Origin of the sequence: Thermicanus aegyptius DSM 12793 (assembly GCF_000510645.1) — a bacterium.
Lineage (GTDB): Bacteria > Bacillota > Bacilli > Thermicanales > Thermicanaceae > Thermicanus > Thermicanus aegyptius.
On sequence record NZ_KI783301.1, the window covers coordinates 2,301,151 to 2,358,821 of the forward strand.

General features: G+C 47.8%; 58 protein-coding genes, 1 tRNA gene and 1 pseudogene (1 of these 60 running past the window's edge). 16 read left to right on the forward strand and 44 right to left on the reverse strand.

The genetic code is table 11. The features are described from left to right. From istA to THEAE_RS0112265, 13 genes and pseudogenes are all read right to left on the reverse strand, one after another. On the reverse strand, positions 1-1,193 hold a 1,193-nt coding region (gene istA, locus THEAE_RS20865; RefSeq protein WP_245605555.1), incomplete at its 3' end, for an IS21 family transposase. Positions 1,194-1,310: 117 nt separating this feature from the next. Next, a pseudogene (locus THEAE_RS23900) lies at positions 1,311-1,663 on the reverse strand (transposase); the annotation flags it as partial. Between the two features lie 245 nt (positions 1,664-1,908). Then, a tRNA-Ala gene (locus THEAE_RS0112215) sits at positions 1,909-1,983 on the reverse strand. A gap of 319 nt (positions 1,984-2,302) precedes the next feature. After that, a complete protein-coding gene (locus tag THEAE_RS22135) occupies positions 2,303-2,770 on the reverse strand; it encodes a hypothetical protein (RefSeq protein WP_211233500.1) in 468 nt (155 codons plus the stop codon). A gap of 245 nt (positions 2,771-3,015) precedes the next feature. After that, positions 3,016-3,594, reverse strand: a complete 579-nt coding sequence (locus tag THEAE_RS0112225) for a TIR domain-containing protein (protein WP_028987677.1) — start codon at positions 3,592-3,594, stop codon at positions 3,016-3,018. Then, positions 3,595-5,028, reverse strand: coding sequence for an SIR2 family protein (locus THEAE_RS0112230; protein WP_342665757.1), 1,434 nt, complete (start codon positions 5,026-5,028; stop codon positions 3,595-3,597). A gap of 85 nt (positions 5,029-5,113) precedes the next feature. Continuing rightward, positions 5,114-8,311, reverse strand: a complete 3,198-nt coding sequence (locus tag THEAE_RS0112235; RefSeq protein ID WP_028987679.1) for a type I restriction endonuclease subunit R — start codon at positions 8,309-8,311, stop codon at positions 5,114-5,116. 29 nt (positions 8,312-8,340) lie between these two features. After that, positions 8,341-9,213: a restriction endonuclease subunit S gene (locus THEAE_RS20875; RefSeq protein ID WP_084213539.1), complete on the reverse strand. Its 873-nt coding sequence runs from the start codon at positions 9,211-9,213 to the stop codon at positions 8,341-8,343. Beyond that, positions 9,210-10,565: an IS4 family transposase gene (locus tag THEAE_RS0112245; RefSeq protein WP_028987072.1), complete on the reverse strand. Its 1,356-nt coding sequence runs from the start codon at positions 10,563-10,565 to the stop codon at positions 9,210-9,212. The genes THEAE_RS20875 and THEAE_RS0112245 overlap by 4 nt, the downstream gene beginning before the upstream one ends. Before the next feature lie 128 nt (positions 10,566-10,693). Then, a complete protein-coding gene (locus THEAE_RS20880; RefSeq protein WP_052329984.1) occupies positions 10,694-11,050 on the reverse strand; it encodes a restriction endonuclease subunit S in 357 nt (118 codons plus the stop codon). Continuing rightward, positions 11,040-12,542, reverse strand: a complete 1,503-nt coding sequence (locus THEAE_RS0112255) for a type I restriction-modification system subunit M (RefSeq protein WP_028987680.1) — start codon at positions 12,540-12,542, stop codon at positions 11,040-11,042. The genes THEAE_RS20880 and THEAE_RS0112255 overlap by 11 nt, the downstream gene beginning before the upstream one ends. A gap of 15 nt (positions 12,543-12,557) precedes the next feature. Continuing rightward, the gene (locus THEAE_RS0112260; protein WP_028987681.1) at positions 12,558-13,049 is read right to left on the reverse strand and encodes a hypothetical protein; all 492 of its coding nucleotides are present in this window, start codon (positions 13,047-13,049) and stop codon (positions 12,558-12,560) included. 16 nt (positions 13,050-13,065) lie between these two features. Next, on the reverse strand, positions 13,066-14,649 hold the full coding sequence (locus THEAE_RS0112265) for a restriction endonuclease subunit S (protein WP_028987682.1): 1,584 nt from the start codon (positions 14,647-14,649) through the stop codon (positions 13,066-13,068). Positions 14,650-14,816: 167 nt separating this feature from the next. Here THEAE_RS0112265 and THEAE_RS0112270 point away from each other — a divergent pair, with 167 nt between their 5' ends. Further along, positions 14,817-15,101, forward strand: a complete 285-nt coding sequence (locus THEAE_RS0112270; RefSeq protein ID WP_028987683.1) for a hypothetical protein — start codon at positions 14,817-14,819, stop codon at positions 15,099-15,101. Positions 15,102-15,394: 293 nt separating this feature from the next. Here THEAE_RS0112270 and ftsY read toward each other — a convergent pair whose 3' ends face one another. The 14 genes from ftsY to THEAE_RS0112350 form a co-directional block, all read right to left on the reverse strand. Beyond that, on the reverse strand, positions 15,395-16,384 hold the full coding sequence (gene ftsY, locus THEAE_RS0112275) for a signal recognition particle-docking protein FtsY (RefSeq protein WP_028987684.1): 990 nt from the start codon (positions 16,382-16,384) through the stop codon (positions 15,395-15,397). Positions 16,385-16,429: 45 nt separating this feature from the next. After that, entirely contained in the window at positions 16,430-20,011 is a 3,582-nt protein-coding gene (gene smc / locus THEAE_RS0112280; protein WP_028987685.1) for a chromosome segregation protein SMC, read from the reverse strand. Positions 20,012-20,083: 72 nt separating this feature from the next. Beyond that, the gene (gene rnc / locus THEAE_RS0112285) at positions 20,084-20,782 is read right to left on the reverse strand and encodes a ribonuclease III (RefSeq protein ID WP_281169574.1); all 699 of its coding nucleotides are present in this window, start codon (positions 20,780-20,782) and stop codon (positions 20,084-20,086) included. 21 nt (positions 20,783-20,803) lie between these two features. Next, the gene (gene fabF, locus THEAE_RS0112290; RefSeq protein ID WP_028987687.1) at positions 20,804-22,045 is read right to left on the reverse strand and encodes a beta-ketoacyl-ACP synthase II; all 1,242 of its coding nucleotides are present in this window, start codon (positions 22,043-22,045) and stop codon (positions 20,804-20,806) included. A gap of 155 nt (positions 22,046-22,200) precedes the next feature. Next, complete coding sequence (acpP, locus tag THEAE_RS0112300; RefSeq protein ID WP_005581858.1) at positions 22,201-22,437, reverse strand: acyl carrier protein; 237 nt, start codon at positions 22,435-22,437, stop codon at positions 22,201-22,203. 27 nt (positions 22,438-22,464) lie between these two features. After that, positions 22,465-23,205 carry a 3-oxoacyl-[acyl-carrier-protein] reductase gene (gene fabG / locus THEAE_RS0112305; protein WP_005581859.1) on the reverse strand — a complete coding sequence of 247 codons (741 nt, stop codon included), beginning with the start codon at positions 23,203-23,205 and terminating at the stop codon, positions 22,465-22,467. After that, entirely contained in the window at positions 23,198-24,157 is a 960-nt protein-coding gene (gene fabD, locus THEAE_RS0112310; protein WP_028987688.1) for an ACP S-malonyltransferase, read from the reverse strand. The genes fabG and fabD overlap by 8 nt, the downstream gene beginning before the upstream one ends. Before the next feature lie 74 nt (positions 24,158-24,231). Beyond that, positions 24,232-25,248, reverse strand: coding sequence for a beta-ketoacyl-ACP synthase III (locus THEAE_RS0112315; protein WP_028987689.1), 1,017 nt, complete (start codon positions 25,246-25,248; stop codon positions 24,232-24,234). Further along, positions 25,245-26,246 carry a phosphate acyltransferase PlsX gene (gene plsX / locus THEAE_RS0112320; RefSeq protein WP_005581862.1) on the reverse strand — a complete coding sequence of 334 codons (1,002 nt, stop codon included), beginning with the start codon at positions 26,244-26,246 and terminating at the stop codon, positions 25,245-25,247. Before plsX ends, THEAE_RS0112315 begins: the two co-directional genes overlap by 4 nt. Then, positions 26,243-26,830: a transcription factor FapR gene (fapR, locus tag THEAE_RS0112325; protein WP_028987690.1), complete on the reverse strand. Its 588-nt coding sequence runs from the start codon at positions 26,828-26,830 to the stop codon at positions 26,243-26,245. The genes plsX and fapR overlap by 4 nt, the downstream gene beginning before the upstream one ends. A gap of 118 nt (positions 26,831-26,948) precedes the next feature. Beyond that, a complete protein-coding gene (rpmF, locus tag THEAE_RS0112335) occupies positions 26,949-27,125 on the reverse strand; it encodes a 50S ribosomal protein L32 (protein ID WP_028987691.1) in 177 nt (58 codons plus the stop codon). A 26-nt stretch (positions 27,126-27,151) separates the two neighbouring features. After that, positions 27,152-27,661: a YceD family protein gene (locus tag THEAE_RS20885; RefSeq protein ID WP_052329986.1), complete on the reverse strand. Its 510-nt coding sequence runs from the start codon at positions 27,659-27,661 to the stop codon at positions 27,152-27,154. A 53-nt stretch (positions 27,662-27,714) separates the two neighbouring features. After that, complete coding sequence (locus tag THEAE_RS0112345) at positions 27,715-28,788, reverse strand: SepM family pheromone-processing serine protease (RefSeq protein WP_084213540.1); 1,074 nt, start codon at positions 28,786-28,788, stop codon at positions 27,715-27,717. Beyond that, positions 28,778-29,566 carry a patatin-like phospholipase family protein gene (locus THEAE_RS0112350; RefSeq protein ID WP_005581866.1) on the reverse strand — a complete coding sequence of 263 codons (789 nt, stop codon included), beginning with the start codon at positions 29,564-29,566 and terminating at the stop codon, positions 28,778-28,780. Before THEAE_RS0112350 ends, THEAE_RS0112345 begins: the two co-directional genes overlap by 11 nt. Before the next feature lie 141 nt (positions 29,567-29,707). On the opposite strand from THEAE_RS0112350, the gene ylbJ reads away from it, so the two are divergent. After that, positions 29,708-30,925, forward strand: coding sequence for a sporulation integral membrane protein YlbJ (gene ylbJ / locus THEAE_RS0112355; protein WP_028987693.1), 1,218 nt, complete (start codon positions 29,708-29,710; stop codon positions 30,923-30,925). On the opposite strand, the gene THEAE_RS0112360 is transcribed toward ylbJ, so the two are convergent. The 3 genes from THEAE_RS0112360 to THEAE_RS20890 all read right to left on the reverse strand — a co-directional run bounded on the left by THEAE_RS0112360 (position 30,901) and on the right by THEAE_RS20890 (position 32,104). Then, complete coding sequence (locus tag THEAE_RS0112360; RefSeq protein WP_028987694.1) at positions 30,901-31,383, reverse strand: 2-thiouracil desulfurase family protein; 483 nt, start codon at positions 31,381-31,383, stop codon at positions 30,901-30,903. The genes ylbJ and THEAE_RS0112360 overlap by 25 nt on opposite strands. Continuing rightward, positions 31,380-31,523 (reverse strand): hypothetical protein, encoded by a 144-nt coding sequence (locus tag THEAE_RS23050; RefSeq protein ID WP_156920620.1) that lies wholly within the window; start codon positions 31,521-31,523, stop codon positions 31,380-31,382. The genes THEAE_RS0112360 and THEAE_RS23050 overlap by 4 nt, the downstream gene beginning before the upstream one ends. A gap of 296 nt (positions 31,524-31,819) precedes the next feature. Next, positions 31,820-32,104, reverse strand: coding sequence for an HPr family phosphocarrier protein (locus THEAE_RS20890; RefSeq protein ID WP_005581869.1), 285 nt, complete (start codon positions 32,102-32,104; stop codon positions 31,820-31,822). Positions 32,105-32,321: 217 nt separating this feature from the next. On the opposite strand from THEAE_RS20890, the gene THEAE_RS0112375 reads away from it, so the two are divergent. Both THEAE_RS0112375 and THEAE_RS20895 read left to right on the forward strand, forming a co-directional pair. Further along, on the forward strand, positions 32,322-33,425 hold the full coding sequence (locus tag THEAE_RS0112375) for a YheC/YheD family endospore coat-associated protein (protein WP_028987695.1): 1,104 nt from the start codon (positions 32,322-32,324) through the stop codon (positions 33,423-33,425). After that, positions 33,422-34,567 (forward strand): glycosyltransferase family 4 protein, encoded by a 1,146-nt coding sequence (locus THEAE_RS20895; RefSeq protein WP_052329990.1) that lies wholly within the window; start codon positions 33,422-33,424, stop codon positions 34,565-34,567. The genes THEAE_RS0112375 and THEAE_RS20895 overlap by 4 nt, the downstream gene beginning before the upstream one ends. A 22-nt stretch (positions 34,568-34,589) precedes the next feature. On the opposite strand, the gene THEAE_RS0112385 is transcribed toward THEAE_RS20895, so the two are convergent. After that, positions 34,590-35,807 carry an MFS transporter gene (locus THEAE_RS0112385; protein WP_005581873.1) on the reverse strand — a complete coding sequence of 406 codons (1,218 nt, stop codon included), beginning with the start codon at positions 35,805-35,807 and terminating at the stop codon, positions 34,590-34,592. Between the two features lie 240 nt (positions 35,808-36,047). Between THEAE_RS0112385 and THEAE_RS0112390 the strand changes: the two genes are divergently transcribed. Further along, positions 36,048-37,301: a DNA recombination protein RmuC gene (locus THEAE_RS0112390; protein WP_028987696.1), complete on the forward strand. Its 1,254-nt coding sequence runs from the start codon at positions 36,048-36,050 to the stop codon at positions 37,299-37,301. 82 nt (positions 37,302-37,383) lie between these two features. Here THEAE_RS0112390 and THEAE_RS0112395 read toward each other — a convergent pair whose 3' ends face one another. The 3 genes from THEAE_RS0112395 to THEAE_RS0112405 all read right to left on the reverse strand — a co-directional run bounded on the left by THEAE_RS0112395 (position 37,384) and on the right by THEAE_RS0112405 (position 40,241). Then, positions 37,384-37,656 (reverse strand): YlbG family protein, encoded by a 273-nt coding sequence (locus THEAE_RS0112395; protein WP_005581875.1) that lies wholly within the window; start codon positions 37,654-37,656, stop codon positions 37,384-37,386. Between the two features lie 86 nt (positions 37,657-37,742). Then, positions 37,743-38,180: a YlbF/YmcA family competence regulator gene (locus THEAE_RS0112400; protein WP_028987697.1), complete on the reverse strand. Its 438-nt coding sequence runs from the start codon at positions 38,178-38,180 to the stop codon at positions 37,743-37,745. A 153-nt stretch (positions 38,181-38,333) separates the two neighbouring features. Next, positions 38,334-40,241: a helicase-associated domain-containing protein gene (locus THEAE_RS0112405; RefSeq protein ID WP_028987698.1), complete on the reverse strand. Its 1,908-nt coding sequence runs from the start codon at positions 40,239-40,241 to the stop codon at positions 38,334-38,336. Positions 40,242-40,427: 186 nt separating this feature from the next. Between THEAE_RS0112405 and THEAE_RS0112410 the strand changes: the two genes are divergently transcribed. The 3 genes from THEAE_RS0112410 (at position 40,428) to THEAE_RS0112420 (ending at position 41,953) form a co-directional block, all read left to right on the forward strand. Beyond that, positions 40,428-40,655 (forward strand): spore coat associated protein CotJA, encoded by a 228-nt coding sequence (locus THEAE_RS0112410; protein ID WP_005581879.1) that lies wholly within the window; start codon positions 40,428-40,430, stop codon positions 40,653-40,655. Between the two features lie 440 nt (positions 40,656-41,095). Then, positions 41,096-41,362: a spore coat protein CotJB gene (locus tag THEAE_RS23570; RefSeq protein WP_028987699.1), complete on the forward strand. Its 267-nt coding sequence runs from the start codon at positions 41,096-41,098 to the stop codon at positions 41,360-41,362. A 21-nt stretch (positions 41,363-41,383) separates the two neighbouring features. Beyond that, a complete protein-coding gene (locus tag THEAE_RS0112420) occupies positions 41,384-41,953 on the forward strand; it encodes a manganese catalase family protein (protein WP_005581881.1) in 570 nt (189 codons plus the stop codon). Positions 41,954-42,032: 79 nt separating this feature from the next. On the opposite strand, the gene THEAE_RS0112425 is transcribed toward THEAE_RS0112420, so the two are convergent. Next, positions 42,033-42,440, reverse strand: a complete 408-nt coding sequence (locus THEAE_RS0112425; RefSeq protein ID WP_028987700.1) for a hypothetical protein — start codon at positions 42,438-42,440, stop codon at positions 42,033-42,035. Between the two features lie 45 nt (positions 42,441-42,485). Next, positions 42,486-43,622 carry a class I SAM-dependent methyltransferase gene (locus tag THEAE_RS0112430; protein ID WP_028987701.1) on the reverse strand — a complete coding sequence of 379 codons (1,137 nt, stop codon included), beginning with the start codon at positions 43,620-43,622 and terminating at the stop codon, positions 42,486-42,488. A 234-nt stretch (positions 43,623-43,856) separates the two neighbouring features. On the opposite strand from THEAE_RS0112430, the gene THEAE_RS0112435 reads away from it, so the two are divergent. Then, positions 43,857-44,945 carry a hypothetical protein gene (locus THEAE_RS0112435; RefSeq protein WP_005581884.1) on the forward strand — a complete coding sequence of 363 codons (1,089 nt, stop codon included), beginning with the start codon at positions 43,857-43,859 and terminating at the stop codon, positions 44,943-44,945. Positions 44,946-44,965: 20 nt separating this feature from the next. Next, positions 44,966-46,039, forward strand: a complete 1,074-nt coding sequence (locus THEAE_RS0112440; RefSeq protein ID WP_028987702.1) for a coiled-coil domain-containing protein — start codon at positions 44,966-44,968, stop codon at positions 46,037-46,039. On the opposite strand, the gene THEAE_RS0112445 is transcribed toward THEAE_RS0112440, so the two are convergent. From THEAE_RS0112445 to THEAE_RS0112455, 3 genes are read right to left on the reverse strand one after another with little or no spacing between them, the layout of a single operon-like run. Further along, positions 46,010-47,296 (reverse strand): CapA family protein, encoded by a 1,287-nt coding sequence (locus tag THEAE_RS0112445; protein WP_028987703.1) that lies wholly within the window; start codon positions 47,294-47,296, stop codon positions 46,010-46,012. The two genes, THEAE_RS0112440 and THEAE_RS0112445, sit on opposite strands and share 30 nt — an antisense overlap. Before the next feature lie 22 nt (positions 47,297-47,318). Next, entirely contained in the window at positions 47,319-47,969 is a 651-nt protein-coding gene (locus THEAE_RS0112450) for an MBL fold metallo-hydrolase (protein ID WP_005581888.1), read from the reverse strand. Positions 47,970-48,011: 42 nt separating this feature from the next. After that, the gene (locus tag THEAE_RS0112455) at positions 48,012-49,343 is read right to left on the reverse strand and encodes a PhoH family protein (RefSeq protein WP_028987705.1); all 1,332 of its coding nucleotides are present in this window, start codon (positions 49,341-49,343) and stop codon (positions 48,012-48,014) included. 101 nt (positions 49,344-49,444) lie between these two features. Here THEAE_RS0112455 and THEAE_RS0112460 point away from each other — a divergent pair, with 101 nt between their 5' ends. Then, positions 49,445-50,017 (forward strand): YhcN/YlaJ family sporulation lipoprotein, encoded by a 573-nt coding sequence (locus THEAE_RS0112460; RefSeq protein ID WP_028987706.1) that lies wholly within the window; start codon positions 49,445-49,447, stop codon positions 50,015-50,017. 35 nt (positions 50,018-50,052) lie between these two features. Here THEAE_RS0112460 and THEAE_RS0112465 read toward each other — a convergent pair whose 3' ends face one another. Beyond that, positions 50,053-50,508, reverse strand: coding sequence for a pyridoxamine 5'-phosphate oxidase family protein (locus THEAE_RS0112465; RefSeq protein ID WP_028987707.1), 456 nt, complete (start codon positions 50,506-50,508; stop codon positions 50,053-50,055). A gap of 107 nt (positions 50,509-50,615) precedes the next feature. On the opposite strand from THEAE_RS0112465, the gene THEAE_RS20900 reads away from it, so the two are divergent. Both THEAE_RS20900 and THEAE_RS22640 read left to right on the forward strand, forming a co-directional pair. Then, positions 50,616-50,963, forward strand: coding sequence for a DUF5665 domain-containing protein (locus tag THEAE_RS20900; protein ID WP_005581892.1), 348 nt, complete (start codon positions 50,616-50,618; stop codon positions 50,961-50,963). A 12-nt stretch (positions 50,964-50,975) separates the two neighbouring features. After that, positions 50,976-51,197, forward strand: coding sequence for a YlaI family protein (locus THEAE_RS22640; RefSeq protein ID WP_084213542.1), 222 nt, complete (start codon positions 50,976-50,978; stop codon positions 51,195-51,197). On the opposite strand, the gene THEAE_RS0112475 is transcribed toward THEAE_RS22640, so the two are convergent. From THEAE_RS0112475 to THEAE_RS0112485, 3 genes are read right to left on the reverse strand one after another with little or no spacing between them, the layout of a single operon-like run. Next, positions 51,169-51,444, reverse strand: coding sequence for a hypothetical protein (locus tag THEAE_RS0112475; RefSeq protein ID WP_028987708.1), 276 nt, complete (start codon positions 51,442-51,444; stop codon positions 51,169-51,171). The genes THEAE_RS22640 and THEAE_RS0112475 overlap by 29 nt on opposite strands. A 41-nt stretch (positions 51,445-51,485) precedes the next feature. Further along, positions 51,486-51,746: a YlaH-like family protein gene (locus THEAE_RS0112480; RefSeq protein WP_005581894.1), complete on the reverse strand. Its 261-nt coding sequence runs from the start codon at positions 51,744-51,746 to the stop codon at positions 51,486-51,488. Positions 51,747-51,758: 12 nt separating this feature from the next. Beyond that, positions 51,759-52,583, reverse strand: coding sequence for a deoxyribonuclease IV (locus THEAE_RS0112485; RefSeq protein WP_028987710.1), 825 nt, complete (start codon positions 52,581-52,583; stop codon positions 51,759-51,761). A 259-nt stretch (positions 52,584-52,842) separates the two neighbouring features. Here THEAE_RS0112485 and THEAE_RS0112495 point away from each other — a divergent pair, with 259 nt between their 5' ends. Further along, the gene (locus tag THEAE_RS0112495; RefSeq protein ID WP_028987711.1) at positions 52,843-53,688 is read left to right on the forward strand and encodes a metallophosphoesterase; all 846 of its coding nucleotides are present in this window, start codon (positions 52,843-52,845) and stop codon (positions 53,686-53,688) included. A gap of 14 nt (positions 53,689-53,702) precedes the next feature. On the opposite strand, the gene THEAE_RS0112500 is transcribed toward THEAE_RS0112495, so the two are convergent. Further along, the gene (locus THEAE_RS0112500; protein WP_028987712.1) at positions 53,703-54,092 is read right to left on the reverse strand and encodes a DnaJ family domain-containing protein; all 390 of its coding nucleotides are present in this window, start codon (positions 54,090-54,092) and stop codon (positions 53,703-53,705) included. 84 nt (positions 54,093-54,176) lie between these two features. Here THEAE_RS0112500 and speD point away from each other — a divergent pair, with 84 nt between their 5' ends. Together speD and THEAE_RS20905 are read left to right on the forward strand one after the other, a co-directional pair. Continuing rightward, positions 54,177-54,995: an adenosylmethionine decarboxylase gene (speD, locus tag THEAE_RS0112505; protein ID WP_028987713.1), complete on the forward strand. Its 819-nt coding sequence runs from the start codon at positions 54,177-54,179 to the stop codon at positions 54,993-54,995. 136 nt (positions 54,996-55,131) lie between these two features. Next, positions 55,132-57,671: the 5' portion of an efflux RND transporter permease subunit gene (locus THEAE_RS20905; RefSeq protein WP_169729989.1), read on the forward strand. The gene runs 886 nt beyond the window's last position; only the first 2,540 of its 3,426 coding nucleotides appear in the window; the start codon lies at positions 55,132-55,134; its stop codon lies off the right edge, out of view.

Here is a 57,671-nt window from a genome sequence, read left to right on the forward strand (position 1 = left end):
TGAAAAGCATGGGCATCACGAAGGGCCCGGGGTTTTTTTAGCAAGGCTTCTAAGTAGTGATCCAATTTGGTAATGAGCCCGTTCCGTTCATAGGATCGTGGGTGCTCTGCGATCACTTGGTTTTGAGCCACGACGATCACTCGGTCTACATAAAGCTTCACCCATACCGATTGGCCTACAAAGCTACAAGGCACAGAGTATTGGTTGGTTTCAACAGTGATGAGTGAGGTTTTATTCACCTCACATGAGATGAGTTTACAGGCTTCGAACCGCCGCACCGGAAGGGGATGAAGATACTCTTTTTCTTTTTCCCATAGGTCCAACACAGTTTCTTTGGAGCGGGGGACGGTTCTTTGTTTTGATTCTCTTAAGCACCACTCTCTAAGCATTACATTGAGCTCATCCAAGGAGGTGACTTCCGGGATGGGTACGAGGGCATTTCTCCGGACATAGCCCACGGTTCCTTCGATTCTCCCTTTTTCATTTCCGGATCGTACGTTGCAAAATTCAGCTTTAAATAGATAGTGGGCTTGCAAAGAGAGAAAGGAGTCCTGTTCAAGACGATCTCTTCCTTGCAGAATCTTTTGTACGGCCGTTTTGAGATTGTCAAAGAGGCCCTCGGTAGGAACGCCTCCGAAAAATTCAAAGGCGTGAACGAAACCGTCCAGGAATGCTTCTTGTCTCTCGTGAAGGTAGGCTCGTACAAAGCGGGCTCGACTCGCAGAAAGCTCAATACAAAAGAGATAGATTCGCGTCCTCTTTCCTTGAAGGAAAATATCGGCTTCCCCCCAGTCAAATTGAAATTGTTGCCCTAACCTAAATTCTAAAGGGATATAAACTTCCTCAATCTTCTTTTTTTGCTTGGCTACGAGCTTTCGAATGTTCGATTCGGAACCTTTAAAATCATATTCTTCAACCAGCCGCCGGTAGATTCTCGCTGCGGTGTGGCGCTGTTTTCCCCATCTCCCTTGGTCTTCTTCGAGCCACTTGTCGATGATCGGGAGTACTCGTTTTGTTTCAGCGGAATATTCCTTGGTCCGATATACATTCTGTCGTTGAATGACCGTTGGAGCTGTCTGATTCGATAGGTACTTGCGGACGGTATTTCGTGAAATCCCAAGTTGTTTCGCAATTTGTCTTTGCGATAATCCTTCAACCTCCTTTAAAAATTTGATATGATGGTATTGAGCCATGGTGATCATCCTTTTCTTCTTCCCCTCTTATGTAGTTTGACTTCCGCTTTCTATCATAAGAGAGAGGATTTGATTTGGAAATGCCGTGGCTCATTTTTATTGTGATCGAACCTCGCTTTAGTGGCTCAATTTTAGATTATCAAATACAAGAGGTTCTTTTCCCAGGATTCGATTTCTCTTGGATATTTCTTTTTCCCATTTCTCTTTAAACTTCTCAAATTCATTTTCCGCCGTTTCTTTTGTTTCGGCTTGATAGATTTTCTTCATATCTTGGGCGATTTCTCCCTGATCCTTTTTCCTTGCTTTATGTAAAGTGTTTCGTACTTGATGCACTACACAGCGCTGGAGACTATTTTGGGGAAGGACTTCTTAAAGACCTCTTCTAAGCCGGCAAGCCCATCAAAGACACCAACCCATACTTCTTCTACCCCGCGTGCTCTTATATCTTGAAGCATTTCTTCCCAGCCTGTGCTGCTTTTTTTTCCACCGAATTAAAGGCCTAGGATTTCCCGGTAGCCGGAGGGTATCACGGTATAGCTGGATTGTTGATTTGGAAAAATTTTGTTATTCACGATCTTCAAGAAAATCTTTTATGGCAAATTTCAACAACAATAAAACCACCTCCTTTCCAATGATGATTAAGAAAGAAAGTGGTTAGTTAAATGAAATCATGGTTTTGTGTTGACTACTTATCATGATTTCTAATTTTCCTTTATGGTGGAGCTAAGGGGATTTGAACCCCTGACCCCCTGCGTGCGATGCAGGTGCTCTCCCGCTGAGCTATAGCCCCATGTATCCATCGCCCGGCTCTCCCCGGGCGACAGAAAAAAATATACCACGAAAGAGAAATCTAGTCAATACCATGACTTGGGGAGCTATTTGCTTTGTACTTTTTTCTTCTCCTTTAGCATACGAAATTAAAATTCATTTACGCTACATAACCCCATTTTGATCCGGTCTTACAAGTAAATCAAGACGAACTGGTATGATTTGGAATACCTTGTGGATAAAAAGAGCAGACGATCCCTTTATCCACAAAAACGGTTTGTGGATCGTTAAAGTATGAAATCACATGTGAATTAGCTCTTAGCTAGGCGCTTCTCACCAAGCTACGCATGTTCTGGGCTTCTCTCTCCTTGATTCTTCCCAGGACCATCGCCAGCATCACGCATAGCGCAAGCTCGGTTCGCATCTTCATTTTGACCATGCTTCGATGCGAAAGCTCGAATCCAAAAAACACCAAGCCAGCCGTTGACGTGCTCTACCGCCGTTCGTTTGGCATATTCTTTTTCCCATTTGCAACTGGTCCGGACTATGAGGGTAAAAATCCTGCGATCTTCCGCAAGTGAAATCCAAATTCCTTGCGCCACCGCACACTGAGCCTGCACTTTAAATTCAATGTCCATTTGCTTAGCGGGACAAAGCTTCTTGATCGAATTACGGTCTTTTTTAAAACCACCATGAACCATTTCCCGCTGTTTTCCTGTATCCGGACAGATGAAGAACACGGTCACTTTATAGTCGTAAACCACATTTTCTTTCCCTTCCAGTACAATCGTTTTGTCGTATCCTTCCACATGTTACCGGATGTCGATCACAGGCCTTACCCAATACTCATCCCATAGCTTCACGATCAGCCTCGTGTCATAAGCCCGCGGTCAAGATCCAGCGTTTCGACGTTTTTTAAGATTTACGGTTGACTTTCCTGCATCTGGTTTAGTAGTGCATGCCCTTCGGGAATAACCGATGCAGATGCTATGAGCGGGGTGCTTTAGTTTTGTTTGGGCTGCTGTGATTTTTTGAAAAAAACAAGATACTTGAGTTAACTATTTTTTTCAATCCATTTATCAAAATTCTTATACCTATCATCTGCAACCCAATCATAAACCTTGAAATATTTTGATAATTTATAAGCTTTCCCCCAATCAGACCGATTAATACCACTTATGCTCCATCCATCTAGGTCACTATATTTGACCCATTTCCCATTTTTATATTCAAGCAAATTGAGTTTTTGACCATCATTGCTAAACTCAATTGCTAGATAATCAAATGGATTAGGCCCCAGTTTTTTTGTTTTTTGATCTTTACCAGCAATAGAATTAATATGAATTCCAAGTAACAAATTCCCTTTTTCCAGACTTTTCATAATTTCATATCTCACCCAGCGTCTTGAGTATGTTTCTGAACCTATTAAGACAGCTGTAACTGATGTATTCTTTAGTTCGCTATTTATTAAGCGTTTTAATGCCAAATTACTCTCTTTCTTCGCCTCTTCCCATATAGAAGCGTCAAAATACCCTGCTCCTTCATGTTTTGTAGTTTTATGGTTTCGAACTACATTTGCGCGAAAATCAATTACATCTTGATAATGGAAGCTGAAAAACACCCGCTTTGCCATCTAGATTCTCCTCCTTATCTCATCAATTATTTTCATTATTGTATTAATAATTTCATCCGGTATTGAAGTACTGCCAAGTATTTCAAACCATGGCTTAAACACCTGTACCTCAGGATAATACTTAGGAAAGTCATTCATTACTTCTTCCCATAAAATCCTAGTTTGAAAACCAGTGACACCTACTGGAATTACATTCACTCCCATTGAATACGCTATTTCAAATTCATTTCTGACCCCTTCAGCATTAACAATTTTTCCGTCCACCCTTTTATTGCCAAAGAGAAAGATAGCTATGCCTGCTTCGGCAATCATATTCCGCCTATAAAAATCCCACAGTTCAGGCAGCGACTTACCGCCGCTTGCTTTTTGAGGAAAGGGTCTTAAAACTAAGTTGTTTTCAATTCTGCTTTTCCTTTCTGACTGTAAACAGTCAAGTGCACCATTAATCACATAGCTTCCTACTCCTAGACCAAATCCAGAAATTACTCTATAATCTCTTTTAACCAGTTCATTACTCAAGCCATGCAAAAGTTCTTTTGCAGTATCCTCAGACATTGCGCCGTAATCTTCAGCACTTCCAGATATAAAGACACTATTCTTTCTAAAGGATTTCTCAATCATTTTTAGAATGCTGGTTATTTCTTGGTATTCATCTACTAAAATGGTATTAATTGAGAACCTTTTTAAATCGTTGATCTGTAATTCCTGTTTTATCTTTGCATAATCATAATCCTCTTTATTGCCAAATTCTGATTCTACAATTCTTCTCAGGAAACAATAGTGCGGACGTTGATTCCCTTCGAGCCTTATTCTTATACGACTAAGGATATAGTTCAAGTTTGGATCATTGAAACTGAAACCTATAAACAAGAATGTTTTTGATACCAAGTCGCCTTGCAAGGCAGTAGTAAACAACGAGTGCGTCAGCTCATACTTTTCATAATCATCCCGTGTTATAACTGCCTTATGAACTTGACTTACATCCCCATGCATTTTATAAACAACTGCATCTCTGTCACTTAATGTTAGCGCAAGATTTTCCGGTTCAATTTTCACATCAGGTTTTTTACCAATATCCCTGAGCGCAGTTTCAATTAAAGTGTCGTAATTAGATGTCCAATATGTCGTAATAGGTAATCTGGCTAAAATCCTATGATTCTCAGTAATGGATGCACGCCTTTGAAATTCGTCGGTGATAATTTGGTTAAGCTTACCTCTTCCACCATTTTCATTACTGTAGTACTGAGCAAGAGATACCAGGTCATGTTGTTCTCTTTCTACTTTTAAACGAAGCTCTTCAGCAACGCTCCTAAGCAGTTCTGTCCAATTCACATATCCCGCTCCGCTGGAAAGCCCAGCCCCTGCAAAAATGGCCGCATTATTTTCCTTTAATGCCTTAGAAAAATCGTCAATAAAACCTTTCAGATTCTGCAAATCTATTCACCCCTTCCTTTATACCTTTAATCCTGCGGAAAGAACATTAAGGGCTCTTTAGATATCGTATTTAATACCCTCACAATCATATATTCTCCCTTTCCTCCGCTACTTTTGGCAATTCTTCTTTAACAAGCTGGTACTGATACCTAACCCTTGAACTCTCGTTTTGGCACATGAGCTTAGCCTGCTCCATTACTATTTCTACAGCTTTAGGTGTTTTGTCCGGCGGATAACCATAGTGCTTAAGCAGTCTCTTTATAATCATCTTCATTTTGGCTTGCACGCTGGCACGAATAGACCAGTCAATGCTGAGATTTTTACGTATTGCCTCAGTCAAATCCCTTGCTATCTGCTTGAGGATATCGTCGCCCATTACCTCTTTGGCTGACTCGTTTTCGGCCAGGGCATCGTAAAACGCCAGCTCATCTTCAGTAAGACCGGTATTTTCTCCACGTTTATGCGCTTCATTGATTTCTTTGGCAAGCTGGATAAGTTCCAAAATAATCTGCGTGGTTTCAATGGTGCGGTTCTGGTACTTCCTGATCGCATTCTCCAAAAGCTCCGAGAACTTCCTGGACTGAACGAGATTTCGCCTGGAAAAAGTCTTAATCTTGCCTTTAAGCAATCTGTTAAGGAGCTCAACGGCAAGGTTGCGCTGTTTCATGTTGCGCACTTCCTCCAGGAACTCGTCGGACAGTATTGCGATATTAGGTTTATTAAGCCCAACGGCATCCAAAACATCGATAACCTCATTGCTGGCAATAGATTTGGATATAAGCTGGTTAAGCTGGGCTTCAATCTCCGCAGCAGTTTTCTTTTTGGAATTTTCGGGTATGAGCTTGATGATCCCCGATTTAACTGCTTTATGGAAACCTACCTCAAGGTTTAATTTCTCAGCGGTATCGGTAGTAGCACAAAGCGAGTAAGCCTTAGAAAGTTCGCCGACCAGCTTAAGATATTCATTTTTACCTTCCTCACGCAGCCCGATGATGTAGTCAATGGTTTCAACAATGGCGGCCATTCTGTCGGAAGCTGAACCGGTAAAGAATTTCTGATAATCATGGCCATGGAGCAATTCCTTAATTAATTCATACTTCTCAAGAAGTACTGCTGCTGCCAGTTCAGTATCAACACCGGTCTTTTCCCTGTCGCTCTCGGTATAATCATTAAGAGCATTCTTCAGGTTTTCGGCAATGCCGATATAATCTACGATCAAGCCGCCCTGCTTCTCCCTAAATACCCGGTTAACGCGGGCGATGGCCTGCATTAGGTTATGTCCTTGCATGGGTTTGTCAATATACATGGTGTGCATACTGGGAACATCAAAACCGGTCAGCCACATGTCACGTACAATGACTAACTTCAGCTCGTCCTTGTTATCCTTCATGCGCTTGGCGATCCGGTCCCGGGTAGCCTTTGTGCCGATGAAAGGCTGCCATTCCTTAGGATCAGAAGAACTTCCGGTAATAACCACCTTAATAACGCCTTTTTCCACATCGTCAGAGTGCCATTCCGGGCGCAGTTCTACGATCGCTTTATAAAGGTCAATGGCAATCCTTCGGGACATGGTTACGATCATACCTTTGCCCACTTCTGTTTCCTGAGCTGCGAGACGCTTTTCAAAATGCTCCACAATATCTTTGGCAATCGCTTTAACACGCTGCTCGGCACCAACAATAGCCTCAAGCCTTGACCATTTTGACTTGAGCTTTTCTTTTTGGGTATACTCCTGGTACTCAGTGATCTCTTCGTATTCGCTGTCAATAATGGGCTTGAGTTCATCCGGCAGCTCCAGCTTCGCAATCCGGCTTTCGTAGAAAATGCGTACTGTCGTTCCATCCTCAACTGCCCTGGTCATATCATAGATATCGATATAGTCGCCAAAGACCGCCCTGGTGTCCTTGTCCGCAAGTGATATCGGCGTTCCGGTAAAGCCGATATAAGATGCTTTAGGAAGGGCATCACGCATATATTTGGCATAACCATATTTGACCTCAGCTTCAGTATCACCCTTAACAATTTCCGCTCCGAATCCGTACTGGCTTCGATGAGCTTCATCAGCAATAACAATTACGTTTTCCCGGTCTGTAAGGACAGGTAGGCTGTCCCCTTTTTCTTCAGGAGCAAATTTTTGTATGGTCGTGAAGATTATGCCTCCCGATTCCCTCGCAAGGAGTCTGCGGAGATCTGCTCTATCCTGAGCCTGTACGGGTTCCTGGCGTAATAAGTCTTTTGATTTGGCAAATGTGGAAAATAACTGATCGTCAAGGTCGTTACGGTCGGTAATCACTACGATTGTCGGGTTATTAAGTTCTTTCGCAAGAACAAGTTTGCCCACATAGAAAACCATAGAAAGACTTTTGCCGCTGCCCTGGGTATGCCAAACCACGCCGGCTTTGCGATCCCCCTCAGTGATTGCGGCTCTTATCGTGCTTTCAACTGCCTTATTGACAGCATGATATTGATGGTAGCCTGCCAGAATTTTGTAAGTATCTTTTCCATCAGTCTGGAACAATATAAAACTCTTAATAATATCAAGCAGGCGTTCCTTTTCAAACATTCCTTTGATTAAGACCTCAAGCTGTGGGCGTCCTACAGGTGCAACCTCGTCCCCATCAATCGTACGCCACATCATGAACCTGTCTTCATTGGCCGTTATTGTGCCTGCCCTGGCATTTACCCCATCAGATATAACCACAAAGGAATTATAGGTAAAGAGAGACGGGATCGTGCTTATATAGTTTTGGATCTGATTAAAGGCATCGGTTATTTCAACGTCTTCATTGGCCAGGTTTTTAAGCTCGATGACAACAAGGGGTATGCCGTTGACAAATACCACCACATCAGGACGCTTTTCAATCCTGTTCTCAATCACAGTAAATTGGTTAACAGCCAAAAAATCATTATTCTCTATTTTCTCGAAGTCAAAAACCTTGACCTGCTTGCTGACTATTCTGCCATTACTGGCCCTGAATGTAGCATTCACCCCATCGGTGACCATCTTCTGAAAAAGACGGTTGTTGTCTATTAATGCAGGATTAAGCGGCACAAGAATTTGATGCAGGGCGTCGTCCAGAGCCTCCTGGGGCAAATCCGGGTTTATACGCTTTAAGGCGTCCCTCAAACGTTCCTCCAGGATTACCTCGGAATAATCGGAGCGTTCAGGATAATCTCCACCGGGCGAAAAGTCAGGAGCAAAGGCAATTTCGTAGCCCAGTTCCTCGAACCATTCCAAGGCCGCCTGCTCCAGTTCATCCTCATATATATTATGGTTTGGCATAAGGCATCCTCCTCTCTATCGCATACATCTTATACAACCTCCTCCACCGGTACTCTTATCTCACCGCTCATTAGCTTAGGTAGCAGGGTGTCGCGAAGTGATTTTAGAACCCTTGTGGATTGAAAATTATTAAATAATTCTTCATCTATTGGTTCAATAAAATCATTAAAAATGTCAATTATATCCACATCACTTGGAACAACAACTTTTACTCTTTCAATTCCTGATTTATTAATTGCATCAAAGATTGATCCATTACTTGCATCGTGAAATTGTTTAGTAATTGTCTTTAGCCAATAATACAGAATATTGTTTTTATGATGCTTAAGTCTTAATGCTGAAACACCTCTACCTATACAACATTCCTTATATGCAACGTTAATTTGCCCGACAGGTGCTCTAACACTTAATAAAACATCTCCAGGTTTAGCAATCTTATTTGGTTTGCTACAATACATAGACTCCTCTGGATATTTTAACCCAAAATCTTTAACACCTTGGTAAAAGACCATACCAACACCCACAGAATTATACGTATCAGAAGATGGAGATTGACCCATATTTATATGACATATATCTCCTAAAGTTTTAACTCTCCACCCTTTTGGTATTAGCCCTAGTTCGCCTTCCTCAAACTCCCCGTCCTTAAACGGCTCAAAATCCACAAACCAAGACTTAAAGAGTGCATGCGCCATTTCTTCAAGGGTTTTGTTGATTTTGTTATTAAGCTCGATCATGTCGTCAAGGGCAGACAGTGTAGCGGCGATTGCCTTTTGTTCGGGGAGTGGAGGAAGACGTACTGGATATTTCATAATTGCACCTTTATCCCCTCGTGGCATTTTCGTCCCTTTTGACCCTGCCATTACGTAATCAAAAAATACATCATTACTTAAACAACTCAACTTTCGCACCCCGGAATTACGAATAAACGCTTGATATAACCGGGCAATTCGCTAATCCACTTCTGTAATTGACATAGCAGAGCGGTGCTTTCCTTCGGTTGATTCTTGAGCAACTCTTGAACAAAAGCCATTAACTGACGTAATGCCGTTTTTAAGTCTATATTCGTTACTTCATCAGCAAAAAGATAAAACATCCCTCCGAAGGATCGCTCATCTGTATTTTGCCTTCGTTCCCACTCAAGAACGAGATAACGGGAAAAAACAATGGTTGTATGGCTTATCATCAGGTCAAAAGAGCGGCCTTGGAATTCAGAACCTAATTTCAAATACGATTTTGCCATTTTAAAGAAAGTCTCAATGCTCCAGCGCATGCCATAAATCCTTACGATTTCAGCATTCTCTAGGGAGAGGTCTGTTGTCAAAATCGCGAGCCATTCTCTCCGGTTGTTCCGATTCTGGACGAAGACGATCTTAAGCGATAAGCCTTGAGGCGTCTTAACCATAACAGAGCCTTGAATCTCTGCTTTTGGATTTTTAGGAATCATCTCAAAAAGTTCATGCAAACCTACTTTCTTCCCTTTGAATATATACCGCTGTTTAAGCGCTTTAACCATTCCAATGACGTGAAGACCTTTGCTCATGATCTCCTGAAGAAGAGGTTCGTGGGTAAACCAACTGTCCATGAGTACGTAGTCCGCTGTAAATCCGGCTTTGAGTGCTCGGTCAAGCATTTGTATAGCCGCATCCGGTTTGTGCATCACGGCTTCTTTCCGCCGCTTATAGCCACTGGAGCGCTTGTCTAAGTCCTCACGCATTTCCATAAGGCGGTTTGAAGCTTTTGCAGAACTCATCAAGGTAAAATCGATCGGCGCAAAACTATACCCATCAGACCAGCCCAGCGTTAATAGGTTATATCCCCGAACGAAATGTCCCGAAACATGATCAAAGACTTTTGCCAACAGTTCTACCTTTTTGCTCCGTTCCCGGCGCAAGACAGAGTCATCGATGATAAAAACGCGGATGCGATGGGAGGAGATGAGTTTCTCAAAGCCAGATACAATCCTAAGACTTAAGGATTGCAAAAAGCGTCTCCAGTTAAAACGGGTTTCATTAAGGAATCGATAAACCACATCTTTTCCGGGGAGAGATTCCGTTCTCCCGCTTCCTAGTAACCGAAATAGATTGCGTCCTTGGAAGACCAGCAGAAAGATGATTTGAAAAACAGCAAAACTGGAAATGCCAGAGGCCTTGCGGATACCGGCCTTTCGCAAAAGTTCGCCCACTTTAAGATGTGAAAAAACAGAGGAAAGTTGCTGCTTATACTGTTCAGACGGAGAGTTGTGTAGTAACATATTGCTATGCACCTTTCTGTTTGGAATGATGGTCAGTTCGTTACTTCCATTTTACCAAATTGGAAAGGTGCTTTTCTGTCAAGAGATAAATTTTTTAGCTTAAAATGAAGTCGTTGTCTGGGTTTTACCTAATTTACGCACTGCGAAAGTTGAGTTAAACAATAAAATAAAAATTTACTGTCTAATGCTTTTGAATCTTTTATGTCAAAAACCAAAACATCATTAGAACATCCCCCATCTCTATCTGCATACCATATTTTTCTAAAATATGGTCGGATATTAGAAACTAATACATTACCAGCAGAGTATTTAGTAACCGAACCAACTGTTGGCAATCCACTTGATTTTGTTACACCGCTCTTATTTGGAAGCATATTTTCGGTTGAAATATAATTATCTTCGCTAACTTCGCTTACACTAACTTTGGCTGAAGCATATTTACACACATCCCCAAGCCTTACCTCTTTCCACTCACTAAAACTCATAACCAATCGCCCCCAGTCTTTTGCGGATTTCTTCCTCCAGAGACTTGCGCTTTGCAAACATCTCGGCAAGTTCACCGGTAAGCCTTGTCATTTTTTCATCAAAAGGCTCCCCGTCATCAACCCGCTCTTCAATGCCCACATACCTGCCGGGAGTGAGGATATACTCATGGGAGCGCACTTCTTCTAAGGTGGCAGACTTGCAGAAGCCTTTAATGTCTTCGTAACCTTCACCCTTTTTCCATTTGTGGTAGGTATCGGCGATATATTTTATCTCTGTCTCATAATCAAGTTCCCTGTGCTTACGGTCAACCATCGTGCCCATCTTGCGGGCATCAATAAAGAGGATTTCATTGCTGCGATCCCGACCTGCGGATTTCTTATTCCTGGTTAAAAACCACAGGCTGGCAGGAATGGTTACGTTATAGAAGAGGTTGGGTGGAAGAGTAATAATGCAGTCCACCAGCTTGTCTTCGATAATATTCTTCCTTATCTCGGCTTCACTGGTTGTATTGGTAGACAAAGCGCCGTTTGCCATAACAAAGCCCGCCACGCCGTTTGGCGAAAGCTTGGAAATAATATGCTGTATCCAGGCATAGTTGGCGTTTCCCGCAGGGGGTGTACCATACTTCCAGCGGACATCATCGGCAAGCCTGTTAGCTCCCCAATCCTTGATATTAAAGGGTGGATTGGCAAGGATATAATCCGCCTTTAGTTTCTTATGGAGATCATTGGAAAAGGTATCCGCATCCCGCTCGCCAAGGTTTCCGTCGATACCCCTGATCGCAAGGTTCATTTTGCAAAGCCGCCAGGTGGTCGCTGTGTATTCCTGTCCAAAGATATGGATGTCGTCCTTTCTGCCGCTGTGTTCTTCAACGAACCTCTGGCTCTGCACAAACATGCCGCCGGACCCGCAGCATGGGTCATAAATCCTTCCTTTATATGGTTCAATCATTTCAACAAGCAGTTTTACAATAGATGGCGGGGTGTAAAATTCTCCTTCCGACGAACCGAACTTCCCAAGGAAGTATTCGTAAACCCTGCCGAGCACATCTTTTGCTCTTGCCTCTTTATCACCAACCTTAAAGGAAAACAGGTCGATTAGCTCACCAAGCTTTGTTTTATCTATTTCCGGGCGTGCATAATTTTTCGGCAGCACCCCTTTAAGGGAGGCGTTTAACTTTTCAATAGCTATCATTGCTTCATCGATAATCTGTCCGATAGTAGGTTGCTTGGCATTGGCTTTTATATACTCCCAACGGGCTTCCTTCGGTACGAAAAAAACATTTTCTTCGGTATAAGCATCTATATCTTCCTCAAATCCTTCGCCCTCTGCAACCAGCTCGTTATATCTCTCCTCAAAAGCATCGGAGATGTATTTAAGGAAAATAAGTCCCAGTACTACATGCTTGTATTCCGAAGCCTCAATGTTACCGCGCAGTTTATCCGCCATTTCCCATAGATTATTTTCAAACCCTAAATTTACTGTTGCCATTTTTTATCCTCCATCTTAAATCGCAATTGTGTTGATCTTATTTCTTGGTATGATTATTGGCTCGCCTATTGTCATAGTACCATAAACCCTGAAACCTTTACGGTCCGAAAGCTTAACCGTTATTGTTTGACTAGATTTAGAATGGATATCAATACTGCTTGTAACCTGTTGTTTATCTAATAAGCATACTTCACTATTGTTTAGCTGTTTTTCTTTGCCACATATGAGCGCAACCATAAAATTATCATCTTTATACGAGCACAACTCTTTTAGATTGTTTTGTGTAAAATTAAAGATCCATGTATTCCCTTCTGTTTTCCTTGGCTCTGGTTTAGATCGATATTTTATATATAAGATCAGCTCACTATTTTTTTCCTTTAAAAGCTTATAAACTGCTTTGCTATCATTCGAATTTGTTTCTACTAGAGTTGACTGCATCGGTACATCTTTTCTTAATAATCTAGTTATAACTCCACCATGCATAAACTCAAATTCTTTAATCGCCATATTTGTATCCCCTTTCTTATAATAGTCTCTCATAGATTTTTTCTTTTTCAGCAGCAAAGCGTTCCTCAGCCTTACGGATAGTTTCTCGATACAAGGTGCTTTCAGCTTCATAATGAGTTACCAGCTCTTTCTGCTCTTCAATATCTAGCAAAGGTATTTCCATTTCCATAATGTCAGTATGATTTATATTTACAATAGTGGTCCCTCGTTGAAAGCTTTTTATAAGTGCTATTCCGACAGGACTCTCAAGGAATATCTTAAGGTAGTTGCTTAAGACCCTATTATTGGGTCTAATAACGATAACATTGGCCGAGGCGATAACGATATTTTTTTGTTTACGGTATACACCCGTTTTAATTGCCGACCCCCTGCAAGATAAGACTATGTCGCCGTCTATCAGCTCATATCTTTTAATTTTTCGTTCTTCTTCATCAATACTGTCCATATTGGAATAATCAATGCCGGTATCGGTAATGTTTGATATATTCAGCACCAGGATTTTCCCAGGCTTAATATCTTTTTTGAGGATTGATTTTCCCCTAAAAACCTCTGCAACTTCGTGAAGTTTAACTCTTTCTATAGTTGATGTCTTATACTTTCTGATATGCTCGTCATCATCCTCGAGGATAAGTTCAATTCTCCAATCCTCTTGAGCGGCAAAATCTTTGCTTCCTACTACCTTCACTTTGTCGACATAAAGACCATTATCATAACCTAAATATCCTACGCTCACATTTTCCTTTTTTACAGCACCTATCTTAAGCAGATAAGTTTTGATAGAAGTGTGCGGCTTAAAAGTACCTTCGGGAAGACTGTAAATACCCTCCAATTGATAGTGGGTCATGATATGCTCACGCAGCTTTGCTTCAGAACCACTTGCAAATGCAATCTTAACAGGAAGCACAGTCACCAGCGTCCCTCTGTCGGACAAGTACCTAAGTAAATTTTGCGTCGCTACAACATCCGGTCTTGAGGAGATAAATTTATGGTTAACGGCTTCAATCTTGCCACCAAAATCAGGCAGCGCATAGATAAAGTCAAAACGGGCGTCAACAAGCAGCTCCTGATATATCGACTGATTAAGAATAGTGACGTTGTCATAGTCTTCAAAACCAAGCTTAAGCAGCATAAACATAAGTACATTGGATGTGGTAAAGGTTATATTACTTGACTGATGCTTCTCCACCAAACCTTTAAGACCTGACAGGCTTTTTTCTGCTTCGGCAATAAGTATTGACTGTGATCTTGCTTCATCTATCAGGCTACTGATGTATTCCGTCAAATAAGCCGGAGAGAATATCTGTCCGAAGCGGTCGTTTTGGTATAGTTTAAGCGTATACTCTATAAGGTCAATTCCTTCTGCAACCTTATAAATTGTAGAAAAGAAATCCCTGTCGCCTGGAAAATATCCCAGGATTGTGCTTTCAGTAGATTGCTTCATTAATTCGAAAAGCTGCTCTCCATCCTGCAGAGGTTTTTCCTGTGATTTCACCGCTCGCGCTGTAAGTTTGACGCGTAACATCTCGTTCAATAATTGCTCTCGGGAGGTAATACCACGTACAGCAAATGAATTAATAAAAAGATTTATTGATGGGTTCACCATTTTCCTCCTTTCTATCCATATGTGTAAATTCTTTCATCGATGGTATTGTAACATAAATACTTTAGTATGTCTATACTAAAATTTTTTCTTTGTTGTACGTTTATGATATTGTCATTATGTAACCTGTCTGTGAAAATGTCACTATGGGACAGGAGAGAATTGTTTTGACAAAAGAAGAGTTGATCGGAACGGGAGAAACGATTTCTTACAAAGGAAAAACCTACAAGATTAACACCACGAAACAGAGGCAAACGATCCCTCCCAAAACACGGGTCGAAATCCGCCAGACATTGGACGGCAAGCTATTTGTCTGGTACAAGGAGTTATCCCTTGCAGGAAACATCCAAACCACAACGTCAGACGGCTCCCCAAAAAGAAAAGGCGAGCCATGCGAGGAGCCCTCACAAGCCCGCTGCCAATCATCCTTGGCGAGAATACAACAAACCTAAAAAAAGGGTGCCACAACGGACTTCATTTGGCTATAGCGGTTAAGGAATACCGCTAAAATTCCTTTCACCCCTTATTCGCCTTCTATCCCTGGACCGCGAATGAATCAAGGGTGAGCGAAGCGAAGGCTTTGGGCCTTTACCCTTGATGAAATGAGCGGACCAGGCCACAATAAAAACAGAGGGTGAAAGGATAAACCATAATCGATGTGACAAATTCACTGACGCGTTACTATGACATTTTCACTGACGCTTGACATACCATGACTTGGGCTACCGCATCCACTATGCACCATCTATTCATCTCCATCCTCACGGAGAAGATCCGCAAACAGGGCGGCTACGAATTGCTCTGCGTCGAAGGGGCGAAGATCCTCCATCTTTTCTCCCAAGCCCACCAGCTTCACGGGGATCCCCAGTTCATTGCGGATGGCGATGACAATCCCTCCTTTAGCCGTCCCATCCAACTTGGTGAGCACAATCCCTGTGACTTTGGCCACCTCTTCGAAAGTCCTGGCCTGAGAGAGGGCATTTTGCCCGGTGGTCGCATCTAGAACGAGGAGAACTTCATGGGGGCCTTCAGGGATCTCCCGTTGGATCACCCGGTAAATTTTGTTCAATTCATTCATCAGGTTGGTTTTATTTTGCAGCCTTCCCGCAGTATCGCAAAGAAGAATATCGAAGCCCTCCTGCTTCGCCCTTTCGATAGCGTCAAAGATGACAGCGGCCGGGTCGCTCCCTGCTTCCTTCTTCACGACGGGAACCCCTGCCCTCACGCTCCAGGCCTCTAATTGTTCAATGGCTCCTGCCCGGAAGGTATCCCCCGCGGCCAGCATCACTCTCTTTCCTTCAGAGCGGAAACGATGAGCCATTTTCCCAATGGTGGTCGTCTTCCCTACTCCATTTACACCGACGAAGAGATAAACCGTAAGCCCATCCGGGTTTACCTTCAACTCCTCTTCTCCTTCTTCCATCCGAAGAAGGCCTACCAACAATTCGGCCAAAAGAGGTCTTAAATCCCCTCCATCTTCGATCTTCCGCGCCTTTACCTCTTGCCGCAAGCGGTTGGTTAACTCCATCACCGTCTTTACCCCTACGTCGGCCGCAATCAGGATCTCCTCGAGTTCTTCATAAAACTCTTCATCAATCTTCCGGGTTCGACGGACCAGCTGTTCAATCCGCCCCACCATCGCCGAACGGGTTTTGCTCAATCCTTCCGTGAAACTCTTGGTAATGGTATCAGTCGTTTTGGTAAAGGTTTCTTTTAACTTTTTAAAGAAGCTCACGCAGGTCATTCCCTTCCTCTAAATTCTCTCCTTTAACCCTACGTTCTACGACGCCTTCCCTTCTCCTTCCTTTACAACCTCCTCTAATTTAACGGAGACCATCTTGCTGACCCCTGAACCCTCCATCGTTACCCCGTAGAGGACATCCGCCTCTTCCATCGTTCCCTTCCGGTGGGTAATGACGATAAACTGAGTCTGGTCGCTAAAATCCTTGAGATACTTCGCGAAACGGGAGACGTTCGCCTCATCCAAGGCTGCCTCCACTTCATCCAGAACGCAAAAGGGGACGGGACGGACCCGTAAGATGGCAAAGAGAAGGGCGATGGCCGTTAAGGCCCGCTCCCCACCGGATAGGAGAGAGAGATTTTGCAATTTCTTCCCAGGGGGTTGCGCCATAATCTCAACTCCGGTTTCCAAAGGGTGATCAGGTGACGTGAGAAGTAGGTCCGCCCTTCCCCCGCCAAAAAGCTCGCTAAAGGCTCGCCGAAATTCCCCTTGAATTAACGTAAACGCATCTTCAAACCTCTTCGTCATCTCCTCTTCCATTTCCCGGATCACCTGATAGAGCGTCTCCTTTGCCTTCTTCAGATCTTCGCTCTGGTTCGTCAGGAAGGAATACCGTTCCGAGATCCGCTCATATTCTTCGATGGCTCCAAGGTTTACATCCCCTAGTTGGGCAATCTCCCGTTTAAGGTGAAGGATATCTTGGCGAATGAGATACGTCTCTTCTTCCGGGGGCAGGGTGAAGAATTCTTTGGCCGCTTCGTAGGTAAGGTTATATTCATCCCTCAATTTTTCCAGGAGATTATCCAGTTCGATTTCAAAACGATTTTCCTTCACCTCTTCCTGGTGTAAACTCTCCTGAATGCCCTTCACCTTGCGGCGAAGTTCCTTCCCTTCACTCTCCAACTTTTCGAGGGAAAGGGTAATTTCTTGACGAATTTTGCGCTTCTCCTCCAAAAGGGACTGAAGCTCTTCCCTTTTCAAACGGAGTTCTTCCAAATGTTTTAATAAAATTCCTTCATTGAAACGATGCTCCTCTTCTTTTTCTTCCAGGAGTTTCCTTTCTTCCTCCTTCCTGGTTTTTTCCTCTTCGGTGCGCCGGATCTCGTCGGTTACGCTCGTTTCATTTTCCTTCCAGGATAAAAGTTCCTGCCTTTTCTCCGCTAAGGCTACCTTCAAACGGGTCATTTCCTGGGAAAGTTCCTCTTTAGAATTTTCCTGATCCCGTTTCGCCTGTTCCGCTTCTTCGATCCTCTTCTTCTTTTCGTTCTCCTCTGCCTTAAGACCGGAAAGTTTAAGGAAAAGCTCTTCTCCCTTTGCCTGAAGTTCCTCTTCCTCCTTCAGCAGCAATTCCCATTCCCCTTGCCAATAGAGGAGGCTCGATTCCATATTGCGATATTCCGCCATAAGACGGGCAAGTTCTGTTTTGTGTTTTTGCAAAGAAGCCGTGTGCTGTTCCAACAGGGAGCCCTTCTTGTCGATTTCCAACTGGAGCTGCCTTATCGTCTCTTGCAGATTCGTACGTTCCTCCCGTATTTTCCGCCCTTTTGCGGTCAAGAGCTCCAGTTCTTTCTCCGCTTCCTCGATCGCCCGCTCTCTTCCCAAGAGGGAATTCCCTTTTTGCTTCAGGCTGCCGCCCGTCATCGATCCTCCAGGATTTACCACATCTCCTTCCAAGGTGACGATTCGGTAGCGGTAACCAAAGAGGCGGGCCACTTCATTGGCCTTCTCCAGGTCTTTCACAAGAATCACATTTCCTAATAAGTTTTCTATCACCGAACGATAACGGGCTTCGAAGCGGATGAGGTTGGAGGCAATACCGACCACCCCTCGGTCATTCAGGAGTTTCCTTTCTTCTTCCGGGGAAAGCTTCCTTCCCTTGATCACGTCGAGGGGGAGAAAGGTAGCTCGCCCTAATTGGCGCTTTTTTAAATACGAGATCGCCTTTCTGCCGGACTCTTCATCCTCCACCACCACATACTGAAGGGCATTTCCTAAAGCAATTTCGATGGCCGTTTCCAATTCTTTCGGTACCTCAATCAGTTCCAGCACCGCGCCATGAATGCCGGACAAGCTTTTTCCCCGGGCCAGGAGGATCTCTTTTACCCCGTGATGAAAACCGCTATAGTCGGCCTGCAACTCCTTTAACACTTCCAGGCGGGAGGAGAGCTGGTCTTGGCTTTGTTCTATCCGGCGAAGAAGAGGGAGAAACTCTTCCTCCTTCCTCTTCCATTCGATGAAGGAGGCGTTCAACTCATGAATCTCCCCTTGAAGACGTCGGATTGTCGTTTCATGTTCCTCTTCCTCTTGTTTGAGAGTGGCGATTCTTTCCTCGATCTCCTTTTTCCCTTTTTCCCCCTTCTCGATTTCCTGACCGATTCGCTCTTTCTTGTGATGGAGCTGCTCCTGTTGATGGGAGAGATTCTTTTCCTCATTGCGGGCCGCTGCCATTTGACTTAAGATCTCGATGTATTCATTTTTCATCTGTTCCAGGGATTTCATCCCTGCCAGGGTGAGGTTTCTTAATCTTGCTTCCGCCTGGGAAAGGGAATTTTCCAGCTCCTCATTCTCCCTCTGTAGACGGGCCACTTCGGCGGAGATTTTCTCTTTTTTCTCCAGCAGTTCTTCTCTTTTCCTCAGCAGCCGTTCCTCTTCTTTCAAAAGAGCGGCTTTGCTCCCTGCTGTGTTTTCTCTCCGTTCCCCGGTGAGACGAAGCTCTCCATCCAGTTTTTCCACCTGTTCCACCGTTTGGATCAAATCCTCATGGCTCTTCTCCAGCTCTTGATCCAATTGGGCGACTTGCCAGCGTTTCGCCTCGATCTCCGCATCCCATTTGCTTAATTGGGCGGAAAGCTGTTGCTCCTTTTCCCTTAGTTCCTCTATTGCCGCTTTACTTTCTTCCCAGCGGGCATAGGTCTCCTCAATGGTATAGAGATAGATGCCCACCTCTTTCTCTCTAAGCTTCTCTCTTAAGTCTTTATATTTTTTTGCCCGATCGGACTGTTCCTTTAGAGGAGCCACCTGCCCCTCGATTTCTTGCAAGATGTCGGAAACCCTGAGGAGAACCGCTTCCGTCTCCTCCAGCTTCCGTTCAGCCTCTTTTTTCCTCACCTTATATTTTACGATGCCTGCCGCCTCTTCAAAGATTCCCCGCCGGTCTTCTGCCTTCGTGGAGAGGATCTCCTCGATCTTTCCCTGGCCGATGATGGAATAAGCTTCCCTGCCAAGCCCCGTATCCATAAACAATTCTACGATATCTTTAAGACGGCAAGGCGCTTTGTTAATAAAAAATTCACTCTCCCCTGTTCGGTATAAGCGGCGGGTCACAGTCACTTCCGAATAATCCACCGGAAGCTTGTGGCTGGTATTATCTAACGTGAGGGAAACCTCGCTAAAATTAACGCCTTTCCGGGTATCGCTGCCTGCGAAGATGATATCCTCCATCTTGATTCCCCGAAGAGATTTGGCGCTCTGTTCTCCTAAAACCCAGCGGATTGCGTCGGCTATGTTGCTCTTCCCGCTCCCATTGGGCCCTACCACCGCCGTAATTCCCGGAACGAACTCCAACTCGGTCCGGTCGGCAAAGGATTTAAAGCCATATAAGTCGAGACGCTTTAAATACACCGGCTTGTCCTCCCATTGTAAACTCTCCTTTTATCATAATAGGGTTGTGGGAATCCCACAACCCTACTTTTCCTATAGAACTCCGAGGAGATGCAAGGCTTCCTCTGCCGCATGCTGCTCCGCCTCTTTTTTGGAGCGCCCCTTCCCCGTACCGAGCAAGCGGTTGTTCAGATAGACTTCCGAAACGAACTCACGGTTATGGGCAGGACCCTTTACCTGGGTGATTTCATAATGAAGTTCCCAGGAACTCTTCTGTTGAATCCACTCCTGCAACATGCTCTTATAATCCACCATGACCGTGAATTCACCCCGTTCAATTTTCGGGATGATATAGTTCTCCAAAAACCGTTCCACCGCATGAAGACCCTGATCCAAATAAAGGGCACCGATGAAGGCTTCAAACACATCGGCAAGGAGAGCAGGCCGGCTCCTGCCTCCTGCCAACTCTTCGCCTTTCCCCAGGAGGATATAATCTCCAAATCCGAGGGAATCGGCGTAGGAGACAAGGGACGGTTCACATACGATAGAAGCCCTGAGCTTGGTCATCTCTCCCTCCGACATGGGTGGAGTTCTTCTGTAAAGATAATGGGATATGGTAAGTTCTAAAACGGCATCTCCCAAAAACTCTAAACGCTCGTTATCCTCATCAACACGCCGATGATGTTCGTTACTATAGGATGCGTGAGTAAAGGCTAGACGAAGTAATCCTTCATCCCGAAAGGCGATTCCAAGCCGCTCCTGCAGTCTCTTAAAATCCAACCGATACTTCACCCCCAGATCGCCCTTCTCTTTTTATTCATGAAATTTTCTAAGGAGAATCGAGGCATTATGTCCGCCAAACCCAAGAGAATTGGAAAGGGCAATCTCCACCTTCGCCTTTCTTGCTTTGTTAGGAACATAATCTAAATCACAATCCGGGTCCGGATTCTCGTAATTGATGGTGGGGGGGATGATTCCGTTCTGGATGGCAAGCGCTGTGGCGATCGCCTCCACCCCGCCCGCGGCGCCCAGCATATGGCCGGTCATCGATTTGGTAGAACTTACGGCAAGGCGATAGGCATGATCCCCAAAGACCCGCTTAATGGCCATCGTCTCAAATTTATCGTTGTAATCGGTAGAGGTGCCATGGGCATTAATGTAATCGATCTCTTCCGGCTTTACGCCTGCGTCAAGGATCGCTTCCCTCATAGCCCGGGCTGCCCCTTCTCCTTCCGGATCCGGCGCGGTTAAGTGGTAAGCGTCTCCGCTCATGCCATACCCGGCTACTTCGGCAATAATAGGAGCACCGCGTCTCTTCGCATGCTCCAATTCCTCCAAGATGACGATCCCTGCCCCTTCCGCCATGACAAAGCCATCCCGATCCCGGTCAAAAGGGCGGCTCGCCTTCGTCGGCTCATCGTTTCGGGTAGAAAGAGCCTTCATATTGCCAAATCCGGCAAAAGCAAGGGGGCGAATCGTCGCCTCACTCCCTCCTGCAATCATCACTTCGGCCTTCCCCCTGCGGATGATCTCCGTCGCATCCCCGATCGCATGGGTGCCGGTAGCGCAGGCTGAGATGGGAGAGCTGTTTGGACCCTTTGCGCCGAAGAGAATGGAAACCATCCCCGAAGCCATGTTGGCGATCATCATGGGAATCAGGAAAGGGCTAACTCTTTTTGGCCCTTTTTCCAATAGAATCCTGTAATTCTCTTCAAAGGTGGAAAGCCCCCCGATTCCGGAGCCGATATAGACACCCACCCGTTCGGGATGATGAGATGGTATGTCCAATTTCGCCTGTTCCAGGGCCATTTTGGTGGCGGCGACCGCAAATTGGGCGAAGCGATCCATCCGCTTTGCCTCTTTCTTATCCATATACTCCTCCGGGCGGAAATCCTTTACCTCTCCGGCGATATGGGTGGTATATTCACTGGTGTCAAAGGCGGTAATCTCACCAATCCCCGACACGCCGTTGATCAAATTTTGCCAAAACGTTTCAACTGTATTGCCAATGGGAGAGATGACGCCCATCCCGGTGATAACCACTCTTCTTCTCATCGAACCACTCCTTTACAGATCAGCCTGTAAAATACACCTTATAAATAAAAACAACACGTCCAGGCTTCGTGCTTACGGTAAGGGAGGAGAAGAGAAGTTCGCCCACATGGTAAAAGAAGGGGGAGCCCATCAGGGCTTCCCTTCTATTCATGAAATTACTGGTGGGATCGTATGTATTCCAATACATCCCCTACCGTTGCAATCTTCTCTGCATCCTCATCGGAAATCTCCATATCAAACTCATCTTCTAATTCCATGACCAGTTCCACCAAATCCAAGGAGTCGGCTCCCAAATCATCTTTAAAAGAAGCTTCAGGTGTGACTTTCTCCTTCTCTACTCCCAATCGGTCAGCAATGATATCTTGGATTTTCCCAAACAATTCATCAGACATCCCCTTCACCTCCTCTCAAGCATTATATTACATCACCATGCCGCCATCAACATGAATCACTTGTCCAGTGATATATTCGGCATCCGAGGTTGCGAGAAAGCGGATAACCCGCGCCACATCTTCAGGTTTCCCAAATCGGGCGAGGGGAATCATCTTAAGCAATTCTTCTTTCAGTTTTTCATCCAATACGCCGGTCATATCCGTTTCGATGAACCCGGGAGCAACCGCATTTACGGTAATTCCCCTGGAGGCAAGCTCCTTTGCCGCCGTCTTGGTGAGACCGATCACTCCCGCCTTGGCCGCTACATAATTGGCCTGTCCGGGATTGCCGGAGATGCCCACCACCGACGAGAGATTGATGATCCGCCCATAGCGCTGCTTCATCATGGGACGAGTTACCGCCTTGATGCAGTGAAATACCCCTTTTAAATTGGTATTGATCACCGCATCCCAATCCTCTTCCTTCATGCGCATGATGAGGGTATCCCGGGTAATACCGGCATTATTCACGAGAATATCTAACTTGCCGAAACGGGAAAGAACGGCATCGACCATGCTTTCCACTTGGTCATACCGGGAGACATCTGCCTTTACCAAAAGCGCCTCCCCGCCCAAGCTTTCCACCTGGTGAACCACTTCCCTGGCCCTCTCTTCATTTCCTTGGAAATTAACGGCGATTTTGGCTCCGGCTTCTGCCAGGGCAAGGGCGGTCGCTCGGCCAATCCCCCGGGATGCACCGGTAATCAAAGCAACTCTCCCTTTAAGCATTCTTCATCTCCCCTTCCCATTCTTTAACCCATGCACGTAATTGTTCCAGATTGGAAACGTTACGGGTCTCCGCTCCTTTATCAATCTTCTTCACGAGGCCGGTAAGTACGCTTCCGGCACCCACCTCTACAAAGGTGGTCACTCCCAATTGGATCAGGCGGCGGATGGAATCTTCCCAGAGAACGGGAGAGGTGACCTGTTGGATGAGGGCTTGGATCATCTCTTCTCTGGAAGTAACCTCTTTGGCCGAGACATTCGAAATAACGGGAATGACCGGATCCTTTAAGCCCTCGGTCTCTTTCAGCTTCTGCTCCATCTTCTCCCGGGCCGGACTCATCAGAGAGGAATGGAAAGGACCGCTAACCTGCAAGGGAATAACCCGCTTAGCGCCCCGCTCCCTGGCCCGTTTTCCAGCTTCTTCCACCCCTTCCCGAGTACCCGAGAGCACAATCTGACCAGGGGAATTGAGATTCGCCAATTCTACCCGCATTCCTTCCCGGGTCACCTCTTCACAGAGTAAGCGGAGGGGCTCCCTTTCCATGCCGAGGATCGCCGCCATCGCTCCCCGTCCCGCCGGATACGCTTCCTCCATCCATTCTCCCCGTTTCCGCACCAGTTCAACCCCGATTCCGAAAGGGATCGCCCCCGCCGCATGATAAGCGGTATATTCTCCCAGGCTGTGCCCCGCAACATAATCCGGAATGAATGGAGTCCGGTTCTCGATCACCGCTAAAAAAGCGCTGCTTACCGTATAAAGGGCAGGCTGCGTATTGTAGGTGAGGCGAAGCTCCTCCTCCGGCCCTTCGAAGATAAGGCGGGAAAGGGAAAAGCCCAGGCGCTCATCCGCCTCATCAAAAATCCTCCTCGCAACCGGCTCTTCCCCGTAAAGATCTTTCCCCATGCCGACTACCTGGGAACCCTGTCCGGGAAATATAAAGGCCACTTTTTTCATCGGCACCCTCCTCTGATCATCTCTTCCATCCTCTTGTTCTCCCTTTCTTGGCTCGATCGGTCGATCTTCGTCCTTTATTTTTTAGCTTGAGAGGGAGCAATACTCTCCGACCACTTCAGCACCGTGGCTCCCCAGGTAAGTCCCGCCCCAAAGGCAACAAAGAGGAGATGATCTCCGCCATGAATCCGACCTTCCTCCCACGCTTCGTCCAACGCAACCGGGATCGAAGCGGAGGACATATTCCCATAGCGATCCAGATTTACCACCACTTTTTCCGAAGATAATCCCAGCTTTTCTACGGCTGCATCGATGATGCGGAGATTAGCCTGATGAGGTACGAGAAGATCAATATCTTCCCGGGTAATTCCCGCCTTCTCGATCGCCTCATCGGTGGCCGAATTCATCACCCGTACGGCGAACTTAAAGACTTCCCGGCCGTTCATGCGGAGCGTATGCTCATTGGCCTCTACGGTCTCGCAGGTGGCCGGCTTTCGGGAACCGCCTGCGGGGATATAAAGATGATCCTTTCCTGAACCGTCAGCCCCCAGGACAAAGGAGAGAAATCCTGCACCATCCTCTACGGGACCTAACACGGCAGCCCCCGCCCCATCTCCAAAGAGGACACAGGTGTTCCGATCCTTCCAGTCCGTAATCTTTGACAAGGTTTCCACTCCGATGACCAACACATACCGGTATAAACCGGAAGCGATAAATTGGGCGCCGGTTGCCAAGCCATAGATAAAACCCGGACAAGCGGCGGATAGATCAAAAGCGGCGGCCTTCTTTGCCCCCAGACGATCCTGAAGGAGACAGGCGGTGCTGGGAAAGAACATATCCGGCGTCACCGTTGCGACTAAGATGAGATCCAGTTCTTCGGCAGAAATCCCCGATTTCTTGAGAGCCCGTACCGCCGCCTCATAAGCCAAATCGGAAGAAGCGGTATGTTCATCGGCGATGCGCCGCTCCCGGATTCCCGTTCGCGTAACGATCCATTCGTCGCTGGTATCTACCATCTTCTCCAAATCGTGATTCGTTAAGACCCGCTCCGGCACATATGAACCGGTTCCCAAAATTCCTACTGATCGCGTCATGCATCTCTTCCTTCTTCCTTTAATGATTTTTCCAAAAGGGAGATCACTTCTAACTCCAAAAAACGCCTGGCCTGGCCGATGGCATTGACGAAAGCTCGCTCATCGGAACTGCCGTGGGCCTTTACCACCGCACCCTTTAACCCCAAGAGCAGAGTTCCCCCATACTCCTTATAATCCAATCGTTTCTTTAAGTTCATCAAGGAGGATTTCAACAGGGCTGCCGCCAATTTGTTCTTCAAACCGGACGTAAAGACCTCCTTCAAATTGTTAAAGAGGGCAGAGGCGGTCCCCTCCATGGTTTTCAGCAATACATTCCCGGCAAACCCTTCGCAAACCACCACATCGGCCGCCCCAAAGGGGACATCCCGGGGTTCCACGTTGCCGATAAAATGAAAGCTCTCTTTTTGGAGTAAAGGAAAGGTTTCCTTCGTCAGTTCATTTCCCTTCTTCTCCTCCGCGCCGATGTTCAGAAGCCCGATGCGCGGGCGCTTAATCCCCATCACCTTCTCGGCATAGAGATTTCCCATGCGGGCATACTGGAGGAGGTGATGAGGTTTCGCATCCACATTTGCCCCCACGTCGAGGACCAGCACTCCTCCGCCGGAAGTGGTGGGCAGGATGGGGGAAAGGGCAGGCCGGTCAATCCCTTCGATTCTCCCAACGATTAAAAGACCCGCCGTCATCAGGGCACCCGTATTTCCCGCCGAAATGACCGCCTCTGCCTCTCCTTCCTTCACCAGGCGGGCTGCAACCACCAGGGAAGAATCCTTCTTGGTACGAATCGCTTTCACAGGCTCTTCATCGGTGCCGATCACTTCCCTTGCCGGAATGATGTTCACCCTCGGCTTTCCTCTGCCGAGAATGGCTTGAAGCCTCTTTTCCTCCCCTACCAACAAAATCTCCAGATCGGTCCATTTCTCAACCGCTTCCACAGCAGCCTTCACGGGGGCCTCCGGAGCATAGTCCCCTCCCATCGCATCGAGAGCAATCCGTCTCATTCTTTCTCCTCCCTTTCCTGCGCCTTCTCCTGTCTCCTGTAAACGAGGAATTCTCCTGTCATCACCATCTCTTCATTCACATAGCCATCTACTCTTACCGATAAGTATTCTCTCTTTCCTTCCTTCACGACTTTGGCCTTGGCAATCACCCTCTCCCCGAGATGTACAGGGCGGAGAAAGCGAATGTTGGCCTGGGCGGTCAAGGCGACCTCCGCATTGGTTAAAGCGACGGCCAAGGAATTGGCTTGGGCAAAGAGGATATGCCCCCGGGCGATCCCAGTTCGGGAGAAGACATGCTCCTCGGTAATCGTCAAGATGGAAATGGCTGACTGATCCAATGTCAGGTCTACGATCTCACCAATCACTTCCTCCTCCAATAAGGAACGAAGGGGATCAAAGCGGCGTTCCGCCACCTGCTTTAGCCTCTCCCTGAGTTCCGGAATCCCAAGCTCCATGCGATCCAAGCGGATCGTCTGGATGCTTACCGAAAAACGGCGGGCCAACTCATCATCGGTATAGAAAGGGTTCTCTAAAAGAACCCGGCGGAGTTCCTCTTGCCTTTCTTGTTTTAATAAACGTGCGATTTCCCTCACCCCAGCAATTTAGTACCTGGTACTAATACCAAATATAAGCTAACACCAAGGAAATTGCAATCCTGAAAATAAAAAAACAAGAACCGTCCCCGGCTCTTGTCTGTCTCCATCATTCCTTCTCGACCACGACTTCCCCCTTATAATGGCCGCAATGCGGGCAAACGCGATGGGAAAGTTTATATTCTCCGCAATGGTCGCATTTTACCATTCCCGGAATGCTCAATTTAAAATGAGTCCTGCGCATTCTCTTACGGGTTTTAGAAGTTTTTCTAAAAGGCACTGCCATTGATTCCACCCCCTTTATTCGATTCCTTATTTTTCGAAGAACTTGGCGAGATCAGCCAGACGGGGATCGATCTGATCGGTTTCACAACCGCACTCCTTCTCGTTCCGGTTCGCCCCGCATATGGGACATAACCCCTTGCAATCGGGACTGCAGAGGGGGTAGGGGGGAAGGGAGAGGAGAACCCATTCTTTCAGCGGAGGGAGGAGATCGATCTCATCCCCCGAATATCGGTTAATCTCATCTTCCTCCAGTGTGGTGGTCAGGTGATCCCCCTTTTGTGCGAAGTATTCCTGAATCGGAATGGTGAAACTCTCCCTGAGCGGCTTAAGGCAACGAGAGCAAGCCAACGTCGCATCAAACCGGAGCTCACCCTTCATTGTCACCAACCGTTGGGTATATAACGCCTCTCCGGAGAAATGGATCTCCAATAAGGAGAGAACTCCCCGATCGTTTACCTTTTCTTGAAAGGGGAAAGAAAAAGAAAGGGGAATCGAAACTCCCGCCGCCCTCTCAAGTTCTGATCGTCTTAGCCGCAAAATGATTCACCCCAGACAACAATGAGTATTATAACGAAGTTCCGGAACATTTGTCAACGTTCGCCGTTCGGCGGTAAAGAGGAAAGGTAATTCAGGGCGTCATCCAGCTTCTTCACCGGAATGATTTTAAGACCTAAGTTTAGCCTTTTGTTTGCCTCAACCGCATCTTCATAATTGGAGCGTTCACCGGGGAGAGGAGGATTGTCCGGCGCGAAGAAGATGGCCGCTCCCTTCCTCTTGGCCCCCACCACTTTATGCTGGATTCCTCCGATGGGTCCCACGGTTCCATCCATGGAGATGGTGCCCGTTCCGGCAATGGCGTATCCTTTCGTCAAGTCGCCGGGGGTAAGCTGGTTGATCAGTTCCAAGGTAAACATAAGTCCGGCGGAAGGACCACCGATGTGTTCCGTCTTAAAGTTTACTTTTTTCGAGGGAATCACCTCCCGTTCTGTCGCAGGGGAGTAGATTCCGATCCCCACCTTTTGCCCTTCCCCTTTGATTTGCCATTCTGTTGGAAAAGGAGCCAACGGGATGGTGATGGTCATGGGACTTCCTTCACGAAGCAGGGATAGTTCTACTTTTTCTCCTTTGCTCCTGCCCCGAAGGGCGCTGATCAACTCCTCTGCGTTCTCCACCTTCTCGCCATCGACGGCAGTAATAACATCTCCTGCTTTTAAGAGTTTCTCCGCCGGCATCCCTGGAATGATCTCCGTAACCACGGCTCCCTTATTGATCACCTGAATGGGAACGTTCGCCTTCTGAAAAGCAACGATGATGGCCGTCTGTTGGGAGTCCTTCATGACCGCTTCCTGCCGCTTGAAATATTGATTCACATCTTCATTGGGGCTCAAGATCTGTTGCAAAGGAACCAGATCGGTGGTTGGACTAAGTTGGGCATAGAGATAAGAAAAGAGCGTTGCCCGGTCCGTCCGCACCGTCGTCATCATCAATTTCCCTTTCTCATCCCGATACCCCCCCTGCACCTGCACGATCGGAGACAACTCCAGGGCAGCTCCCGGGCTCATGGTGAAATAGGGAAGTTGAATCAAAAAAAGGGAGGCGATCACAACCACAAGAATCGGGATGGTGGTAAGCCATCTTTTTCTCATGATCATTCTAGTGCGCATGTTTTATCCCCCAACCTTGTATCAATGCTTCAATTTCTTTTATTTTTTCCCGGGCTGCCCGTTCTCCCTCTTGGATAATCTCTTCCACCCGTTCAAAGGAAGTGGTATCAAAATGTCCTACATTGGGCCGGATGAGGAGATCTGCTCCGCTGGCTCGGTTCATAAAGATTTCGCGGTCCATGATATCAATGGTCTGCATAATCACTTCGAAAATCGAACGAGCCCTTCGATTGACGGATCGATGGGAAACATCCACACCGATGACCAAATCAGCCCCCATCTCCCGGGCTGTAGGAACCGGAACCCGTTCAATAACCCCACCGTCCACCAGAAGGCGATCTCCCATCTGCACCGGTTCAAAAATGCCGGGGATCGCAATGCTGGCTCTTACCGCTTCGTCGATCGGTCCTTCTCGGAAAACGAACCGCTCTCCTCGGGTTAAATCGGTAGCGACGACGGCGGTTGGAATGTAAAGATCTTCCAATTTCTTTCGCTGGGTGAGAAGGCGGACCATCTCCTTGATCTTCTCCCCCTTAATGAAACCGAGACGGGGAACGGAATAGTCAAAGAGGTGTTTCTTCTTTAAGTAGATCGCCAAGCGGGATAGATGATCCAGGTTGATTCGGTTCGCATACAGGACGCTCACAATGCTTCCCATGCTGCTTCCTACCACATAATCGATCGGAATGCCGTTTTCTTCAAAAACCTTTAACACCCCGATATGGGCGTACCCACGCACTCCGCCGCTACCTAATGCCAAACCGATTTTAGGTCGCATACCCTCTTCCTTCCCCTCTTGATAACTTCCTTGTACCATAATTATTCTAACACACTTTATCGAAGGAACGAAGAAAAAGGGGCTTGGTCTTTTTTCTCCTTCTCTTTTGTATAAATGAAAGAAGAAAGGGGAGTGTGCGGATTGAACCGGAGAGAGATCTTTTATGGAACCTTTTTAAGCATAAGTTCCCTCATCATCGTGATCAGTTTTGTTCTCTATCCCGGAGAGGTCTTTCATTCCTCATTACGGGGGCTAACAATCTGGTGGGAAGTGGTCTTCCCTGCCACCCTTCCCTTCTTCGTGGTGGCGGAACTTTTGATGGGCTTAGGTCTGGCCCACTTCTTTGGTGTCCTTTTGGAGCCGGTCATGCGTCCTCTTTTTAATGTTCCAGGCGCAGGTTCCTTCGTGCTGGCCATGGGATTTTCTTCAGGATATCCCATGGCGGCAAAACTTACCACTCTTCTAAGGGCAAAGGGACTTATCACGAAGGGCGAGGGGGAGCGGCTCGTCGCCTTTACCACCACTTCCGATCCACTCTTTATCTTCGGAGCGGTAGCCGTCGGATTTTTCCAACGCCCTCTCCTTGGAATCTTCCTAGCCGGGATCCATTACGTGACGGCGGTAATTGTAGGTCTCCTGATGCGCTTCCATGACCGGAGGGGAAAAGTTACTCCCGTGAAGGAACAGGAAGATTTTCTCCTGCTCCGCGCATTTCGGGCCATGAATCAGGCGAGGAGGGAAGATGGCCGCACCTTGGGGAAGCTCCTCTCCGAATCGGTCTCACGCTCTATTCAAACTCTTCTTCTCATCGGCGGTCTTATCATGATCTTTTCCGTCTTTATGAAACTGCTCGAAGTGCTTCATGTAAGCCTACTTTTAAAGTGGGCTTTCCAAGGGCTTCTCATTTTTTTTCACATTCCCCAACCTTTATCCATCTCCCTCGTAAACGGTCTCTTTGAGGTTACTTTGGGGGTAAAAAGCGCCGCTTCCGAGGGGATCGGCATTCCCCTCATTCACCAAGTCGCCATGGCCTCTGCCATTCTCGCGTGGGGCGGGCTTTCCGTTCATGCCCAAATCGCCAGCATCTTAAGCCAGACCGACCTTTCGTATAAACCCCTTCTCGTCGCACGCCTTCTCCATGTGGGTTTGGCTACCTCCGGAACCTACCTTCTTTGGGACCGGACTCCATCGCTTTCCAACACTCCCACCGTTCCCGTTTTCTCCCGAACCTTCTCCTTGGAAGATTATTGGTGGCAGAGCGTTCTTTACTTCACCCGCTTTTTTTATCTCCTATTCGCCTTAATGATCTGCCTTGGAATCCTTCTCACCCTACATCAGCGGCTGTTTAAAAAGGGCTGAAGCTTATTCTCCTCCGATAAATCCTTTTCCGAGAAAACCTCGACCCCGTTTCTTCTGAGGAGAGCGGCTGTAACCCCTTGACCCGGTATTTTATGGCGGGAAAAGGTGCCGTCATATGTGAGGGTTGAGCCGCAGGATGGACTCGATTCCTTGAGAACCGCCCCTTTACACCCATACATCCGGGCGATGCGGAGCGTTTCTTCCGCCCCTTTCAGGAAGGCATCGGTTACATCGTTCCCCTCCATATCCATCACCCTTGCCTTCCCATCGAGGACATCCTCCCCGCTCCCTCCAACAATCTCCGCCGGTAAACGGGGAGTAGAAAGCCCTCCCAGCTGCTCCGGGCAGGCGAGAACCGCCTTCCCCTCGCGAACCCACTGGAGGACCTTCTCCTGCAGGTTGTCCCCCCCGTCATATCTCGTCCTAAGCCCTGCAAGACAAGCGCTTACCAAGATCATCCCGTCATCTCCTTTTCTTCGTCCATCTCCATGATCGTTTCATGCGTCAAGCCCTTTACCAACTTCATCCTCCGGCTCACGCAGGATACCCCTCCGTCATAAGGCTTTGTTCCCGTAAATGTAGATCGGGGGTGATCCATGATCCCCCCTTTGGATGGATGGGTGCTCTCCTTCCATTATAGAGGAAGGTTCCGGCACTGCATTGTCGTGGCGCATTTGTTCAAAACGTTTTTTAGTCCAGTGTTATGCTTATGTTCTATCAAAATGGGAGAAAAAAAGGAAGTCCCCTTAAGGAAGACTTCCGGACATTGCGCCCCTCTCCCGATCCCCCCACTCATAAGAAACAGAACCGGATCACGCCATAAGATGAACGGTTCTGTCTACATGAACGGGTTTCACGCGAAGGAGATGTCCATGACGCCACCCCATTCATCATCTATGATCGCTGCTTCCGGGAATAAGAGAGGGGTTTTTCATCCATAAAGTAACGAACCACGGTGTTCAAAGCCGCCTCACTGTCGGGGCCGTGACAGATGATGGTCACTTCATCATTCTTCGCCAAACGCAGGGAATAAACGCCTAAGGGGCTCTTTAAGTTTACTTGCTTATTCTCTTTTCTAATGTGGATCTCCGATTGAAATTCATTGGAAACGGATACAATCGTGGCGATATCATTGCTCCGGAGGGGCCGATCCACCGTAATCTCCTTTTGATGTAACATCGATTTTTCCCCTTCCCTTCTCTATAGGAGTGAGTTCATGATTTCACTTATTATACACCGCTTTCAAGAAAAAATAAATAGAATATTCTTACTTAGGGATGAATTTTTTGTGAAACGAATCACATCTCCCACCCTCCGATCGCCTAGTCCTCCTTCTTTCCTGGCGCATAAGATGTAACGGCAGACGATCGAATACCATGCGAAGAAGGGAAAAGAGATGAGCAACCGCCTCGTCGGCATCCTGATCGACCCCTTGATCTATCAAGGCATTCTTCATCAGGAAAATACCCGAGAAAACCCCCACTTTTATGAAGAAGGGGCGAAAGCGTATGGTCTTTCTCCCATCTATTTCCGACTAAAGGATCTAAGGATCCGGGAAGGAACGGTGCTTGCCCTCACCAAAGAGGGAACCCGAGTACAAAGAAGGTCCTGCCCGATCCCGGATATCATTCATAACCGGATTATTCCAAAAAATTGGAGGGAGAGGGAAGTCCTGAGACGGCTTACCCGTTCGGGAAAAAAAATCTTCAATCGAGTAAACCGCCTCTCCAAATGGTCGGTCTATCGCCTTCTTCGAAAAGAGCCTAGCCTTCATCCTCATCTTCCCCAAACCTATCTGGCCAATCGGGCCACGCTTACCCTCATGATGAACCGCTATTCCAACCTCATTTTGAAACCGGATAACGGCAGCATCGGCGAGGGGATCATGCGTTTAGAACGGAAAGGAAAAAGGTGGAATCTCAATTACCCGACTCGGTTAAGAAATGGAAGGACACGATGGAAACACATTTCTTTTACCACCAAGATCCCCCAATTTCTCCTGAAACGTCTGCAGCAGCGGAAATATCTGGTTCAGGAAGGGATCTCCTTCGTCAAAAAAGAGGGGCGCCCTTTTGATCTACGGGTTGCCGTCCAAAAAGAATATGGAGGAAAGTGGAAAGTAACCGGAATCGTCGCTAAAGTGGCAGCCAAGGGACATTTCCTGACCAATGTGGCGCGGGGTGGAAAATGCCACTCCTTAGAAGAGGTTTTGGCGAATCACCCTTCTCTTACTCCTGCACTGGTCGAATCCCGCCTCATCCCGCTCGCCCTTCAGGCGGCGCATCTGCTGGAAAAACAAGTCCCCTTTCTCGCCGATATGGGATTGGATATGGGATGTAACGAAGAGGGGCATCTCTATCTCATCGAAATAAACTTGAGGGACTTACGCATCACCTTCCGGAACGCCGGACTGCTGGAGGCGTGGAAGAGAGTTCACGCCACCCCCATGGCCTATGCGGCCTATCTGCTCGATCAACAAGAAAGGAAAGCAACACCATGAATCCCCTCCTCATCCTAACCCCCGGCTCCTATCCCATTCCTTCCCCCCGAGCCAGCTCTGTGGAACTCGCCCTTTTCTCCTGGGCCTCTCTCCTTCACCCCACCATTCCCCTCACCATCGTGGGAAAAGAACCTGCCGATGAGGGAATCATGAACGGGAAAGGGGTAGGGCCATCCTTCCATTACATTCGTTGCGGGGACAAAAGGGAATATCTCATGAAGAGCATTGAAGTGATACGGAGAGAGAAGCCGAAGATCATTCAGGTGGAGAATCGCCCCCACTTCCTTCCTGCCCTGAAAAAAAACTTTCCGGAGATCCCCCTCCTGCTCTCCCTTCACTCCTTCACCTTTCTTCGGTCCGATTCCATTTCCCCTTCCCTGCGATCCCAGTCTCTAAAGTTGGCCGACGCCATACTCGTAAACAGCCACGCACTAAAAAGGCTCCTCGTCCGCCAACATGCGGAGATCGGGGAGAAAATCGAAGTGATTCCCCTGGGGGTTGATGCGGATCGCTTTCATCCCCTCCCAGAGGATGAACGGCAAAGGAGAAGAAGGAAGTTTCTTCATGGAAGTGAATGGAATCGACCCATCCTCCTCTATGTAGGTCGGCTCATCCCCCAGAAGGGCGTTCACCTCCTGCTTCAAGCGGTAAAAAGGCTTCAAATGGAGAAACTGGCGGTTCTCCTCCTCATCGCAGGGGGAAATAAATATGGAATTAATCAGGAAACCCCCTATGTTTCCCATTTAAAACGGGAAGCCGTTTCTCTAAAAGACTCCGTTCGTTTTCTTCCTTATATCCCCCACGATGAAATTCATCAGCTTTACCCGGCAGCCGATCTCTTTCTCATGCCTTCCATCGGGTTTGAAGCCTTCGGTCTCGTCAACCTGGAGGCTATGTCGTCGTGCCTCCCGGTGGTGGCCAGTCGGAACGGCGGGATCCGGGAAATCATCCGGCATGAAAAAGAAGGCCTTCTGGTTCCCATCGGAGAGCCGGAGCCCATCGTTCAAGCGGTAAAAACCCTTCTTCTCAATCCCCCGTTGGCAAAAGAGATGGGAAACCGGGGGAGAAAGAGGGTGAAAGCCCATTTTACATGGCATCATGTCGCCCATCGGATGCGTCGGGTCTATGGGCGCTTCCTATAAGCTTTTTTCTGTTCAGCCCTCCCTAACTTTCCGTTTTAAGGCGAGCTTTCTCCATCTTGTCCCGAACTTGCAACCGTACCCAGAAGAGATTTAGGAGGAGAACAACGGTAGCCATGATAAAGACGCTCGCCGCTCCAAATTGGTCCGCCACCCATCCCCCCAGGATCGGGCCGGCCATATTCCCGATAAACGTCGCACTGTTGGCATAGCCGAAGGTCCGGCTTTCCATCCCCTCGGGTGAAAAATGGCGAATTAACGCATTGACGGAGGGCATTAGCCCTCCCACGGATAAGCCGAATAAGAAGCGGAAAAGGATCAATTGCCAGATGGATGTGACGAAAGCATGGGGCAGGGTGAAAAGGACGGCGGCTACCAGAGAATAAAAGAGAACATGCTGACTTCCCACCTTATCCCCTAAACGGCCTAAAAAAGGTGAGGCAAACATGTTGGCCACCCCGGTGGCGGCGATCACCAAGCCGGCAAAGAAAGCAACATATTGGGGATGTCCCAAGAGGTTCTCCGCATAAATGGCCATGATCGGCATGGTGCTAATGATGGAAAATTGGATCAGCATGCCGGTTCCGAATAAAGCAGGAAGAGGCTTCGTCTCCATGATCTTCTTGAAATCTTTGACGAAGCCTTCTCCCTGATGTTTCCCCCGTACCGGCTTGTTCACCTCTTTCACAAAAAATAGAACAAGAAGAGTTCCGATAAAGAGGGATGTTCCGGTGACATAAAAAATGTTTCGAAATCCGATAAAATCGGCCAATAAGCCCCCCAGCGCAGGTCCCAGAATCGTTCCGGCCACACCGCCCGATTGAAGAACCCCCAGGGCAAAGCCTACCCTTTCACGGGGCGTATTGGTGGAAACGAGGGCAATGGATGCGGGGATAAAACCGGAGATCATCCCATTTAGCAAACGTAAGATGAGAAGCTGTTCCGGTGAAGTTACAAATCCCATCGCCCCCGTAATGAGGGCCATGCCGAGGCCGGACCTGAGAATCATGACCCGACGCCCAATTTTATCCGCCAAATTCCCCCAGATGGGGGAGAATAAAAAAGCCGTTAAGAAATTGGCCCCAAAGATAATTCCGGTCCATAAATGAAGATTCCCCTCAGCGCTGACCCCTAGGTCTTTCTGCAAAAAGAGGGGAAGAAACGGCATGATCTGTTGCATCGCTCCTAATACAAAAAAATTGGCGACCCATAAGACGATCAGGTTTCTCTTCCATATCTCCATTCCCTTTCACTCCTTCTCCCTCTATTATATTTCGTTCTACGAACTATTCAAGTAGGCGAATATCATTTTCTACTTTTTCCGGTCTCTTTTCCGTTCCTTTATCAGGAGTTCTTCCTCCTCTGGGGACTTCTAAAGATTATATTCCTCTTTATTCTTTCGTGCAACGAAAAAAAGTTCCTTTTGGGGTACAAAAGTTCTATAATAAAGGAAACAGGCACCGCAAAGAAAGGAGTGATCCAAATGCCGGATCTTTTTATTTCCCTCTCCCTTCTCTTAAACCTTATCCTGCTCATCCTGCTGTTCCTTTCCTATCAACGCCTCTCTGCCCTGCAAATCGGACAAGAACAACTCACAAAGGGCTTCCGGGAGGAGATCACCCGCCTTCGGGAAGACATGCTGCGGACCCAAAAAGAAGGAAGGGAGGAATTGTCGGCGCACCTTGCTTCCCAGCTCCAGACAGAAATTCGTCTGTTGGAGAGCTTTTCCAACCAATTGTCCGAACATACCCGTTTGAATGATGAAAAACTGGAGCGCATTCGTGGAACGGTGGAAGGACAACTCGCCTCCCTCCGGGAAGAGAACGGCAAGAAACTGGAAGAGATGCGGCAGACGGTGGATGATAAGCTTCAGAGTACGTTGGAGAAACGGTTGGGGGAATCCTTTCGCCTCGTGAGTGAGCGGTTAGAGCTTGTACATAAAGGCTTGGGAGAGATGCAAAACCTGGCCTTAGGTGTAGGAGACCTGAAAAAAGTCCTAACCAATGTGAAAACACGGGGAACCCTCGGAGAAATTCAACTGGAAGCCCTGCTGGAACAAATCTTAAGCCCGGAACAGTATGAAAAGAATGTAGCCCCTCGGAAAGGAAGCGGGGAGCGGGTGGAATTCGTCGTGAAATTGCCGGGCAAGAAGGGGGAAAAAGAGGGAACCGTCTTCCTCCCCATCGATGCCAAGTTCCCCCTGGAGGATTACCAGCGCCTTCAGGAGGCGGAAGAACGGGGAGACGCCACGAAAACCCAGGAAGCATTGAAGCAATTGGAGGGCCGCATCCGCCAAGAGGCAAAGAGAATTCAAGAAAAATATATCTCGCCTCCGGATACCACCGACTTCGCCCTCCTCTTTCTCCCGGTCGAGGGACTCTACGCCGAAGTGCTTCGCCGCCCCGGATTATGGGAGGAGCTGCAACGGGTCTACCGGGTGGTGATTACCGGACCGACCACCCTTACGGCTCTCCTCAACAGTTTGCAAATGGGGTTTCGCACGCTGGCGATTCAGAAACGCTCCAGCGAGGTTTGGCAACTTCTTGGAGCGGTTAAGACCGAGTTTAATCGATTTGGCGCCATTTTGGAAAAAACGCAAAAGAAATTACAGGAAGCTTCCAACACCATCGAGGATGCCGCAAAAAAGAGCCGCACCATAGAACGAAAACTAAGATCCGTGGAAGCGTTGCCTGACGAGGAGGCCCCCACCCTCTTGGAGGAAGCGGAAGTTTCATAATGAAAACAAAAGCCCCGGAAGAAATTCCAGGGCTTTTTCCACATCCGCTTCCATCTGTGAGGAGTTTATGGGCCAACCTTTCCTATAAATTGACGGAGAGGTTTCCTTCGTCGGCAAGTTTCTCTTTCTTCTTCAACAGGTTCTCCACAATCTCATGGTAGTGGGATGGTTCCACCTTCCTCACAAAATTTAGAGAAGAAATGGCTCGGACCATGTGATCCACCTGCTCCTCATCCACATAGAGAACCGCATATTTGCAACGATTGGAAACATAGTGAATCGTACCATAACGTTTCAAATGCCGAATGGGGCGGAGATGATCCACCCATACCGCCAGTCCCACTCTCTTTTTCATGGTTGATCTCCTTTAAGCTTCGATATTCTAGGATTCGATGATTTTCACCCATCGTCTGAAAGTTAGATCACTTATTTCTTATTATACTACAATGTCGTGTGGATATTGCAACCGGAACTTGAACATCCCCCCCCGGCACAATGGGAATGCGTAGCAAAAGGGGAATCGCCGGGCACCAGGATGGTGGGGGATACTTGTTCCGCCAGCAGTCGACTGATCTCATAAAAAAGATGCTCCAGTTTTCGTTCGGCCTCCTTAAAAGCGGAAATCTCCGGATCGAGTTCCAACTCCCTCTGAGCTATCAATGCTTCCAATCGAATCCTTTTATAGTCGGGATGGTATTTTCCGAAACGCGCCACCTCTTCAAATTTTTCCTTTAGTTCTATAAATTTTCGGATTTTCTCCTGGGCCTGTATGTTCTGGTTCAGGCGGCTTCTTGTCTCCTTGTATTCCGCTATAAGTTCCGAATCTAGAATCCTCTCGATCAGTTCATCGGTCTTCTCTAATATGGCTGTAAGTTCCATCCTCGGTGGGTCAACCTGCCTTTCTGCATCCCTTCTCCTTTGTATTCTAGCACAAGAAAAGGTAAGTTACCTGTCTCAAGGTTCCCAGCGCTATTCCCCTCTTTCGACTCCTTACCCCACCGGTTTAGGATGCGTGGGAAAGTCCATTTCTCCTTACCGATGATGAACGAAATTGAGAATATCCTTGGGGAATAATCCTTGGATCTCACCAATCTCCTCCAACGCAACGCTTTTTTCCTCCTCTTGAGGATCGAATACAAAGCCGACGATGAGGAGACGATTTTCCCTTTTCTCCATCTTAAGCGGAATAAAAAAAGGAAACTCTTCTCCCCCTTTTACCCTGAAGCCCACCGGAATTTCATACTGTATCGATTTGGAAAGGAGGTCCGTCAATGTCGTCAGATGATACGAACGATATTGGGTAAACCAAGACCGGGGGAAGTGGGAAAGAAAAGGAAGGGAATCATTCCATTCCGGAAAGATATTTTCCACCCTCAACTCCCAATCATGATGTACTTGGAAAAGAAGAGGGAGGGGATAGCCCATCTCCTCTTCAGCCTCTCCGGGTTTTAGCACCTCTTCCAGCGGAGAATAACCCGCCTGAGACAACTTGCGACGAAAAACTTTCATCTCCTTACGCCTCACGGCAAAAACCGTAGGTGCCAATTGGCCGGCAAGATAGGGCTGAAAGGCAGGATTTTTCCCGATTTCTTCGGCCAAGCTCTCCGACTCGCAAACTAAGATGAGTACATCATAAAAGCGGAGTTTCCCATGAAGATCCGCCCACTGCTCTACCGTTCGCCTCACATTTTCCGGAACCGAATACGATAAATTCCGAAGCTCTTCCAGGATCTCCTCCACACTTAATCCCTGCTCCACCGCGAACGCAATCGAGTCCTTCGTCAATTCATAGAGGATCATTTGATCCTCCGTCTTCATCTTCGCCAATCGGGCCAATCGATGGCGGAGGTGAAAAGGGGCCTCCAAGGAAACCATATATTGGAAGTTCGGCTGCAGATAGAAGCGCTCCTCCTCCACCGACTCAAACCGAGGGAGAGCAACTTCCAGCTCTTCCCCCCTTTTTCTGATCAAAAGCCCCATCCACTCTTGCAAAGGAAAAAGGACCTCGTCTTCAAATTCTTTCTCATTCAAACCTTTCAGTTCATACCCGTTTTGATTCAAAAAACGAAAAAAAAAGGAGATCGGGATCCAAACCCCTTTGGGAAAAAGGAGAAGCCAATCAAAAACATTCCGATGGAGAGGGGGAAAGAGAGGATAGACCCGTTCCTCCAGATAGGTTAAGAATCGTTCAACGCTCTCCTCCACTTTCTCCTCAAGAAAAAGCCGATATTTTTCCATGTTGATTACAATTCGGTCTCCCTTTTGAATCAAAAGCTCCCGGTATGCGGCGAAATCAAGGATCGAAGCAAGCAGTGGGGAATAAAGCTCCTCTCCTTCGTAAGCGAAATCGCATGGAAAAGAGGGGTGTTTCAAGTCCAACTCATCCTCAATCTGTTGTACCTGACGTTTATGAATCAGTCCTTTTTGCGTTAAGGAAAGGGGATTTTTCCATACATATTCGGTGAGAGCATATTCGGTGAGAGCATACATTTTCCTCAGTAGAAGGGGCAAAGGAGCTCTGCCTTCCACGGGTTGTAATTTTTCGGTGGAAGGTTGGGCCAGAACCTCCAACAAGGCACGCCGTAAATCATCGGGAAGAAAAAATTTGGGATCTCCCACATAAGCGCGATGGGTATAGAGGAAACCTTTTTGTCTAAGCAGTGTTAAGGCAATCAAAAGGAAGGGATATGGTATCGAAATCGTTTCCATCATCACCTTGGGGAAAACGGCTGTGGAGGGGGGCAGTAAAAGGAAGTAAAAGAGAACTTGCTGTTCATCCTTTGACATATCCTCCCATATTTTTTTTAAGACCTCCCGATTTAGTAGGAAGGATAAGGTACGGTCTTCTTCTTTGCTGAAATCCCGATCGGCATAATGTGTCGTTAAGATTTTTTTTAGGGTCTTTGTTGAGAGCATTTCCACACACTGAATCAGTTTCATGGTTTTTTACAACCTCTCCTCTGCAATCCATTGGTCGTTCTGCATTTTTACTTTACCATGGATTGGAGAAAAATGAAAAGATGTTACGGGCGAAAGCCTAACTTTTCCCGGATGGGTGCCCGGAAGGGGGCAAATGCATAGGATGAAGCGATAAATCGTTATAAAGGTGAAAAAAGGAGGGAAAACATGGACTTTACCCTGAGAAAGTCGTATGTTCCTTATGCGAGTCCCCACGATCCCTGCCCACCTATTTACGTAAAAACATATGTAACCCATCCGGCCCTCTATGTGGGATACCAACCTCCCGGGCTCCCTCAATTCCCCCCCTATGAGGCGCTCAGAACAGGAACTTTATGGCCCATTTTCTACGACCCCTATGGAAGAAATCATGAGCGTCAGGAGGGTGAAACATGAGCGAGGAACAGAAGAAAAAGAAAGAGCAACATCGTTATGGCGATCCCCTCTCCGCAGGGGAAGAAAAGAGTCACTTCGGTTCCGACGAAAAACAGGCAAAAAATTCTCCGTATGAAGACTTCGCCGTGAGCGAGAGGGAAGAACTGCATGAAACCGACCACGGTCTCCTGAATCATCCCTATGGTGCATATCCACCCAACGCGGAGAATCTCGGTGGAGGGGATGCCGGTCTGCCCCACACGGACCATGTTTATTGGGCTCATCCCTACCTGCATCCCATGGATCATCTTTATTGGGCTCATCCCTACCTGCCCCACACGGATCATCTTTATTGGGCTCATCCCTACCTGCCCCACACGGATCATCTTTATTGGGCTCATCCCTACCTGCCCCACACGGATCACCCACCCTATGGAAAGAAAAAACCCCCCGTCTCGGATATAGGAAAAGGGGAGCCAAAGGGAGATGATGATCATCTCCTCCATGAATTGCAAGCCATCGACTTTGTCCTCATGGATCTTACCCTTTACCTTGATACCCATCCTGCGGATGGGACCGCCATCTCCCAATACAACGCTTTAACCCTGCAGAGAAAAAAGCTAAAAGAGGACGTTGAAGCCCGTTTCGGTCCTCTTTCCGGAGCAGGGCATAGCTTTTCCGGCTATCCTTGGAGCTATAGCCAGACACCATGGCCTTGGCAGGTGTGAGGAAAGGAAGCGTGAGAAACCATGTGGATTTATGAGAAAAAACTGCAATATCCGGTACGTGTCAGCACCTGTGATCCCGGCCTGGCAAAGCTTTTGATCGAACAGTACGGCGGGGCTGACGGGGAACTGGCGGCGGCACTTCGCTATCTTAATCAGCGCTACACCATCCCCGATAAAGTGATCGGCCTTCTGAATGACATCGGAACGGAAGAATTTGCCCACCTGGAGATGATCGCCACCATGGTTTACAAATTGACGAAGGACGCGACGCCGGAGCAATTGAAAGCCCATGGCCTCGCACCCCATTTCGTCAATCACGGCATGGACCTTCACTTCCACAATGCGGCCGGTCATCCATTCACCGCCACCTATTTCCAGGCCAAAGGGGATCCCATCGCTAACCTTTACGAAGATATTGCCGCTGAAGAGAAAGCCCGGGCTACCTATCAATGGCTGATCGATCTAACCGATGACGAAGACTTAAAGGATAGCTTACGGTTCTTGCGGGAGAGGGAAATTATTCACTCCCAGCGCTTTCGGGAGGCGGTGGAGATCCTGAAGGAGGAAAAGGAAAAGAAGAAATATTATTAACCCTTCGACTCTCTTCGTTTTTGGCTCTCTCTTTATCCTAGGAATCTACAATCCACAAATGCCGGGAGCAAATGGGGATTTATTTCACCTCGATGGGGAACACCCGCTCAATCCCGTAAGGCTCATGGTTATTGTGGGTCAACTCCACCTTGACCGTATGTTTCCCTGGGGGAAGATGAGACTCCACATGAACGCTCTTAAAAATCTTAGCCACCTTTTTCCCATCGATAAAGAGGTGAATATGGCCCTCTCCGTAGACCTTTTTCTTCCCCATCTGTTCTTTCGTCAACCGAAAATGACGAAGGTGAAATTCCAGGAAGAGCTTATTTCCTTTCACATGGTAGATCACATCCATTTCAGGAGCTGGGGCAAAAGAGGATACTCCTTCCGCCCCTTTTTCCATGGCCATCACGGGGAAGGAATGAAGAAGAAGGAGGGAGATGGGAAGGAGGATCTGAAAAGATTTTTTTAATAGGTTATGGAACATGGTGTCACCTCCTGCTCCCTCCTATTTTTTTCTAAAATTATGGTTTTATTCATCTTCGTTCCATTTTTCTTGCGTAAGATTGACTCCTTTTCCCTGAACCAAGATACGAAAGGTATCCCCCATCCCACCGGGCAGGATCAGTTGAGTGATGGCCCGGTTACGGCGGGCATGGGGGGAGAAAGGATCGCGATCCTGATGGGCGACCAGTCTTTCCAGGATTCCATTTTGCAATAGCCACTCCCTCTGGGTGAGAAAGGAGAAAGTTTTTAGCCCCGATGTTTCCCCCCATCGGATCAATGCTTCAAACTGAACATGAGAGGTGATGTCCATCTCCCCCGGTGCGTCATAGAAGTGATCCATGTGACGATGTTGCCGATAACCCATAAGGGTTCCTTTCCGGTGTAAGGGATGCAGCACCTCCTCAAAGAGGTACCCGTAATCGACGGTGTAGAGGATTCCCCTTTGAAAGGAGCGGAGAATCGCCCAATAAACCTCCCTCATCACCAATGGAATCTCCATCTCATGTCCTCGGGGGAGAATAATGTTCATTTCCGTCAAATAATTGGCGATGCTTTGATTCTCTAAAGGGATCCAAATCTCCTGCAACCGCCCCTCTTCAGACCAGGTGATCCAGCATTCCAGTAATTCGTTCCCCATCCGCTTTACCCGTTCCACGGGCAGGGCATCGAAAAGTTCATTGGAATAGACCAAGGCCGGATTTTCTGCAAGCCATTCGGGGAGTTCATCCACTCCCTTTACCAAAAGAAGATGCCGTTCATGCTCCCGAAGGCGCTCCGCCGCCATTTCACGATGATAGGAACTCCCCTCTACGAATAAAAGGAGCAGCCGGTCATACACATGGGGAGAAGAGGATTTTATGCGATTGAGGACTTGTTCTGCAAATCGCCCATCCCCCCCGCCGATCTCCACCAAGATATGCGGATCTTCAGGACGCAAGAAAAGAAGGTTCCAATCGTTTATCCACCTGTCCGCCCAGATCTCGCCATAAACGGACCCCACCGAAGAATTGGTGAAGAAATCGCCTTCTTTGCCGATCTTTCGATCCCTTCTTTCATAATATCCCCACGTCGGATGATAGAGACAAAGGGACATAAACTCGGAAAAGGGAATTCTCCCGTGGGGGGATTTCTTTATTTTCTCATGTAAAAGAGATCGAAGCACCGGTTCTCCACCTTCCATTTTTCCATTCGAATTACCACTACTTCCCGATTTTAACATACTTGCACCATGACCTACATAGTTCCTTTCGGTTCATAAAACATGCTTAAAAATAAAAATATGCCAACCATACGCAGGCTAAATATGATACAATTATTTCAGTGCGCAAACTTCACGGTTTGCGATGAGATAGCCCATCCCCTGACCTCATCCCAAAATTGAGAGAGGAGAAATCAAATGATTCGGAAATCATTGTTGGTGTCCATCATCTTGCTGCTTGCCTTATCCCTCCTGACCGCGTGCGGCGATAACAGGACGGCAAGCCAAATCCTTGAAGACGCCCTGAAGAAAAACGCGACCGTGAAAAGTCAATCCTTTAACGGTTTTATCGAGCTGGGGCTTACCTTCTCCGATTCCCTCATTCAAAACGCCCCTCCCGAAGGGCAACTCTTCCTGCAATCGCTTAAAAATTTCCGTTTAACGTATGAGGGGGCCATGAATACGGAACCCCTTGAAGGAGAAATCACCCTCTCCACGGAGATTCCTTTCGGAGATTTAAAGACCAAGATCGATCTGCCCATCCTCATTAAAGAAGAGAAAGTATGGATTAAAGTTCCCCAATTGCCAATTCCGGATTTGCAAAACTACGCCGGCAAGTTTATAGAACTGGACTTGAAAGAATTAGAAAAACTCTCCGGAGTGGACACCTTACCCACCGATCCGGCCAACATCGCCGAAAATGCAAAAGTGATGAACAAGATGTACTACGAAGAGATCTTTCCCCTCTTCTTCAAATCGTACGGGGAAACCTATTTTAAGAAGGGTGATTTAAACGAAGTGGAAGTTCCCAAAGAAATAGCGGCGAAACAAAGCGTTGAATTTACGTTGACCCAGGAGCAACTGGAACCCTTTATCACCTCCATGCTTTCCGACTTTATTCCGAAGGTATTGGACATCATGGCTAAACCGGAATACCGGGATGTGACCAAGGTAACTGCCGATCAGCTGAACGAAGCCAAAAAAAGCATTGAAGAAGCAAAATCCCAATGGGAGAAAAATAAAGGGAACCTGAATCAATATATTCAGAACCTATCCATCAAAGGGGTTAGCGTGATCGATAAAGAGGGTTATCTGGCGCACACCGTATTCGATATGGGCGCCGACCTTTCAGATCCTGAAAACCCGGGCACGGTAAGCATAAAACTAAAGGCGCAATCATCCTCCTTGAACATCAACCAAAAGCCTTCATTTAAAAACACGATTCCGCCTTCTTCGGGAGAAATCATTCCCTTCCAAGAACTGATCAACGGATTAGGCGGATTATGAAATGAATGGGGAGGTGCCCCGTGCTGAAACGAAAAGCCCCTCTACTCCTTTTTGGATTCTTTTTCCTCTTCTTATCCTTTTCCCTCCTGATCCCATCCTTGCAGGCTGAAAAGGATGGGGAGGAGAAGGGAGGGAAAGAACTCTTTCAAAAAGTGCTCACCCTTCATGAAATCGGGAAGGAAGTGGAGCGGATCACGAAGGAAGAGAACCGTTTAAGAGAGGAACTGGCCGGCCTCAATACGAAGGTGGCTTCACAAGAAAAAATAACCTCCCTTCTTCGCAGCGAGGTTGGCCGCATCGCCAGGGCGTATTACATGGGAGATCAATGGGATCTCCTTTTTCTTCTCCTGCAAAGCAGGGATATGGGGGAAGCGATCATGAGGTACGAATATCTCACCTCCATCCTTTCCCATCACCAACAAAAGCTCCTTTCCTACCGGGAGGAAGAACAACTTCTACTCACCCTTCAAACAGAAAAGAACAGAGCGCTCGACCAATTGGAGGAAACCCGCCTTCATCTCCAAGCGGAAGAGAGGCTCCTTCGATCCTTGCAAGAAGAGTACGGCACCCTCCTTTTACAACTTCCCGAAGGGGAACAGGTGAAACTTCTCCTGTCTCGCTTCATACAAGACTGGGAGGAGAAAGGGTTGCCTGCCTTTGAACGATTTTTGAACGAGATGTCGATCCAAACGAGGAATATGGCCGGCACTTTCAAAAATAAGGTCACCTTCTCCTTGAGCGGTGCTTCCCTCTCCATCAGCGACCAGGACTTTACCCGGTTTCTGAGGGATTCCTCCTCCCTCTTTCGCAATTTCTCGGTTCGCTTTGACCAAAACGGCCTCTCCTTTTTTGGTGAATATGAGGAAAGGACCCTCACTTTGAAAGGCCATTATGAAATGGGGGAGAATATCCTTTATTTTCATATTGACCGGCTAATTTATAACGGTTACCGGCTTCCGGAAGAGACCGTTCGCTTCCTGGATGAAAAATATGATCTCGGCCTCTATATGGATCAGATCAGAAAAGGGGTTAAGCTGAAAGAAGCTACGTTGACCGACGGAAAATTAACGCTTACCTTTACCCTTTCCCTCTGATTCCCCCGGAGTGGTCTCCTCCATTAATGTGGAGGAGGGATTCCATTGGAGTGCGGGGAGGGAAGAGAGGTGTCCCATCATCTCCCGGTAATCCGCTTCAAGAACATGCAGCCGTTCCATGGACAGATCGGGATCTTCCTTCGCCTTTTCCTCGGAGACGGGAAGGGGAAGGACTCGGTACGCCCTTTTTCCCCCTTTCCGGTATTGCTGGATCCAAGTCGGGACCGTTTCTACCCGGGTGATCTTCAACTCCCCGGAAGGAAACGTTTTTTGGAACGTGGCGGAAAAAACAACCCCTAGATTCGTGTATTTACCTTTCTGAGCCGCGATAAAATTCCCCAGGGAATAAATGACAACCCCTTTTCGCTTGCCCCCCTTTCCGTCAGGAACCTCCATCTCTTGAACCGGTTGCACCACATGGGGATGGCTTCCCAAAATTAAGTCCGCCCCGTTTCGGATTAAGGTTTCCGCCATTTTTTTCTGCTCCTCATCAGGAAAGCGTTGGTACTCCTGTCCGAAATGAATGGAGAGAACCACCCCTTCGGCCCCTTCTTCTTTCGCTCTCCGTATATCTTCTTTCATCTTCTCCAGGTTGATCTGAGAGACCAGGTATTCCTTTCCCTCCGGAAAGGGAATGCCGTTTGTCCCATAGGTATAGGCAAGGAAAGCCAAGGTGATTCCGTTTTCGGAAAGGAGAAGGAGGCTTCTCCCTTCCTCTTCGCTCCCTGCCGTCCCCGTCGTCTCCATCCCTTCGGCTTGGATCGCCTCCCGTGTCCGTATCACCCCGATCTCCCCCCGATCCAAGGCATGGTTGTTAGCCGTGGTCAGTATGGTAAATCCCGCTTTCTTAAGGGCGCTCGCCAATTCGGGCGGAGCATTAAACAGGGGGTATCCTGTATATTTCAAATCTTTTCCTGCCAAGGGGGTTTCTAAATTGCCGATCACCCAGTCTCCCTTCTTGAGCAAGGGGCTAATCTCTGTAAAAAAGGAGTCAAAGTTATAGCGATCCGTCCTCGCATCATACCCGGCCTCCGTTTGCGTATTGTGCATCATAATATCCCCCACCGCAATCAGCCGAGCCTCCCGTATAGAGGAGGAAGGAAGAGGAGAAGAAGACACCGTTTCCTCCACCGCGTCCGGCGTTTTGGGAGAAGAATCCCGGGAAGGTTCGCTTTTCAATAATCCCCCCCATTGGGTCAACAGAATGATGATGCTAAGGAACCCTGCGGTTAAAAGCCAAGCCGGAAATTTGCCCATCCCTCTTGCCTTCCCCCTTTTCTCAGACTCCCATAAAGCCGGTGAGATAGGGATTTTCCTCCTGTTCCCGTTCTACGCGGGTAGATTCCCCATGGCCGGGGTAGAGAAGGGTGTTCCCCGGCAACGCCATCAACTTATCCTGAATCGAATGCATGAGGGTGGCATAGTCTCCCCCGGGAAAATCGGTTCGGCCAATCCCTAGGCGGAAAAGAACGTCGCCGCAAAACGCTTTATCTTCGGCCAAAAAAGTGAGACTGCCGGGCGAGTGCCCCGGGGTGTGAAGAACGCGAAGGGCGAAATCGCCGATGATCCAATCTCCTTCCCGATCGATGAGAACATCTGCCGGATGTAAGCGGATGGGCGGTACCCAATCGGAAAACATGGGATACCCGGATCCATTTAACTCCGGGCGGGAAAGCCACTCGGCTTCCAACACATGTTGATATACGGGCGCTTTGCTCCATTCCCTCATCCAGTCCAATCCGCCGATATGATCAAAGTGGGCATGGGTAAGAAGAATTCCCTGTAAGTAAATCCCCATTCCCTCGATCCATTCCTTTATTTTCGGGGAGGGAGCGCCGGGATCGATATATAGGCCTTTCTTCCCTTCGTTATACAAGAGATACCCGTTTGTCCCCAATGGACCTCCTTGAAATCTCTTCACCTGAATCACAGAACGTCCCCCACTCTTTCGTCATCATCATGGCAAAATCGTTTATAGAATATCGGCGGCCAGCTGGGCCAAGGAGGAGCGTTCCCCTTTTTCCAGGCGAATATGACCGCTTATGTCATATTCCTTAAACTTCTCCGCCACATAGACTAACCCATTCGTAAAAGAATCCAAGTAAGGATGGTCGATCTGCTGGGGATCTCCCATCAGGACAATCTTGCTCCCTTCTCCCACACGGGTGAGGATGGTCTTCACCTCATGCTTTGTTAAATTTTGAGCTTCATCAATGAGGATGAACTGTTCGGGAATGCTTCTCCCCCGAATATACGTAAGGGCTTCGATCTGAATGCTGCTTATCCCAGCCAGGATTTTATCTAAATCTCCTTTGTTTTTCGTATTGAAGAGGAATTCCAGATTGTCATAGATGGGTTGAATCCAGGGGCGCAACTTCTCTTCTTTTTCCCCGGGAAGATACCCGATATCTTTTCCCAAAGGGACGATGGGCCTTGCGACAAGAAGCTTTTTATAGCGATGCTCATCCTCCACCTGGGACAATCCTGCCGCCAGGCTGAGGAGAGTTTTTCCCGTACCCGCTTTGCCGATGATGGTAACAAGGGGAATCTCGGGATTGAGGAGAAGATCCAGGGCCATCCATTGCTGGGCATTGCGTGGCCGGATTCCCCATACATTCTCATCACTGGAGAGACGAAGCTTATGAATGCGTTTCTTGTCTGCGCTTACCTTACCGATGGCCGATTTGGAACTGCCGAATTGATCTTTTAAGAAGACGAACTGATGTGGATAGAATTCGGCCGCCTCGATTTCGCCCGTCGCGAGGAATCCTTGTTGGTAAAAAAGGTTGATTTTGCTAGGATCCACCTCCAGTGTAACAGTTCCCGAATATCCTTTTTCATCAAGTATAACCCGGTCTGAAAGAAAATCCTCTGCCGCCAGGTTGAGGGCATCCGCTTTTATCCGCATGAGGGCATCTTTGCTTACGATCACCACCTGCTTCGGCTCTTTTTTATCCCGTTCCTCTTCCTGGAGATTAAGAGCGACCGCCAGGATGCGATGGTCATTGGTCGGTTCCACGAAATAGTCCTTAAGACTCTGTAACGAGCGGTGATTAAGCTCGACCCGCAAGGTGCCCCCCCTTTCCATGGGGATCCCGTCATGGAGTTTCCCCCGTGAGCGAAGGCCATCCAAGATGCGCGCCACCTTCCTCGCATTATGCCCTACCTCATCCATATTCCGCTTTTTCATGTCGATTTCTTCCAGAACTACGGAGGGGATGACCACATCGTTCTCAAAAAACATAAAGACGGCATTCGGCTCCTGCAACAAGACACTGGTATCCAAGACATAGATCTTGTTCACTGGGGTTCCTCCCTTGCTTTTACATGGAATAACATACATGAACGAGGATGAATAGGGCAACATAGAAATAACGATACTCCGGAAAGCAGGTGAACCTATTCATGCTCGGAAAACTTTTTCTTTTCACCTTTATGTTCTTTATCCTTCTCCTCGGCTGTGTTCCTGAAAACCGCCCCCCGGCAAACCCATCTTCGCCGCCTAACGCAGCCAGAGAACAGCGAGTGGACCAAATCTCTTATCCCAATCAGTCCGCAGGAAAACCGGAGAACCAAAGCGCCCAGAAAGTGGCCGATCGCTTGGTTCAATTGGCGCTCCAGGATCCAAACGTTCAGGATGCCACCGCAGTGGTGATCGGGAAGTTTGCCGTGGTGGGGATCGATGTGGCGGATAACCTGGAAGCGGCCCGGGTAAGCACAATCAAATATTCGGTGGCGCAAAGCCTAAAGGAAGATCCGCTGGGTGCAAACGCCCTCGTCACCTCCGATCCCGATCTGATGGCACGCTTACGGGAGATGGCGAGACGGATTCGGGAAGGCCATCCGATCGCCGGTGTAGCCGATGAATTGGCTGATATCGTGGCACGCATCATGCCTCAGTTCCCTCGGCAAGTGGAACAAAGGGAAGAACCGCAGACGCCGGAAAACCGAAGGAGTTTAAATCAACCCACCCGTTAAATACAAGGTATAAGAATCGGCATAAGTCTTACGACCTATGCCTTTTTTAGAGCGGAGAAGACCTGGCTGTCCAGTTTATGGGCCGCTTCCGGATTGTAGGTTTTTTCATAAGTTGGCTCCTGTGTAATTTTCGCCCCGTAGAAGAGAACATCGCGAACCGCATCAATCTCCACCTCAAAAATCGCCAAACGAATCGGCACCCCTTCGGCCTCTTGGGCCAACAGGGCAGCTTTCCCGCTTAACGTGTAGATCCGCTCATGGGCAAAAAAAGTGAGGGTAACCTGGGGTTCGCTCACAATATTTTGGAGTAGACGGGAGCGCCCATCCAAAGCAAAGCGGATTTTTTTCGCCGAGACGGCATGAACCCAGGAGATGGAGTTCACGCTAGGACCTTTCGTCTCATTGTCTATCGTACCCAATAAAACCAATCGCTCTTTTTCCAATAATGAAATCATGTCCGGTGATAAGTCGGGTCTGACGGATTCAGCCACTCCTATTCTCTCCTTTCCTCTCTTACATATCTATTCTTTACTCCGAAAACTCTATTCATCAAGATCAAAAAAAGCACTTATTTAAGGTGGCATAGGAGGAAGAACTCTTGTATAGTAAAGGGATAGAAGAGGAAGATATCGAACGTAAGTTGCAACAGTTAAGCGATCGAATCGCCGAAATGTTGGAGTCTCACCGTCGGATGGACCGTTGGATGGTCCTACTTGAAAAAGTTCAGCTCGACGATTTCCTCTATAATTATACCCAACCCATGCGCATTATTATCTTAAATCTCGTTGCAGGCATTACCCGGGGACTCGGTTTCACGCTGGGCACCACATTGGTCGTCGCCGTCCTCGTGGTGATTCTGAGAAACTTTGTCACCCTTCCCATCATCGGAGAATATATCGCCGATCTCATCGATATCATCGATTTTCATCGCCAAAACAATCATTAGGAGGAAAAGAAATTGAAAGCGATTTGTTTCCTATGTGAAAAGACGGTCCGGCTTGACGATAACTCCCTGCTGGCTAAGAAATTGCGGAACAATCCCTTAAAAACATACCTGTGCAATGAATGCAGAGAGAGGATCACCCTCCACACCTTGGAGCGTTTGGCGAAACGGAAAGAGAAAGAAGCACCTTCTCCATCAAGCGCTCCTCCTACTGATTGTACTTCGGCTCATTCATAATATTCACCAACAATTCATCAACCCGGTAGGCGTCAAATCTCTCCTTTTCTCTTTTCCCCTCCCTTACATACTCGATCTCATATGCTTCATCCCCTTCCTTCGTTACGGAGAGGTGGGTGACCTGGTGATCTTCACGAAGGATCTCGGAAAAAAATTGAAGGGTTTCACTCGCCGCATGGTCCTCGGGGCGCGCCTCCGCCACCACCTTGATTTGCAACCAATTAAACAGGGCATCATGCAACTTCAAAGGAACGCACACCTTTCCACGTTGGATTAAAATCACTGAAGCTACACTTCATCCCGCCTGCGGAAACGAGCCAGAATCAGGACGAGGATGATGACCATTAGACCTGGAACGATGGGCAAAACATAGGCAAGGAGCACTAAGGGAAAGGAGCCGATCACCAGGACTCCATAGACGATCAACCGTTTCCCCAAAGGGAGGGGCCTGGAAAACCCAAGAATATAGGCGATCAAGAGGAGGAGCACCACCACAGCATATTTTACATAAAAATAATCATACCAGATCCGGATCTCCGTGCCGTCCATTTTCGTCTCCCCTCACCATGTGCGGATGTATTCCATTTCATCCCGATACTCCCACTCATCCTCTACCGGAGTCTCCAGGATGATGGGGAGGGACTGAAAGTGAGGATCATGGATGAACCGGGACAGAGCCTCCGATCCGATCTCCCCCTTGCCGATCTTTTCATGGCGGTCTTTGCGGCTATGAAAAGGAGCCTTGCTATCATTGAAATGAATGGCCATCAAATGCTCCAGGTAGCCCGTCTTCTCCATCTCTTCCACCAATTCTCCGTAGGTTTCTCCATTCCATATTCCTGCGGCAAACCCGTGGCAGGTGTCGAAACAAAAACCGATCTTATCCGCCACATCGGTTGCCTCCCGTATTCGCATCAATTCTTTCAAGGTAAGTCCCATCTCCGAACCCTGCCCTGCCGTATTCTCTAAAAGGAGCTTTACCGGACCATTGTAATCACCCAAAATGGCGTTTAACGTCTCCACCATGCGGCGAAAGCCAAATTCCTCCCCTTCCCCCACATGCTTCCCCACATGCACCACGGCTCCCGGTGAACCGAATACTTCGGCAATATGGAGGTCCTCCTTTAAAGAAGAGATGGTTATTTCCGTTAGATCCTCCTTGGGAGAGGAGAGGTTGGTAATATAAGGAGTATGGAGAATCAACTTCAGATCCCTCTCCTTCATGAATCGGACAGCCTTCTCCGCATCTTCATAATCTATTTTCTTAGGCTTTAGGGAACGGGGATTTTTGCTAAACACCTGAAAGGACCGGGCGCCCAATTCCACCGCCCGCTCCGCCGCCGCGTAGATCCCTTTCCCAACGCTAATATGACAGCCGATATACATCACGCCACCTCATTCATTTATTTTCATCTTTACTTTACCTTTTTCCGCAGGAGAGGGCAACCGGGAAGGAAATTTTCCCGAAAAAAATCGGCAACGTTTCATCCTGACCATCGAATTGCCTCTCTTAAGGCTTCCATGCCGTGATTCCTTTCATCCAACAAATAACACTTTACACAATAACTTTTCTGGTATAAAATTTAAAAGTCTTGTGAAACCGGACTGACATTAAACGGACTCATAGAGAAAGGAGACTCGGAGGATGTGGGTGATTGGGATATCTCTCGTGCTGTTCCTCCTTTTCTTTAGGAAAGCATACCGGAATACCTTCGATGTCTCTATACAGAGGATTGAGGTACCGGTGAAGCTTCCCCGCGGAGAGGAACTAAGGATTCTCCAATTATCCGATATGCACTTGGAGCGCCTCTCCATCACTCCGGAACATCTTTATTCGCTCATCCAAGGAGAAAAGGTGGACCTCATCGCCCTTACCGGTGACCAAATCGAACAGAAGCGAAACATCGAACCTTTTATGGAATATATCCGGATCTTAAAGAAGATAAACCCCCGCCTGGGAATTTACGTGATTTTCGGGAACCACGATTATCTGATGCGCAAGGAAAATCTTCTTTTATTCAGGAGACGCCTTGAAGAGGAGGGGTGTGTCGTGATGCAGAACGAAAATCTTACTCTTCCCTTTGGAGGGACGAACCTAAATATCATCGGAATCGACGATCATAGTACAGGCCGGAGCGATATCCGAAAATCGTATCAGGGAACTCACCCCGACGGGATCAACCTGATCCTAACCCATGACCCAAACTTGGTTTTGCAAATGAAAGAGGCTCCCTTTGATTATCTCATCTCCGGACATTTCCATGGAGGACAGATTCATTGGCCAAAGCCTTATCATTTGGCGAAGATGGGAAAATTGGCCCGCATGAACATCGTCAAGGGGCTTCATTATATGAACGATGCTCCCTTTTACATCAGCGAAGGGCTGGGGCAAACGGGAATCAACATCCGTACCGGTTCCCGTCCGGAAATTACCATTCATATCCTAAGAGGAACCGGCATTGCGGAAGAAAAGATGGCCGAAGCCATATAAAAAAAGACCTTCCTTCAGGTACCGGAAGGTTCTTTTTTTGAATTCAACCATTTCTCAACGCGCATTTCATACTCCTCGAAGGCGGCACTCCTCCCCCGCCTCTCCATGAGGAGATGAAAACGAAGCCTTTTCTCCGTCCACTCTCTTTGCAATTCTTTCCTCTCTTGTTCATCGCGGCATTGGTTTAATAATCCTTGCAACGTGGTTAACTCTTTCCTCAACTGCATCTCTTCCGGCAATACCCCTGCATTCTTTAAAATCTTATAACTGATGCGCAATTCCTCGGGGATGCGGGATAAATCCTCCAATTGCAAAGGTTTCCCTTTTCCCGGGAGATCGTCAAACTCTCCATTTTCAATCGCCTCTTTAATCTTCTCCTCCGCGATGCTTCGTAAAATATCCAATTTCGTCTCCTCCGTTCCAAAGAATAGATTCTAATCTCCGTCACACACTAGGACTAACCGGTTTCAACAGAAAGGGGATTTACTATGGAAATTAAACCCATTAACAAGAAATTAAAATTATACGGCTTTAACAATTTAACGAAGACCTTAAGCTTCAACTTTTACGACATCGCCTACGCCGTAGAGCATGAAAAAAACCAAGAATATATCTCCTATATCGATGAGGAATATAACGCGGACCGTCTCGTGAACATCCTCTCCCAGGTGGCAAAAATCATCGGCGCCCACGTGTTAAACATCGCCAATACCGATTATGATCCCCAGGGAGCCAGTGTGACCATGCTGGTGGCGGAGAACCAGGTTACAAGCAAAGATAACGTCTTGCCTGTGGACGGAGAGGAAGCTCCCGGCCCTTCCATTGTTGCCGGGCACTTGGATAAAAGCCACATCACCGTACATACCTATCCGGAAACCCATCCCGATGACGGGATCAGTACCTTCCGGGCCGACATTGATGTCTCCACATGCGGAGAAATCTCTCCCCTGAAGGCCCTGAACTACCTCATCACCAGCTTCGAACCGGATATCGCCATGATCGATTACCGAGTACGGGGATTTACCCGAGATGTGAAGGGGAAGAAATACTTCATCGACCATAAGATCAATTCCATTCAGAACTACTTGAGTGCTAAAATCAAAGAAGATTACCAAATGATAGATGTAAATATATACCAAGAGAAAATTTTTCACACCAAAATGATCCTGAAAGAATTTGATTTGGACCGCTACCTTTTTGGGACAGAGAAGAAGAATCTCTTTCCCAGGGAGAAAGGGAAGATGAAGAAGCGAATTAAAAAAGAGATGTATGAGATCTTTTATGGAAAAAATATGGTCGACATCTGATCCCTCCGATCCTTTCTTTTTCCATTATACCATGAATCACACGTATCTCTCTTTTATTATTTTAGACTCATAGAGTAAAATACTAACAGTGGCCTATGACAGCATAAAAAAGAGGATGCAACAAGGGGGAGTTTATGTGGAACGGCTCATCCGCTTTAGTATGAAAAATGGGATCGTCATTGTGATTCTCATGATGATGGTCGTAGGGTTTGGCGTTCAATCGGTGCGAAATATGGAGATGGAACAATACCCCAACGTCGATATTCCTTATCTTACGGTGGTTATTCCGTATCCCGGAGCATCGCCTGAACAGGCGATGAAAGAGATCGGGGAACCGCTGGAAAAGGGGTTAAGTCAAATCGCCGGCGTAGAGAAACTTTATGCTTCAGGATGGGCGAACGGCTTTTCCGCCACCCTCCAATTCGCCATGGATACCAACATGACGGAGGCAAAACGACAGGTTCAAGACGCCGTTACAAAGGCAAATCTCCCCGAAGGAATCCTGGAACCCCGTTATGCCATGGCGCAGCCGGATAATCCTGAAATCTACTCCCTCGGGGTCTTCTCCGATCATGAAGAGGTGGCCCAGTCCTTTGTCCAGGATCGCCTTCTCCCGGAACTGCAGGAAATCAAGGGCATCGAAGAAGTCCGAGTCACCGGAAATGAAACGAAAAAAATTTATGTAAAGGTGAAAACGGAAGCGTTAAAAGCGTATCATCTAACCATTGATCAGGTGAAACAAGCCTTAATCGCCAATAATCTGTCCGTCCCCACAGGGGAGATCACTTTATCGGAACAAGTTCTTCCCATTAGAGTGAATCAGAAAATCGGCTCCCTGGAACAACTGAAGAAGATGAATCTTCTCGTTGTGGAACAAGACTTCTCCTCCATGACGGAAGCCTTTACCCAAATCAACGACGGAATGAGGGCTTTAGGGAGCGGCATCCAATCTGTGGGAAGAGGTCTCTCCTCCCTCGGCGAACTTCAAAACAAGCAGGCGGCCCAGGTTCAAATTCTGGCCGCTCTCCAGGGACTGAGCGGAAACCTGATTCAGGATCAGATGAAATTATCCTCCCTTTTGGCGAACAAAGCGCAGCAGGGAGGAGCGACGGACCAAGAAATTGCCTCTTTACAGGAAAAGATCAAAGGGGAAGAGATACAAATTCGCCAACTGCAGGCGGAGTTTTCCTCTCTCACCGAGGAAATGAAAAAGATGGCCGGTGCCTCCCCTGCGGCATCCCAAACGGGACAAAACCGGCTTGCCGAAGGAGCGGTGAACAATCAAGGGGTGCAACTCAATGTAAAAGCAATCCCGTTGGAAAAGATCGCAACGGTATCCTACGAAAGCGATCCTGCCTCCACCATCGCCCGTGTCAATGGAAAGCCGGCCGTTACGATCGGCATCCTTCCCGAAACCGGGCAAAATGTGGTTACGATCGTGAAGGAAATCAACGCCCGTCTTCAGTCCCTCACCCTCCCTCAAGGGGTACGGATTGAAGTATTGAGAGATCAATCGAAACAAATTGAAGGATCGGTTATGGCCATGCTGAGAGAGGCGCTCCTCGGCGCGCTGATGGCGGTAGTGGTTACCCTCCTTTTCCTGCGCAACCTCCGCTCTACCCTGATCGCCATTCTCTCCATTCCCCTTTCCGTGTTTGCCTCCTTTATCCTTCTGGAAAAACTGGGGTATTCCTTAAACATCATCACATTGTCCGGCATTGCCGTAGCGGTTGGGCGGGTGATCGATGACTCCATCGTTGTGATCGAGAACATCTTCCGGCGTTTGCGGAGAACGACGGTACGCAGCGGGGAATTGGTCGAAGAATCCACCCTGGAGGTGGCGAAAGCGATCGCCTCCTCTACGGTAACAACGGTGGCCGTCTTTTTGCCCTTAGCCTTCATTCCCGGAATCGTGGGCAAGTTCTTCACGCCGTTGGCGTGGACCATCGTCATCTCCCTCATCTTCTCCCTCCTCGTCGCGGTGACCATCGTCCCCCTTCTCTCCAGGCTCTTCTTGATGAAAATGAAGGCGGAAGAGCCGAAGGAAAACCGTTTGCAGAGAGGATACAAACGGCTGCTCCGCTGGGCATTGAAACACCGTTTCGCCACCCTAGGCGCCGCTCTCATCCTCCTTCTGCTCAGCACCTCTCTCAGCATTCCGAACCTGGGATTTAACTTTCTGCCCCAGGAAGAAGTCCATTACTATGATGTTACCGTCAAAATGGCGGTAGGCACCGCCCGGGAGAAGACGGACCGGGTTTCCCGACAGGTGGAAAGCATCCTTCTCTCCGAACCCGGCATAGAAAAAGTGACCACCTTTATCGATAATGAAAAAGCAACCCTCTCCTTTGCCGTAAAAGAAGAGGGTAGAAAGGGAAAGTTCGACACCGAATCCTTACGGGATAAATTTTCCCGGGTCACAGGGGCTGAAGAGATTCTCCTCTCGGGAATCGGCGCGGTCGGAGGAGGGCAAACCAACGACTTTATCCTCGTCATTAACGGACCCTCCATGGAGGCGATGAAAAAGGCGGCGGAACTAATGGTTGGGGAGCTGAAAAACATTCCGGGGCTGGCGGACATTCACGCCACAAATGAAGGGCTAAAACCCGAGATCCTACTCCAATTGAATGAAAAGGCCATGGCGGACAAAGGACTTTATCCCGGAATGGTAGGCCT

Bases quoted from the DNA above. Each gene is read 5' to 3' on its own strand.
- rpmF (WP_028987691.1), bottom strand. From the start codon at position 27,125: ATGGCAGTGCCTTTTAGAAAAACTTCTAAAACCCGTAAGAGAATGCGC.
- THEAE_RS0112235 (WP_028987679.1), bottom strand. From the start codon at position 8,311: ATGCCAAACCATAATATATATGAGGATGAACTGGAGCAGGCGGCCTTG.
- THEAE_RS0112350 (WP_005581866.1), bottom strand. From the start codon at position 29,566: ATGCGACCTAAAATCGGTTTGGCATTAGGTAGCGGCGGAGTGCGTGGG.
- THEAE_RS0112485 (WP_028987710.1), bottom strand. From the start codon at position 52,583: ATGTATATCGGCTGTCATATTAGCGTTGGGAAAGGGATCTACGCGGCG.
- THEAE_RS20880 (WP_052329984.1), bottom strand. From the start codon at position 11,050: ATGAGTTTTAGTGAGTGGAAAGAGGTAAGGCTTGGGGATGTGTGTAAA.
- THEAE_RS0112405 (WP_028987698.1), bottom strand. From the start codon at position 40,241: ATGAAACTGATTCAGTGTGTGGAAATGCTCTCAACAAAGACCCTAAAA.
- THEAE_RS0112345 (WP_084213540.1), bottom strand. From the start codon at position 28,788: ATGCGCACTAGAATGATCATGAGAAAAAGATGGCTTACCACCATCCCG.
- THEAE_RS0112480 (WP_005581894.1), bottom strand. From the start codon at position 51,746: ATGGACGGCACGGAGATCCGGATCTGGTATGATTATTTTTATGTAAAA.
- fabF (WP_028987687.1), bottom strand. From the start codon at position 22,045: ATGAGAAGAAGAGTGGTTATCACCGGGATGGGCGTCATCTCTCCCATT.
- THEAE_RS0112410 (WP_005581879.1), top strand. From the start codon at position 40,428: ATGGACTTTACCCTGAGAAAGTCGTATGTTCCTTATGCGAGTCCCCAC.
- acpP (WP_005581858.1), bottom strand. From the start codon at position 22,437: ATGTCTGATGAATTGTTTGGGAAAATCCAAGATATCATTGCTGACCGA.
- THEAE_RS20895 (WP_052329990.1), top strand. From the start codon at position 33,422: ATGAATCCCCTCCTCATCCTAACCCCCGGCTCCTATCCCATTCCTTCC.
- THEAE_RS0112495 (WP_028987711.1), top strand. From the start codon at position 52,843: ATGTGGGTGATTGGGATATCTCTCGTGCTGTTCCTCCTTTTCTTTAGG.
- speD (WP_028987713.1), top strand. From the start codon at position 54,177: ATGGAAATTAAACCCATTAACAAGAAATTAAAATTATACGGCTTTAAC.
- THEAE_RS0112245 (WP_028987072.1), bottom strand. From the start codon at position 10,565: ATGTTACTACACAACTCTCCGTCTGAACAGTATAAGCAGCAACTTTCC.
- THEAE_RS23050 (WP_156920620.1), bottom strand. From the start codon at position 31,523: ATGGATCACCCCCGATCTACATTTACGGGAACAAAGCCTTATGACGGA.
- THEAE_RS0112435 (WP_005581884.1), top strand. From the start codon at position 43,857: ATGATTCGGAAATCATTGTTGGTGTCCATCATCTTGCTGCTTGCCTTA.
- THEAE_RS0112420 (WP_005581881.1), top strand. From the start codon at position 41,384: ATGTGGATTTATGAGAAAAAACTGCAATATCCGGTACGTGTCAGCACC.
- THEAE_RS0112260 (WP_028987681.1), bottom strand. From the start codon at position 13,049: ATGGCGATTAAAGAATTTGAGTTTATGCATGGTGGAGTTATAACTAGA.
- fabD (WP_028987688.1), bottom strand. From the start codon at position 24,157: ATGAAAAAAGTGGCCTTTATATTTCCCGGACAGGGTTCCCAGGTAGTC.
- THEAE_RS0112360 (WP_028987694.1), bottom strand. From the start codon at position 31,383: ATGATCTTGGTAAGCGCTTGTCTTGCAGGGCTTAGGACGAGATATGAC.
- THEAE_RS20890 (WP_005581869.1), bottom strand. From the start codon at position 32,104: ATGTTACATCAAAAGGAGATTACGGTGGATCGGCCCCTCCGGAGCAAT.
- THEAE_RS0112445 (WP_028987703.1), bottom strand. From the start codon at position 47,296: ATGGGCAAATTTCCGGCTTGGCTTTTAACCGCAGGGTTCCTTAGCATC.
- THEAE_RS0112395 (WP_005581875.1), bottom strand. From the start codon at position 37,656: ATGAAAAAGAGAGTGGGACTGGCGGTATGGGTGGATCATCTCCGCCCC.
- fabG (WP_005581859.1), bottom strand. From the start codon at position 23,205: ATGCTTAAAGGGAGAGTTGCTTTGATTACCGGTGCATCCCGGGGGATT.
- THEAE_RS0112255 (WP_028987680.1), bottom strand. From the start codon at position 12,542: ATGGCAACAGTAAATTTAGGGTTTGAAAATAATCTATGGGAAATGGCG.
- THEAE_RS0112400 (WP_028987697.1), bottom strand. From the start codon at position 38,180: ATGGAACTTACAGCCATATTAGAGAAGACCGATGAACTGATCGAGAGG.
- THEAE_RS0112460 (WP_028987706.1), top strand. From the start codon at position 49,445: ATGCTCGGAAAACTTTTTCTTTTCACCTTTATGTTCTTTATCCTTCTC.
- THEAE_RS0112385 (WP_005581873.1), bottom strand. From the start codon at position 35,807: ATGGAGATATGGAAGAGAAACCTGATCGTCTTATGGGTCGCCAATTTT.
- THEAE_RS0112375 (WP_028987695.1), top strand. From the start codon at position 32,322: ATGAGCAACCGCCTCGTCGGCATCCTGATCGACCCCTTGATCTATCAA.
- THEAE_RS0112390 (WP_028987696.1), top strand. From the start codon at position 36,048: ATGCCGGATCTTTTTATTTCCCTCTCCCTTCTCTTAAACCTTATCCTG.
- THEAE_RS0112225 (WP_028987677.1), bottom strand. From the start codon at position 3,594: ATGGCAAAGCGGGTGTTTTTCAGCTTCCATTATCAAGATGTAATTGAT.
- THEAE_RS0112425 (WP_028987700.1), bottom strand. From the start codon at position 42,440: ATGTTCCATAACCTATTAAAAAAATCTTTTCAGATCCTCCTTCCCATC.
- plsX (WP_005581862.1), bottom strand. From the start codon at position 26,246: ATGAGACGGATTGCTCTCGATGCGATGGGAGGGGACTATGCTCCGGAG.
- THEAE_RS0112315 (WP_028987689.1), bottom strand. From the start codon at position 25,248: ATGACGCGATCAGTAGGAATTTTGGGAACCGGTTCATATGTGCCGGAG.